Origin of the sequence: Bradyrhizobium betae (genome assembly GCF_050632175.1) — a bacterium.
Taxonomy (GTDB): Bacteria; Pseudomonadota; Alphaproteobacteria; order Rhizobiales; family Xanthobacteraceae; genus Bradyrhizobium; species Bradyrhizobium betae_B.
In genome coordinates this window covers 724,724-782,394 of the sequence record NZ_CP192576.1, presented here as the reverse complement: position 1 = coordinate 782,394, position 57,671 = coordinate 724,724, and the positions used below count along the sequence as shown (strand labels likewise).

Below are 57,671 nucleotides of genomic sequence, written 5' to 3'. Positions count from 1 at the left end.
CGTCTCCTTCTCCATCGAGCACATCATTGCTCTGCTGCGCGGCGAAGAGGTCGTCCCCTCATGGAATTGATCATCCTCGGCGCCTCCTTCTTTGGCTTCCTCATCCTCGGCGTACCGGTCGCCTTCGCGATCGGCCTCTCGGCGATCTGCACCATCCTCTACGAAGGCCTGCCGGTCGCCGTCATCTTCCAGCAGATGATGTCGGGAATGAACATCTTCTCGTTTCTTGCCATCCCGTTCTTCGTCTTCAGCGGTGAGCTGATGCTGCATGGCGGCGTCGCCGACAAGATCGTGCAGCTCGCCAAGAATCTCGTCGGACACATCCGCGGCGGGCTCGGCATGTCGAACGTGGTCGCCTGCACGCTGTTCGGCGGCGTCTCCGGCTCACCGGTTGCCGACGTGTCGGCGATGGGCGCTGTGATGATCCCGATGATGAAGAAGGAAGGGTTCGACACCGACTACGCCGTCAACGTCACAACCCACGCCTCGCTGGTGGGCGCGTTGATGCCGACCAGCCACAACATGATCATCTATGCGCTGGCCGCCGGCGGCAAGGTCTCGATCGGCGCGCTGATCGCCGCCGGCCTCCTGCCGGCGCTCGTGTTGATGGTGTGCATGCTGGTCGCCGCCTACGCGGTCGCGGTCAAGCGCGGCTATCCCTCGGGCAAGTTTCCGGGTTGGGCCGAGGTGTTCCGCTCGTTCGCGGCCGCGCTGCCGGGCCTTCTGATCGTCGGCATCATCCTGGCGGGCATCCTGTCCGGTGTCTTCACCGCCACCGAATCCGCGGCCGTGGCGGTCACCTACACGATCGTCCTGACCTTCTTCATCTACCGGACCATGACCCTGCCGAACTTCCTGCGTGCTGCTGCCAAGGCCGTGAAGACGACGGGCGTGGTGCTGCTGCTGATCGGCGTTTCCACCATGTTCCAGTATCTGATGGGACTCTACGAAGTCGCCGACTTCGCCGGCGATCTGATGGGCAAGGTCTCCCAGCAGCCCTGGATCATCTTCCTGCTGATCAACGTCATTCTGTTCTTGCTCGGCACGTTCATGGACATGGCGGCGACGATCCTGATCTGCACGCCGATCTTTCTGCCGATCGCGATGAAGGCGGGCATGGATCCGGTGCAGTTCGGCATGCTGATGCTGATCAATTGCGCCCTCGGGCTGAACACCCCGCCGGTCGGAACGACGCAGTTCGTGGGCTGCGCCATCGGCGGCATCTCGGTCGGCGCGGTGATGCGCACCATCCTGCCGTTCTACGCCGCGCTGGTCGCAGCTCTGATGTTTGTGACCTACGTCCCCGCGTTCTCGCTGTGGCTGCCCCGCCTGCTGATGGGCTACAAGGGCTAGCACAACAGGGAGAATTCGTCCGTGACTGACTATCGCAAGCTCTTCGATCTCACCGGCAAGACGGCCGTCGTGCTCGGCGCCGCATCGGGCATCGGCAAATCGTCGGCCGAGGCGCTGGCCGGGCTCGGCGCACGTGTCGTCTGCGCCGATCGCGCGCTCGACGGCGCGGAAGCGACTGCCGCCGGCATTCGTGACAAGGGCGGTTGGGCGGAAGCAGCCAGTTGCGACGCCGCGAGTGCTGCGGACGTCAACGCACTCGCCAGGACCGTGATGCAGAAATTCCCGCGGCTCGACATCGCCGTGACGACGCCCGGGCTCAACATCCGCAAGACCATCCTCGACTACACCGAGGAGGATCTCGACCGGGTCCTCAATCTCAACGTCAAGGGCACCGTCTGGTTCTTCCAGGCTTTCGGCCGCATCATGGTCGAGCAGAAGGGCGGCAGCATCATCGCCTGTTCGTCGGTGCGGGCGGTGACCATCGAGCCGGGTCTGGGCGTCTACGGCTCGACCAAGGCGGCGATCGGTTTGCTGGTGAAGGGCTTTGCCTCCGAGGTCGGCCGGTCCGGCGTCCGTGTCAATGCGATTGCGCCGAGTATCGCCGAGACCGCGCTGACCGGCCCGTTCAAGCAGCGGCCGGACATCTACAATCTCTACGCCGGCCACACCGTGTTCAACCGCTGGAGCAGCGCCGACGAGGTCGCGACCGCCGTCGCCTATCTCGCGTCCGATGCCGCGAGCTATGTCAGCGGCAGCACGCTGTTTGTCGATGGTGGCTGGACCGCCGTCGACGGTCCGCCGACGGGTCTCACCCAATTGCACAAATAGAGCTCGGGTCTAACCGGTGAAGCCCACGCGCTGGCGCAGCGCCTTGTAATCTGCGCCAGCTAGCAACGCGACCAGCGCGGCGGCCTCTGTCGGATGCGCGGCCCGCGCGGTGACGCCGGCCGTGTACATTGTCACGAGCTCGCATCCGGGCGGCAGCGCCCCGATAGCGTGATGCCGTCGGTCGCGATGATTTCGGTCGCCTGCGTGGATCCGATCGGCCTCTGCGCGGTGGAGGTCGCAAGCTCCCGCATCGCGGTCGCGCCGTTCGGAAAGATCTTGAGACGCGAGGCAACCTCATCGGCGATGCCGAGCTGATCCAGCACCCTTGCGACGTGCTGCCCCGCCGTCGAGGCCTTGGTGTCGGGAACGAAAATCGCGTCGGCGCCGCGCAGCACGTCGCGCAGATCGGCCTCGGTCTTCACCGTCACCTTGGGATCACGGCTGCGGACCGCCAGCGCAGTCTCGACCCGGCCGACGTCCGCGATCGAGGAGGGGATGACGAGCTTCTCCTCGGCAAGTTTTGCAAGCAGAGCCTGCGTCAGGATGACGAGATCGGCCGGCGTGCCCGCACGCAGCTTGTCGGCCATCATGCCGACCGCGCCGAACTCGCCGTCGATGCCGAGGCCGGTCTGCGCCTTGAAGGCCTCGGTGAGGCCGCGCACCAGGGCTTGCGCTGCGCCGCCGCTCAAAATGGTCACTGTTGTCACGATGCAAGCTCCGTACCTGCAATGATCCTGTCGCGCGTGATCGGCAGGTCACGCACACGAACGCCGAGGCAATCGTAGACCGCATTCGCGATCGCCGCCGTTACCGGGCCGTGGGCGGCTTCGCCGGCGCCAACCGGTTCGATCTCCGGCCGCTGGATGATCTCGACATCGACCGCCGGCACCTCGCTGAACGTGAGGATCGGATAGTCCGTCCAGGAGGTCGATGTGATGCGGGTACGGTCGAAGCGGACACGCTCCTTCAGCACCCAGCTCGTCGCCTGGATTGCGCCGCCCTCGATCTGGTTGATGACGCCGTCCGGATTGATGGCCTCGCCGACATCGACCGCAAGCGTCAGCCGCTTGACGCGGATGTCGTCGGTGCCTTCGATCTCGGCAATCGCGGCACAATAGGCCCCCGTGTTCTTGTAGCGGGCAAAACCGACGCCGTGACCGACGCCGGTTCGCTTCTGCGGTTTCCATTGCGCCCGTCGCGCCACCGCGCGGACGACATCGCGCGCCCGCTCGTCGCGGAGATGCCGCAAGCGAAACGCGATCGGGTCCTCGCCGCGCAGGGCGGCGATCTCGTCGAGCAGGGATTCGATGGCGAACACGTTGCCTTGTGCGCCGAGGGTTCGCAGCGCCGAGGTGCGCACCGGCATCGTCAGCAGCCGGTGGCTTGTGATCGTCCAGGCCGGGAAGTCGTAGAGCGGAACGGAGTTGCGGTCGCCGCCGCCGCCGTTGGCGGCGGGCGGGTTCGTCGAGATCATGCGCGGGTAGGGGTTTTCGATCTCGGTCGCCGCGAGCAACGCCGGTTGCGCCGCGCGGCCCGGCCGCGCCGCATGGCCGTTGCTCCAGATATCATGGCGCCAGCCGATGATTTCGTTGTCCGTATCGAGATCGGCCTCGATCTCGATGGCCATGGCCGCGCCAAACGGCGCATGCACCATCTCGTCGTGGCGCCTCCACTGGACCCGCACAGGACGACCGCCGGCCGCCTTCGCCAGCAGCACGGCATCGAGCGCGACGTCGTCGGCTGCATTGTGGCCGTAGCAGCCGGCCCCCTCCATATGCTCGACGACGATATTTTCGGCCGGCAGCTTGAGCACGATCGCGAGATCGGCGCGCAGCAAATAGACGCCCTGGCTGTGTGTCCAGACATGGACATGATCGCCATCCCATCGCGCCATGGCACAGGACGGCGCGATCGAGGCATGCGCGACGTAGGGGCGGGTATATTGCCGGCGGAGGCTGCGCGCAGCCGTCTTCGTCGATGCCGCTGTTCGGGCGTCGATGACGGTCGTTTCGACCGGCTGGCTTTTCAGGAAGTCTGCCAGATGATCTTCGTCAGGCAGCGGCCCGCCGGCCGACCATGTCGCGCCCTTGCGCAAGGCCTTGAGCGCGGCTTCCGCCGCTACCTCGCTGTCGGCGATCACGCCGGCAAAGCCGCCGTCGCGGACGATCGCAACGAGGCCGGGAACGGCGCGCGCGGCCTCTTCGTCGAGCCCTGTCAGCCTTGAGCCCGAGATGTCCGGACGCAGCACGCGTCCGTGCAGCAGGCCCGGCAGCGAGGAGTCGTGAATGAAGCGCGGTCGCGCGAATATCTTGTCGGGAATGTCGACGCGCGGGACCGAACGTCCGGCGACGGCGCGCGTGGCAGCGCCCTTCGCCGCCGCGCCCGCGGTGGCATCGTGGTCCAGCGAGACATCGCCGGCGAGCTCCCAATAACTGGTCCTGACATTGCCGGGACCCGAGATCGTGCCGTCATCGATCGCGAGCAGCGATGCATCGACGCCGAGACGTTCCGATGCCGCGAGGAGAAAATGCTGGCGCACTTCGGCGCAGGCGTGCCGCAGCGCACGGCCTGACTGCTGGATCGACAGGCTTCCCGAGGTGACGCCTTCGTTCGGGCTTGATGCCGTCGAGGCCCGGATCATCTCGACTTTCGAGATATCGACGTCGAGTTCGTCCGCCGCGATCTGGGCCAGCGCCGTGACGATACCCTGGCCGATCTCGACCTTGCCGGGTGAGATCGCGACACGGCCTTCGTTGGTGAACCGCACCCAGGACGACAGTCTTGGATTGGCCGCGAGGCTGACCGGCAGTTTCAGGGCAGGGGACGTCATCGGGCGGCCGTCTCCGTGGCCGCCCGCAACACGGCGCGGACCATGCGGTTGTGCGATCCGCAGCGGCACAGATTGCGATCGAGGGCCGTTCTGACCTCAGCCTCTGTCGGCGAGGGATTGCGCTTCAGCAGCGCCGCCGCGCTGATGAGGATTCCCGAGACGCAATAGCCGCACTGCATCGCCTGTTCGGAGATGAACGCACGTTGCAGCGGGTGCGGGCGCTCCGCTGTGCCGAGGCCTTCCACCGTGACGACGACCTTGTCCGCAACCGACCACATCGGCATGTCGCAGGAGGCCATGGCGCGGTCGTCGACCATGACATGACAAGCCCCGCACTCACCGGCGCCGCAGCCGAAATGGGGGCTGGTGACGCCGAGCCGGCCGCGCAGCGTGTCGAGCAGGGTATGATCCGGATCGGTATCCACCGCTATCGCCGCGCCGTTGAGTTGGAACTGAATGATGGGCATTCTCGATCTACGCCCTCAGGACTTGTCGAACTTCTTGACGACGTCGGCCCATTTGTCGATGTCGCCGCGCAGGAACTTTTCGAATTCCGCTGGCGTCATTGACATGGGGACGGCGCCCTGTTCGGTCCAGAGTTTGACGATGTCCGGCCGCTTCACCATCGCGTTCACGGCGGCGTTGAGCTTGTCGATCACGGACTTCGGCGTGCCGGCCGGCGCCATCAGGCCGAGCCAGATCGTGGCCTCATAGCCTGCCACACCGGCCTCGCCGGCGGTGGGTACGTTCGGCAGCACCGCCGAGCGCTGTTTGCCGGTGGTCGCGAGTGCGCGGACCTGGCTCTCGCCGACGTTCGGCGCCATCGCAGGCACGGCGTCGATCATCATCTGCACCTGGCCGCCGATCACGCCGCTGCGCGCCTCGCCGCTGTTGCGGTAGGGAACGTGGACGAGGTCGATGCCGGCCATCGCTTTGAACAGCTCGCCGGCCATATGATAGGGCGTGCCCTGGCCGGAGGAGGCATAGTTCAGCTTGCCCGGCTGCGATTTGGCGAGCGCAATGAATTCCTGGAGCGTCTTTGCCGGAACCTGCGGGTTCACCACGATGACGAGATCGGAATAGTTCACCGGCGCGATCGGCGCGAGATCGCGCATCAGCTCGTATTTGCGCTTGTCCGGCGTCAGCAGCGATTCATTCGCGGTCTGGGTGTTGGACATCATCAGCAGCGTGTAGCCGTCGGCCGGCGATTTCGCTGCTTCGACGGTGCCGATGACGCCACCCGCGCCGGTGCGGTTCTCGATCACGAAGGGCTGGCCAAAGTTCTCCTGGAGCACATTGCCGATCAGCCGAGCCGCGACGTCCGCCGGGCCGCCAGCCCCAAAGGGGACGACGATCCGCACCGCGTGGGTGGGATAATCCTGTGCGAATGAGGGGGCCGCGGAGAATGTGATGAGCAGGCCGGCCGCCAATGCCGGCATGAATCGTCGGGCCATCGCGCCCACCTCCCTGATATCGTTCTTGTTGGCCGGCACTCTAGCGGTTGCGGATGCGGACTGTCGACGCCTCACAAAGCCGAACGGGCAGGGAATATCGAGCGGTTTCGGTGTGGCTGTGCCGTCTTTCGCGGTCGCGGCAGGAACCGGCGGCGCGTGCGGTTTGAGCAGATCGCATGGGTATTGCCGGGAAAATGCGCTCGGCTGGCCGGTATTTTGGTGTTACGAACTGGGACATGAACCAGCACGCGAAGATCGAAATCCGCCATTCGACCTGCCCGCATGATTGTCCGTCGGCCTGCGCTCTCGATGTCGAGGTGGTCGAAGGCCGCAGCATCGGCCGCGTCCGCGGTTCGAAAAAGCAGACCTACACGGCCGGCGTGGTCTGCGCCAAGGTCGCGCGCTATGCCGAGCGCATCCATCACCCCGAGCGGGTGATGTATCCGATGCGCCGCACCGGGCCGAAGGGTTCCGGCCAGTTCGCGCGCATTTCGTGGGACGAGGCGCTGGACGAGATCGGACACCGCTTCAACGAGGCCGAGCGCGAGTTCGGCGCGGAATCGATCTGGCCCTACTACTACGCCGGCACGATGGGGCTGGTAATGCGCGACGGGCTCAACCGCCTGACGCATGTGAAGAAATATTCGCGCTTCTACCAGACGATCTGCGCCAATGTCGGGCGCATCGGCTTTGCGATCGGCACCGGCAAGATCGCCGGCGTCGATCCGCGCGAGATGGCGCTCTCCGACCTCGTGGTGATCTGGGGCACCAATCCCGTCAACACCCAGGTCAACGTGATGACGCATGCCGCACGGGCGCGGAAGGAGCGCGGTGCGAAGATCGCCGCGGTCGACATCTACGACAACGAGACCATGAAGCAGGCCGACATCAAGATCATCCTGCGTCCCGGCACCGACGGTGCCTTCGCCTGCGGCGTCATGCACGTCCTGTTCCGCGACGGCCATGCCGACCGTGCCTACATGGACAAATACACCGATTGCCCTGACGAACTCGAGGCGCATCTGAAGACGCGCACGCCCGAATGGGCCTCCGCCGTCTGCGGCGTGCCGGTGTCGGAGATCGAGGCGTTTGCGAAGCTGGTCGGCGAGACCCCGCGGACCTTCTTCCGTCTCGGTTACGGCTTCACCCGCTCGCGTAACGGCGCGACGCAGATGCATGCGGCGCTCTGCATTCCAGCGGTGACCGGCGCTTGGCAATATGAGGGCGGCGGCGCCTTCTTCAACAATTTCGCCTTGTGGCACTTCAACGAATCCATCATCGAAGCCCACGACGCGGTCGACAAGACCACCCGTGCGCTCGACCAGTCGCAGATCGGCCGCATCCTCACCGGCGATGCCGAGGCGTTGCTCGGCAAGGGCCCGGTCAAGGCGATGCTGATCCAGAACACCAATCCGATGACGGTCGCACCGGAGCAGGCGCTGGTCCGGCAGGGTTTCGCGCGCGAGGATCTGTTCGTCGCGGTGCATGAGCAGTTCATGACCGAGACGGCGCAGATGGCCGACATCGTGCTGCCGGCGACCATGTTCATGGAGCATGACGATCTCTATTACGGCGGCGGCCACCAGCACATCTCGGTGGGGCCGAAGCTGATCCATCCGCCCGGCGAATGCCGTTCCAACCACGAGGTCCTGCAGGCGCTGGCGCCGCGGCTCGGAGCGAAGCATCCGGGCTTCGAGATGACGCCGCGCGAACTGATCGACGCGACGCTGAAGCTCAGCAGCCACGGCGATATCGCCGGCCTCGAGGCCGATCTCTGGCGCGACCTGCAACCGGACTTCCGCACCTCGCACTATCTCGACGGCTTTGCCCATGCCGACAAAAAATTCCACTTCAAGGCCGATTGGGCGCACCCGCCGTTCGGCCAGACGATGGGCGACTTCGACAAGATGCCGTCGCTGCCGGATCATTGGGCGGTGATCGAGCACGCCGACCAGGCTCATCCGTTCCGGCTCGCGACCAGCCCCTCGCGCAGCTTCCTCAACACCACCTTCAACGAGACGCCGTCATCCCAGGCGCGCGAGGGCAAGGCGAGCGTGATGATCCACCCGCTGGACGCAGCGCCCCTCGACATCGCCGAGGGCGATGCGGTGACGCTCGGGAACACCCGCGGCGAGACGACACTGATCGCAACCCTGTTCGAGGGCGTGCGGCGCGGCGTGCTGATCGCGGAGTCCGTTCACCCCAACAAGAATCATATCGGTGGCCGCGGCATCAACATGCTGACGGGCGCGGACACCATCGCGCCGATCGGTGGGGCTGCATTCCACGACAACAAGGTCTGGATCAGGAAGGCGCCTGAATCTGCCTGATGCGCATGATCCTGTCGGAAAACGGCTGCCACTTTTCCGGATGATGCGCTAAGGCACGCACTCCGTGACGCCGTAGCCGGCAAATTCCTTCGCGATGTCAGGATTCATCGACTTTGCCTGCGCGATATCCGTGGCGCCGTCGCCGCCGCTCCTGCGGGTGGCGATGCCGCGGCCGAACAGCGAGGATGAGGAACGCGGGTTGCGCTGGATCGCGTCCGTATAGTCCTTGACGGCCTCGGCGTTGCGCCCGAGCTTGAGGTTCACCAGCCCGCGACTGTCGAACGCGTCGCTCAGTCCGGGATTGCTCTGGAGCGCCAGATTGCAATCGGCGAGCGCGCCTTGCAGATCGCCGGTCGCAGCCCGCGTCCAGCAGCGGTTGTTGAGCGCTTCGGCATCCCTGGGATCGCGGCGGATCACCACGTCGAAATCCTGCATGGCGAGCGCGTAGGCGCGCTTGATCGCATAAACCTGGCCGCGCTTGTAGCGAGAGACGACATCATTGGCGTTGGCCGCGATCTTGCGGGTGAGATTGGCGATGACAAGGTCTTTGGCGAGGTCGTCGGCGCCTGGGGCCGGCTCTGCTTGCGGCACCTCGCAGACCTGCTTCTGCGGATCAGGTTTCGTTGGCGTCTGATCGGCGCCCTTGGTGTCCGGCGGCCCCGCCACGATACCCGCGAACGAAAACTCCGTCGTCAGCGAGGACGACAGCCACGGCACCTGCTCCCTATTGGTGGCGGCGACCACGCCGTTCTTGGTGTTGGTCAATGCCTGCTCGGCGCTGATGTTTGGCGCGCGCATCTCGCGCAGCAGCTCGGTGACGAACAGGCTGCGCTCGGTCTTGCTGTTCGCCACGACCGCGCCAAGTGCGGCAGAATAGAGGATCAGCGAATTGCTGGGCGCGATCGCCGGTGCGAGGCCTGCCGAGTAGCGACGAAACCTTCGCTCGAACGGATTGCCGCGGGAGGCGTCGATCAGCGCAATCTTGATCGCGGCGCCGCGCGTGTTCATCTCGGCGAGAATGGCGTCCAGGCTGAAGCCGTCGCGCGACACGTCCGGCTCGGTCCAGATCTGCGCGTCCACCGGCAGCAGGTAGGTCTGCCGGTTGGACTGGATGCCGAAGCCATCGAAGAAGATCAGCGCGACGGCGCCGCGTTCGATCCGGGCATAGAAGCGGTCCAGCGCCTGCCGCATGGCGTCGGCCGTAAGGTTGCTCTGCCGGTCGACGACGAAACCGTCGCGCTTCAACTCCTCCGCGACGGCCTGGGCGTCGTTGGCGGCATCGCTCAGCACAAATTCGTTGTCGGGATATTTTGCGTTGCCGATCACGAGCGCCAGCTTTTTTGCGTCGGCCGCGTGGCTTGCGGCTCCGCCGCTTGCGACGATCAAGCCTGCCAGCAGTAACACGACAGCGGCGCGCATGAATTGGCTCATTGGTGATCAAATCTCCAGTCAGGATAGTCGCCGCAGTTCATAATTCAATCGGCAAGCCAAGTTGCGCCCACACGCTATGGTGACACAGCGCGGTAATTTGCCCTTGCGCCTGCCGCCCGACGTGCCGCAAATGCTGCAAAACGGGAGCAAGGAGGCGAGCACGCCATGACCGACACCACAGCCGTCATCACCGAGAAGCGCGGGCAGGCGTTCTGGATCACCATCAACCGGCCCGAGAAACGCAACGCGTTGAACGGCGACGTGATCGCCGGCATCACCAAAGGCTATCGCGACGCGCATGACGACAAGGACGTCCGCGTCATCGTGCTGACGGGAGCGGGCGACAAGGCGTTCTGCGCGGGCGCCGATCTGCAGAATTCCGGCGCCGCTTTCGCGATGGATCATTCCAAACCAAATGTCGACTATGCCGATCTGTTACGTTTGTCACAGAACGCCACGAAACCTGCGATTGCGCGGGTCGGCGGCGTCTGCATGGCCGGCGGCATGGGCCTGCTGTGCATGACCGACATGGCAATTGCGGCGGATCACGTCATCTTCGGCCTGCCGGAAGTGAAGGTCGGCGTGTTCCCGATGCAGGTCCTGAGCCTGTTGCAGCGCATCGCGCCGCCGCGGCTCGTCAACGAATGGGCGCTCACCGGCGAGCCGTTCGACGCAAAGGCGGCGCAAGCCGCGGGCCTTCTCAACTACGTCGTACCCGCCGCCGAGCTGGATGCGAAGATCGACTGGTTGATCGGCCGCATCGTCGACAAATCCCCGACCGCGATCCGTCGCGGCAAATACGCCATGCGGGCCATCGCCGCGATGTCGTTCGACGAGAGCATCGCCTACACCGAAAGCCAGATCGCGCTGCTTGCGATGACCGAGGATGCCAAGGAGGGCCTGAAGGCGTTCGGCGAAAAGCGCAAGCCGGTCTGGACGGGACGCTGAGGGGGAGCGGTGCGCGCAATTCGTCGGGAGGTTAGCGCTGCAAATGCGCAGAGCGCATCGGCTCGCCGTAACCCACCCCTGTCTGTTGCTGCGAAAACAAAGAGGCGGGTTACGCCATGCGGACTGCGCTTCGCGCGGCCGGAAGCCCAACCCACCCTGCAGCACTTCCCGATGATGCCAACATAGTCCTGTTTCGCCCGACGCGTCAACGGATTTTCCGAATCTGTGAGTCGGGTCTGGCGGACGGCCCCGTCTACTGTGCATGGGGTTGTTTTCGCAGTTTTGGTTTTGAAGAGCCCAAAGCTGACCCGCCCCACAGACAGCCCTATCCCGCGTTGGCCTTCAGTCCCGCCGCCTGGATGCCGGCCACCGCGCAGGCCTCGTCATTGTCGGAGGTGTCGCCGGAGACACCGACGGCGCCGAGTAGCGTCGTGCCGTCCATGATCAGCACGCCTCCCGGAACCGGCACCAGCGCGCCTTTCGCAATCGTGTTCACGGCGTCGATGAAATAGGCCTGCTCCTGCGCCCGCTGATACAGGGCGCGTGAGCCCATGCCCATGGCGAGCGCGCCATAGGCCTTGCCGTGCGCAATCTCCGCACGCATCAGGCTGGTGCCGTCCTGAGCCGCGGCGAGCTTGAGCACGCCCCGTGCGTCGAGGATGGTGACGACCAGCGGCTTGAGCTTCAGCTCGGTGGATTTTGCGAAGGCGGCATCGAGGATTTTTCGAGCGGTGTCGAGTGTGAGGTCAGCCATGGCTGGGTTCCTTTGCGGCGGGAGGGATGGATTGAGCTGTTGCACGATCGAGGCTCATGGCGAGCACGCGGGCGACGTGAAGCGCTTCGCGCTGCGCGCCATCGTGGATCTGGTGCCGGCAGGAGGTGCCATCGGCGACGACAAGCGTATTCGGGTCCGCGCGCCGCACCGCGGGCAGCAGCGACAGCTCGGCCATCTCGATCGAGGCGTCGTAGGTGTCCGCGCCATAGCCGAAGGCGCCGGCCATGCCGCAGCAGCTCGACTCGATGGTCTCGACCGCAAGCCCAGGGACGAGGCGCAGCACCTGCTCGACCGGCTTGAAGGCGCCGAAGGATTTTTGATGGCAATGGCCGTGCACCACGGCCTTGTCGGCGATGGCGCCGAGCGGCAGTTGCAGCCGGCCGGTCTCGGCCTCGCGCACCAGAAATTCCTCGAAGGTCAGCGCATGGGCGCCGACGGCTCTGGCGTCGTCGTCCTTGCGCAGCGAGGCGAGCTCGTCGCGCAGCGTCAAGAGACAGCTCGGCTCGAGGCCGACGATCGGCACGCCGCGGGCGGCGAAGGGCGCGAAGGCGGCGACCAGACGATCGAGCTCGGACCTGGCTTCATCGACAAGGCCGGCCGAGAGGAAGGTGCGGCCGCAGCAGAGCGGGCGGCTGCCGGTCGCGGGTTTCGGCATATGAACGCGGTAGCCGCCCGCCGTGAGCACGCGCAGCGCAGCGTCGAGATTCTCGCGCTCGTAGATGCGATTGAAGGTGTCGGCGAACAGCACCACTTCGCGGCCGGTCTCCGGACCGACACTGCCCGCCGGCGGTACGAACACGTCGCTGCGGAAGGCGGGCAGGGCGCGGCGTGCGCTGATGCCGGCAAAGCGCTCGAACAGTTTTCGCAGCAGCGGGCTGCGGTTGCGAAAATTCGCCAGCAGCGCAAAGCGCGACGCAAGGTCGGCGTAGCGGGGGAGGTAGCCGACGAGCCGGTCGCGCAATGTCAGACCGTGGGAGGCGGCGCGTGCCGCCAGCACCTCGATCTTCATCTTGGCCATGTCGACGCCAGTTGGGCATTCGTGGCGGCAGGCCTTGCAGGAGACGCAGAGTTTCAGCGTCTCCATCATCGCGTCGGAGGAGAGTGCGCCCGCGCCGAGCTGGCCGGAGATCGCGAGTCGCAGCGTGTTGGCGCGGCCGCGCGTGACATCCTTCTCGTTGCGCGTCGCGCGGTAGGACGGGCACATCACGCCGCCCTCCAGCTTGCGGCACGCGCCGTTGTTGTTGCACATCTCGACCGCGCCCTGGAAGCCGCCGCCGGCGCCGGGATAGGCGGACCAGTCGAGTTTCGTCTTCAGGTCAGTGACGTGATAGCCGGGCTTGAAGCGGAACAGCGAGCGGTCGTCCATCTTGGGCGCATCGACGATCTTGCCGGGATTGAGCACACCGTCGGGATCGAAGCGCCGCTTCACTTCCTGAAGTCGGCGACGAGACGTTCGCCGAACATGGACTCGTGGAATTCCGAGCGCACCAGACCGTCGCCATGCTCGCCGGAATGCGAGCCCTTGTACTCGCGCACCATCGCGAAGGCTTCTTCGGCAATGGCGCGCATGGCCTTGACGTCCCTCTCCAGCTTCAGGTTCAGCACGGGACGCACATGCAGGCAGCCTTCGGAGGCGTGCGCGTACATCGTGCCGCTGGTGCCGTGTCTGGCGAAGACTTCGTTCAGCCGCGCGGTGTAGTCGGCCAGATGGGGCAGCGGCACGGCGCAATCCTCGACGAAGGAGACCGGCTTGCCCTCCTGCTTCATCGACATCATGACGTTGAGGCCGGCGGCGCGAAAGTCGGCGATGCCGCCCTGAAGTGCGGGCTCGGTGATCTCGACCACGCCTCCCCATTTGCGCTTGTCGTTGGTCCAGCCGAAGCCGAGATCGCCCATCAGCTCGCCGAGCTGCTTGAGGCGCAAGAGATTGTCGGCCTGGTCCTCTTCCGCGAACTCCACGACCAGCACGGCATCCGGATCGCCCTTGATGGCGGCGGAGATGATGGGGCGGAACATGGCGATGTCGCGGCCGAGCGCGAGCATGGTGCGGTCGACCAACTCGACCGCAATCGGCTTCAGCTTGACCAGATGTTGGGCCGCGTCCATCGCCTCGTAGAAACTGCCGAAATGGCAGATGCCGAGCGCCTTGTTGCGGATGACGGGCCACAGCTTCAGCTCGACCTTGGTGGTGAAGGCCAGGGTGCCTTCGGAGCCGACCAGCAGATGCGCCATGTTGTTGGGCGCGTTGCGCGGCACCAGCGCATCGAGATTGTAGCCACCGACGCGGCGTTGGACCTGCGGAAAGCGCGCGGCGATTTCGCCGGCCTCGCGCGTGCCGAGATCGAGCATGTCGCGGAACAGGGCCCGTGCGCTGTCGCTTGCGTCGATCTCGGAGAGATCGCGCGACACCTCGCCGAAGCGGCTGAGCGTGCCGTCGGCGAGGGCCGCCTCCATCGACAGCGTGTTGTCGCGCATGGTGCCGTAGCGCAGGCTGCGGCCGCCGCAGGAATTGTTGCCGGCCATGCCGCCGATGGTGGCGCGCGAGGCCGTGGAAACATCGACCGGAAACCAAAGGCCGTGCTTCTTGAGCTGGCGGTTGAGGTCGTCGAGCACGATGCCGGGCTCGACCACGCAGGTGCGGCCCTCGGCGTCGAGCGACAGGATGCGGGTGAGGTGCTTGGAGAGGTCCATCACCAGGCCGTCATTGACGGTCTGGCCGCATTGCGAGGTGCCGCCGCCGCGCGGGGTGATCTTCACCCCCTCGTGACGGGCAATCGCCAGCGCCCGCAAGGCTTCGTCCATGCTGCGCGGCACCACCACGCCCGCCGGCGCGATCTGGTAGAAGGACGCGTCGGTGGCGTAGCGGCCGCGGCTGAAGGCGTCGAACAGGACGTCGCCCGTAATCTCCCGCTTCAAACGTGCCGCCAGGCCGTCCATTTTGGCCGATTCCTGTGATTTTCCGGCCACTTCCGCCGCCATGGTCCGCTCTCGCCTGTTCGCCGCCTCCGTCTTGCCTACCGTCGCGCCCCTTGGCAAGCCGAGCCCTGCTTCCTGCGCATTGACGGACCCCACCGAGCGAGGGACAAGCCCGGCGAATAATGATATGCGAGCGGCTCGCCAGGGCCTCACGATCAAGGCCGACAGACGCAAGCCAAGACAGGCTCAAAGACAGATTCCAAGACCGGGAAGGACGCCGATGACCGTGCATAGTGGAAGGCATTTTCTCCAGATTCCAGGCCCGACCAATGTGCCCGATCGCGTGCTGCGGGCGATGGACATGCCGACGCTGGACCATCGCGGTCCGGAGTTCGCCGAGCTCGGTTTCGGCGTGCTGGCCGCGATGCAGCGGGTGTTCCGCACCAAGCAGCCCGTGATCATCTTCCCTTCGTCCGGGACCGGCGCCTGGGAAGCGGCGATGGTCAACGTGTTCGCGCCCGGCGACAAGGTCCTGATGTGCGAGACCGGCCAGTTCGCCGTGCTGTGGCGCGGCATCGCCGAAAAGTTCAAGATCGACGTCGACTTCATCCCGAGCGACTGGCGCCATGGCGCCGACCTCGCCGAGATCGAGAAGCGCCTGACTGCCGACAAGCAGCACGCGATCAAGGCGGTCTGCGTCGTGCACAACGAGACCTCGACCGGCTGCGTGACGCCGCCGCTGGAGGTGCGCAAGCTGCTCGACCGCGTCAAGCATCCGGCGCTGCTGATGGTCGACACCATCTCCGGCCTCGGCTCGATGGAGTACGAGCATGACGCCTGGGGCATCGACGTCTCGGTCGCCGGCTCGCAGAAGGGCCTGATGCTGCCGCCGGGCCTCAGCTTCAACGCTGTCTCGGAGAAGGCGCTCGCGGTGGCGAAGGCCAATCCCGGCATGCGCTCCTATTGGGACTGGCAGGAAGTGATCAACTTCAACAAGCTCGGCACCTTCCCCTACACGCCCGCGACCAACCTGCTCTACGGCCTGCGCGAAGCTGTCAAGATGCTGGAAGAGGAAGGGCTGGAGAACGTCTGGACCCGCCACAAGCGTCACAGCGCCGCGACGCGCGCTGCGGCGAAGGTCTGGGGCCTGGAGACTCAGTGCTCAGATCCCGCGGCGCACTCGCCGGCGCTGACCGGTGTGCGCGTGCCTGATGGCCACGACGCCGACGCCTTCCGCAAGGTGGTGCTGGAAAACTTCGACATGTCGCTCGGCACCGGGCTGAACAAGGTCAAGGGCAAGGTGTTCCGCATCGGCCATATCGGCCATTTCAACGATCTGATGCTGATGGGCACGCTCGCCGGCGTCGAGATGGGCCTCGATCTTGCAAAGATTCCGCACCGGAGCGGCGGCGTGCTGGCGGCCATGGACGTCCTGAAGGGACGCGACGTGGTGCCGATGGCCAAAGCCCAGGTCGCTTAAAGAACCAGGTTGCTTAAAGGTCCAGGTCGCCGAAAGGTGGACTGAAAATTCCAGTGAAGTGAGACGCGCGATGAACGCACCGACGACGACCAACGAAGACCTGCTCTACTCCGTCACGGACGGCATCGCGCGGATCACCTTCAACCGCCCTCAGGCGCGCAACGCCATGACCTTCGCCATGTATGACCGCATGGCGGAGATCTGCACCGAGATCAACGCCGACCGTTCGATCAAGGCGCTGATCCTGACCGGTGCCGGTGACAAGGCGTTCGCCTCCGGCACCGACATTTCCCAGTTTCGCGCGTTCAAGACCGCGCAGGACGCGCTCGACTACGAGGCCCGCATCGACCGCGTGCTCGGGACGGCTCGAGCAGTGTCGCGTGCCTGTGATCGCAGCGATCGCCGGCGCCTGCACCGGCGGCGGCGCCGGCATTGCCGCCTGCTGCGATCTCCGCATCGGCACCGAGACGACGCGCATCGGCTTTCCGATCGCGCGCACGCTCGGCAACTGCCTGTCGATGTCCAACATCAGCCGCGTCGTCTCGCTGGTTGGTCCCGCCCGCACCAAGGATATGATCTTCAAGGCGCGGCTGGTCGAGGCCCCCGAGGCGCTCGCGCTCGGCCTGCTCACCGAAATCGTGCCCGACGTCGAGACGCTGCAGCGCCGCGCCGACGAGACCGCAAAGCTGGTCGCGAGCCACGCGCCGCTCACGCTGGAAGCGACCAAGGAAGCGGTGCGCCGTATCCGCCGTACGCTGTCGCGCGAGGAAGGCGAGGACCTGATCCTCAAGGCCTATATGAGCGAAGATTTCCGCGAGGGCATGGACGCTTTCCTCAACAAGCGCACGCCGAACTGGAAGGGCAAGTAGCGCGCTTTTTTGCCTTTTGCGTCACACGCCATGTACCGTGAAGCGCGGGAGAGATCGCTGACGTCAATCGTCGATCGTTCAGCGAATTTGCAATTGTCGCATCTCTGTCAAGCGGTTCCGCGGTCCGGAACCGCAATTGTGCGCGTGCGTGCCTGCGCGTTCACGTTGACGGCACGACAAGCACGGGCATAAGATCGCAGAGGTTGCATGATGTCGTCTCGCATTTTCGAGCCGACAGGCCGGCCGGTAGTGAATTCGAGTCCAGCGGAATTGAGTGACGTGAATCGTGTGAAGCGTTCGGCGGGCCGTGCTGCAACCTGACGTCATTGAGCTGAAATTGAACCATAGTAATAGCGAATTAGTTTCGACGACGCGAGCTGCGCCAGAATTTTCATTGCTGCTGACATCCCGACGCCAGGCACGGCCTCGTGACCAAGCCAAAGCTCTCTAGCCAAGACCCTTAAGCCAAGGCCTTCGATTCAAGACCGTTGAGTCTCGTCTGATTTCTCAGACCGATCAGTCGCGTCGCCGCGCCTCATGCGGCGGTACCTTCATGGCAACGCAGGCAGGGATTTTTCCATGACCAATCATACGCCGATTTTCACCTCGTCCTCCGCCACCGGCAGCTTCACCGAATTCGCCAATCTCAACGATTCAACCACGCTGCACACGTTGTCGGGAACGATGAGCTTCAAGGACAGCGACAAGACCGACACCCACACGACGACCGCAACGCTGCATTCCGCGGTGGCATCAGGCGGAACCGTCATTCCCGCGGCCTCGCTTGCGCATTTCCAGGCGGCGATGCAGTCGCAGATCCTCAGCGATTCGAATGGCAATGGTCAGCTCAAATGGAGCTTCAGCGACCAGGACCAGGATTTCGACTTCCTCGCCAAGAACCAGACGCTGGTCCTGACCTATGACGTCAAGGTCTCCGACAATCACGGCGGCTTCGCGATCCAGACCGTCAAGATCACGATCACCGGCACCGACGACAAGCCTGTGATCAACATGACGACCGCCGCAACCGTCACCGAACAAACCAACCAGACGCTGTCGTTGACACCCGACACGGTTCACGTCGCGCTCAACTTCACCGATGATGATCTCGCCAACACCGGTCATACCGCGACGGTGATCGGCGTCTCTGCCGCCGGCGCCACCGCGGGCCTGCTGCCGGGGCCGTTCGGCCAGGCCGAGCTGATGTCGTTCTATCATGTCGACAACGTCGTCAAGAATTCCGGCGCCCCGACCGGCACGATCAATACCACCTTCTCGGCGCCCGACCTCGCCTTCGATTATCTTTCGGCGGGTCAGCACCTCGACATCACCTACACCGTGAAGCTCGACGACCACGCCGGCGGCGTCTCGACCCAGACGGTTACGGTCACTGTGGTCGGCACCAACGACAAGCCGGTGTACCTGTCGTGCCCGGAATCGGCGGCGCTCGTCGAGGATCACGATGTCAGCCCAACCGGCAATCTCATCGCGTATGACAGCCTCGTCTTTACCGACATCGATCTTGCGGACGCGCACACCGTCTCGACGACGGTCACCGCGACCCGCTCGGGCGGCGGTTCGATCCCCCTGACCAATGCGCAATTGCTGGCTGCGTTCGGCACGTCGCTCCAGGACTCGACCGGCCATCTGTTTGGCGAGGTCGACTGGAATTTCGCGTTTCCAAACGTCTCGGCCAATTTTCTCAACGGCGGCGAGACACTCAAGCTCGTTTACCACGTCACGGTCGACGACGGTCATGGCGGCTCCACCACCCAGGACGTCACCATTACGATCCTCGGCGTCAACCATCCGGTCGTGATCACGAGCGGCCCGGAATCCTCCACGGCGGCCGAGCAGGATGCCACCACAGGCTCACCTGCGCCGGATACGACGCCGACGACTCCCGCGGGCACGCTCGCCTTCACCGACCAGGACACCAGCGACGCGCACACCGTGACGGTGACGCTCGGCTCGACCTCCGGGCCGACGCCGCCGGCGGCGACGCAGGCCGATCTCGCCGCTGCGCTGACCACGGTGCTGCATGATTCCACAGGCACCGGTTCCGGCAGCATCGACTGGAATTTTGCGATTCCCGACCAGGATCTCGACTATCTCGCCGTGGGCGAGACGTTGACGGTGGACTACAACGTCAAGGTCGCCGACGGCTTGACCAGCTCGACGCAGACCGTTTCCGTCGTCGTCGCCGGCGCCAATGATGCTGTTGCGATGACCGGCGGCGCGGGATCGGCTTCGCTGTCCGAGCAGGCCGGCGTGACCGGCTCGAGCGCCATGGACACGACGAGCCCGATTCCGACGGGGTCGCTGAGCTTCGCGGACGTCGACCTGTCGGACGTCCACTCCGTCAGCGTCGTGCTGAATTCGGCGGTGTGGTCGAGCACTGCGGACGTGCCCGGCCAGACGATGGCCGCCCTCCAGACGGCGCTGGCAACGGCGCTGCACGACTCCACTGGTACAGGAACAGGCTCCATCGATTGGACCTTCAGCATTCCGGACGTCGACCTCGATTTCCTCAGCTTGGGCGAGACGCTTACGGTCCAATATGACATCATCGTCATGGATGGAAGCACCAGTTCGACCCAGACTGTGACTGTAACGATCGACGGTGCGTCGGATCCTTTCATCGTCACCCCATTTGCGGTGGATGTGTCCGATACCTCGTCCCTCGATGTCGGCATCGCGCTCGCGGCCGGAACGATCGACAACCTCACGCCACCGGTCGACTTGAGCTCGGTCAAGACGATCACCGCTGTCAATGGCAGCGGAGCCAATGTCGGCGTACTGGTCGGCGGCACCTATGGATCACTGGTCATCAATGCGGATGGATCGTACGCCTATGTCGCGAATGCGGGCGTCGATCCGCTGCAGGTCGGCGACCATGTCAGCGATCAGTTCAATATCACGATCGATGACGGTCAGGGCCATCAGGGCACGACCACGCTGACCTTCAACATTGCGGGAGCGGACGACCGTCCGACGATGACCGGCGGGGGCATCACCGGATCTGTGACCGAAGATGCCGGTGCGCCGGCGATCATCAACGGTGGCTTCGAGACCGGCGACCTGACCGGCTGGACCGCCAGCGGTTCGGTCCATGTTATGGAGTACGAGATCGGCAGCACCTACGGCCATTACTCTGTCCACCTCGCGGCGTCGGGCGGGACGCTCTCGCAGACCCTCGCGACGACCTCGGGACTGCACTATTTCGTCAGCTTCGACCTCATTGGCGATCCCGAGGGCAACAACGCGCCGTTCACGGTGACCTGGGGCGGAACGACGCTGGTGAATGTCGTCGACCTGCAGCCCGGCCTTTATCACTACGCCTTCGACGTGGTCGGCGATCCCTCGAGCACGACGCTGCAATTCACCTATGGAGACGATGCCGCCGGCATGATCCTGGACAGTGTCAACGTCAACCCGGCGACCGGACCTGCCACCTCAACCACGTCGGGCGCACTCTCGTTCTCGGACGTCGAGACCGGGGACACCCACAGTGCGAGCGCGGTAGCGCTGGGCAGCGGCTATGTCGGCTCGTTCACGCTCGATCCCGTCACTGAATCGTCCGGGACCGGTTCCGTTGCCTGGCACTTCTCGGTGAACAATGCGGACATTCAGTTCCTGGGGCAGGGGCAAGCGCTGACCCAGGACTACCTCGTCACCGTGATCGATGACCACGGCGAGACGAGTGTCCAGGACGTGACGATTACGCTGAATGGGACCAACGATGCGCCGACCGCGGCGAGCGACAATGTGGTTACGAATGCCGGTCCAGGCGGCGTGGTCGACATTCCGTCCTGGGCCCTGGCGCTGAACGACAGCGATCCCGACGCCACGGATCACCTCTCCGTTGGCGCCATCACGAGCAATTCCGGCGGCACCGCGATCGTGTTCGGCGATACCTACTTCATCGACGATGCGACTGCGGGCGGCTCGTTCGACTACACCGCGTATGACGGCATCATGACCAGCAACAACAGTGCGACCGTGACCGTCAGCAACAGCGCGACCACCGCCACGACGCTGACCGCCGGTAGCGGCGGCAGCATCCTCGTCGCCACCCAGGGCAATGAGACGATGATCGGCGGAGCCGGAAATGACATCCTGATCGGCAGCAGTGTGGGCAACCACGCAATGACCGGCAGTGGCGGCGACGACGTGTTCGCCTTCACGGTGCCGCCGGCCAATGTCAGCCAGATCACCGACTTCAACAACACCACCCAGCATGACCGCATCGCTATCTCGGCGAACAGCTTCGGGGGCGGTCTTGCGGCTGGCATGGACGTGACGTCGATATTCGAGATGTCAGCCGACAACACCTTCTCGGGCACGGCTGAATTCCACTTCGATAGCGGCAACCAGACGCTCTATTTCAGCGCCGACGGCACCCAAGGTTCGGCGGTGGCAGTCGTGGTCGTTCAGGCCGGCGCGGTGATCGACCCGCACGACATCCTGATCGTCTAGCCAGCCGGCGCCCGGGCTTTGCGAGTTGAGCGCGGTCTCCGTCGAGGGGCCCGCGCTTTTTCCGGCCGGCGTGCTTGCAATCGATCTCATTCCAAAGTCATAACCGATGCTGTGCCGGACCGGCTTGAACTGGCCGTCATTCGCCCGCACAATGCAATTCGCCTGACTCGTGAATTGCTAATCCAAACAAGAACATAGTCGAAAAATAGGGAAGACGCGCGTGAGACATGGAATGAAGGCCGCGATCACGCTGGCCGTTGCGCTCTGCGGTACGCCGGCTTTTGCCGCTTGGGAGCCGACCAAACCGGTCGAGATCGTGGTGGCAGCAGGCGCGGGCGGCGCCTCCGACCAGATGGCGCGGATGATGCAGGCCGCGATCCAGAAGAACAATTTGATGAAGCAGCCGATCGTCGTCTCGCTCAAGGGCGGGGCGTCGGGCGCGGAAGCGCTGATATACATGAAGTCCAGCGAGGGCGATCCGAACAAGGTGCTGATCGCTTATTCGCTGATCTACATGCTGCCGTTGTCGGCGAAGATTCCGTTCAACTGGCGTGAGCTGACCCCGGTCTCGGTGGTCGCGCTCGACCAGTTCGTGCTGTGGGACAACAGCGCAGGTCCCAAGACCGTGAAGGAATTCGTCGCGGCGGCGAAGGCGGCGAGCGCGCCGTTCAAGATGGGCGGCACCGGCTCCAAGCGCGAGGATCACGTGCTGACCGTCTTCCTCGAGCAGAAGACCGGCGCGAAATTCTCCTATCTGCCCTACAAGTCCGGCGGCGAGGCCGCGACCCAGCTCGTCGGCAACCACACCGAGTCCAACGTCAACAATCCCTCTGAAAATCTCGAAGTCTGGCGCGCCGGGCAGGTCCGGCCGCTCTGCGTCTTCGACAAGGAGCGGATCTCCTACACCAGCAAGGTGACGGACACGCAGTCCTGGGCGGATATCCCGACCTGCAAGGAGGAGGGCGTCGACGTCCAGTACCTGATGCTGCGCGCGATGTTCCTGCCCGGCAAGGTCACGCCGGAGCAGCAGGCTTTCTACGTCGACCTGTTCCACAAGGTGACGCAGACCGCCGAGTACAAGGACTACATGGAAAAGCAGGCGTTGAAGCCGATCTTCCTCACCGGCAAGGACATGGTGCAATTCCTCGAGGAAGACGATGCCGTCAACAAGTCGCTGATGACGGAAGCCGGATTCGTCGCGAAGTAGCCGGTCTTCTTCACCTCGCCCCGCTTGCGGGGAGAGGTCGCCTCGCTTCGAAGAAGCGGCGCGGGTGAGGGGGACTCTCCGCGAGTTCAGCTTTCACCGTCCCCGTGGAGACTCCCCTCACCCTGACCCTCTCCCCGCAAGCGGGGCGAGGGGACTAGCCGCAGCGATTGTTGACAGCTCATGTCCCAAACCGATCTTGAAATCGTCGTCGACGATCCGACCGCGCCGGAAGACGACTCGCCCTCTGTCGTCAGTTCCGGCACGATCGAGATATTCGTCTGTCTCCTCTTGCTCGCACTGGCCGCAACGCTCGGCTACGACAATTGGCGTACCGGCGCGTCCTGGGATCCGACCGGGCCCGAGCCCGGCTATTTCCCATTCTATCTCTCCGTCATCCTCGGCGGCGGCAGCCTCTACGGCCTGGTCGTAGCTCTGGTCGAGCACCGCAAGGCGGCCGAGACCTTCGTTACCCGTGCGCAGGCGCGCCGGGTAATGGCAGTGTTCGTGCCGACACTGCTGTTCTGCCTGGTGACGCAGTTTCTCGGCCTCTATGTCGCGAGCTTCCTGCTGATTGCGAGCTTCATGCGTGCGATCGGCAAGATCGCGCTGTGGAAGTCGCTGCTCACCGCCTTCGTGTTCACGGCGATCATGTTCGTTACCTTCGACATCGCCTTCGACGTCATCATGCCGAAAGGGCCGCTCGAAGCGGCCTTCGGCCACTAGGCGGGCCCGCAATGGAAGCTTTCGGTCTCCTGCTTCACGGCTTCGCCGTCCTGCTGACGTGGAAGACGCTCGTGCTGATGATGGTGGGGCTGGTGCTCGGCGTCTTCGTCGGTGTGCTGCCGGGCCTCGGCGGCCCCAACGGCGTAGCGATCCTGCTGCCGCTCACCTTCACGATGGATCCGACGTCGGCGATCGTGATGCTGTCCTGCATCTACTGGGGGGCGCTGTTCGGCGGCGCAATCACCTCGATTCTGTTCAACATCCCCGGCGAAGCCTGGTCGGTCGCGACCACGTTCGACGGCTATCCGATGGCGCAGCAGGGCAGGGCGGCGGAGGCGCTGACCGCGGCGTTCACGTCCTCCTTCATCGGCTCGCTGGTCGCGGTGCTCCTGATCACCTTCCTTGCGCCGATGATCTCGTCCTTTGCGCTGAAGTTCGGGCCGCCCGAGTTCTTTGCGGTGTATCTGTTGACCTTCTGCTCCTTCGTGGGTCTCGGGCGCGAGGCCAAGCACAAGACGGTCATCTCGATGTCGCTCGGGCTCTTGCTCGCGGGTATCGGCATGGACACGGTGTCGGGCAATCTGCGCATGACCTTCGGGTCGTCGGAACTGCTGCGGGGCATCAACTTCCTCGTCGCCGTCATCGGCCTGTTCGGCATCAGCGAGATCCTGCTGACGATGGAGGAGCGGTTGGCGTTGCGGGGGCATGCGGCGAGCATCTCGCTCCGCGTCGTGCTGAGCGTCTGGAAGGACCTGCCGAAATACTGGGTGACGCTGCTGCGCTCATCGTTCATCGGCTGCTGGCTCGGCATCACCCCGGGTGGTGCGATCGCGGCGTCCTTCATGGGATACAATCTCGCCAAACGCTTTTCGAAGGATCCCGAGAGTTTTGGCAAAGGTCGCATCGAGGGCGTGTTCGCGCCGGAGACGGCGGCGCATGCCTCCGGCACCGCCGCGCTGCTGCCGATGCTGGCGCTCGGTATCCCCGGCTCCGGCACCGCCGCTATCCTGCTCGGCGGCCTGATGGTGTGGGGGCTCAATCCGGGCCCGCTGCTGTTCGTCGAGCACAAGGACTTCGTCTGGGGTCTGATTGCCTCGATGTATCTTGGCAATGTCGTCGGCCTCGTGCTGGTGCTGACGACGGTGCCGATTTTCGCCTCGATCCTGCGCGTGCCGTTCGCGGCGGTGGCGCCGATGATCGTGGTATCCTGCGCGATCGGTGCCTATGCGATCCAGAACGCGATGTTCGACATCTGGCTGATGCTCGGCTTCGGTGTCGTCGGCTATGTCTTCAAGAAGATCGGCATTCCGCTGGCACCGTTCACGCTGGCGCTCGTGCTCGGCAACCGGGCCGAGGATGCCTTCCGCCTGTCGATGATCGGCTCCGGCGGCGACCTCAAGGTGTTCTGGTCGAACGGTCTCGTCGGCTCCATTGCAACCCTGGCGATTGTGCTGCTGTTTTGGCCGGTGATCGACGGCTTGCTTGCCCGTGTCGGATTGACGCAGGGGACCAGGGCGACATCGCGTTAATCCCGAAAAATTATCGCGTTCAATTACATAACGCGGTGGTGTCGCCGTAGTCCGGGCGCTACACGCTCCAATTGTTTCTGGATGTTGCCGGACCGGCACAGCCCGTGGGAACCGTTCGGCGTATGTTTCCCTCACAAAATCGTGCGGAGGGGAATCTCCATGAAGCGGATCGTGATTGGAATGGCAGCGGCCCTGTCGCTGTTTACAACGGGTGCACTGGCTGCCGATATGGCCCCGAGGCCCTACGTCAAGGCACCTGTCATGGTCGATCCAGTCTGGAGCTGGACCGGCTTCTACGTCGGCGGCAATGGCGGCTACAGTTGGGGTCGCTCGCGCACCGACGTATCCTATTTCAATCCGGTGACCGGCCTTGGGATCGCGCCTCCGGCCGGCTCCATCACCAATGCGGCGTTCGATATGAATGGCGGTATCGCCGGTGGCCAGGCCGGCTACAACTGGCAGAGCGCCAACTGGGTATACGGCATCGAGGGCGATCTTCAGTGGTCGGGCGAGAAGGGCAGCGCCGTCTATAATTGCGTCGGCACCGCGGTGCCGGCTGGCGGCGTCTGTCTTCCCGGCCTGACCTTCCTCCCGGCTGGCGGTCTGGCCGGCACCACGCTGACAATCGACCAGAGCCTGCAATGGTTCGGTACCGTCCGCGGTCGCATCGGTATCCTGGCGACGCCGAAGGTGCTGTTCTACGGCACCGGCGGTCTGGCGTTTGGCGAGATCAAGACCACAGGCCGCATGACCGGCTTTGACGGTTTCGGCGCTCCGATTGCTTCGATCGGTTCGACCTCGACGACGCGCGCCGGATGGACTGTTGGCGTGGGCGTCGAAGGCAAGATCACACAGAACTGGAGCGCCAAGCTAGAGTACCTTTACATGGATCTCGGCCGCTTCTCGTCCGGTCCGTTCACGCTGTCGCCGGCTCTGCCGATCAGCGCCAACGTGTCGTCGCACTTCACCGACCACATCCTGCGTGCCGGCATCAACTACCAGTTCTCCGGCCCGGTGATTGCCAAATATTGAGATCGACGGAAGCGTCAACAAGAAGCAAAGCCCGGCTCGCGCCGGGCTTTGTCGTTTCTGTCCTGATCTTTGCAAAACCCGCAGCAGCCGGCGGCCGGGCACCGCGCCCCATCTGTTGCGGACGTGCCACATCCACGGCGTGATCATACTCCTTGGACCGCGAAGCAGTCTCATATCGAGCGGCTCTTGAGGCTATCGCGCCAGTCCGCAGAATTTATCCTGATCATCGAATCGCACTGAAATAACAGCGATTTTGCGATCGCCTGGAGGCCCGCGCATTCCTTGCGCGCGCGATCGGCCGCCTGTGTCCTCCAAACGGCTGACCTTCGAACGCAGGACGCGGAGCGATGCGCGCTTTCCTAGTGTCGCCGCACTGAATCGTCCGCGCATGGCGCGAGCAGGTGCAACGCCGCTTATCGAGGGAAATCTGATGACACGAACTTTGCTGGTTGCGGCTGCGATCGGAATGCTGCTCGCACCGCGTGCCTTCGCCGCCGATATGGTGGTGCCGCGCATCTACACCAAGGCGCCGCCGGTGGCCGTCGATCCCGGCACCAATTGGAGCGGCTTCTATGCGGGTCTCAACATCGGCTATGGCTGGGGCCGCTCGGGGGCGACGGCGGACTTCATCGACGGCGGAGGCGGCGCGCTGCTGAGCTCCAGCGCAGGCACGTTCAATGTCAACGGCGTCACCGGCGGCGGACAGGTCGGCTTCAACTGGCAGCGCGACATGTTCGTGGTTGGCTTGGAGGCTGATTTCCAGGGCAGCGGCCAGAAGGGCAGGTTCGACGCGCTGTGCGCCGGCGCGCCGGCTGGTTTACAGGACGGCGTCTGTACGCCGGGCCATCGCGGCGACAACACGTTCGATCCCGCGCTGCCGGTTGCATTCAATCTCACCCAGAAGCTCGATTGGTTCGGCACCGTCCGTGGCCGGCTCGGCGTCGCCGTGACGCCGCGCGTGCTGTTCTACGGGACCGGCGGTCTGGCTTACGGCCGTGTTTCCACTTCGGGCAGCGTGAATGCGATCAATGTCGGCGGTACCCCGGGTGCCGACGGCGGAACGTTCACGCCTGTCGCGGCAAGCTTCAGCAGCAGCACGACCAAGGTCGGCTGGAGTGCAGGCGCCGGCATCGAAGGTGCGTTCGCAGACAATTGGAGCGCCAGGCTGGAATATCTCTATGTCGATCTCGGAACCGTCTCGGGCTCGCTCACAACCCCCGTCATCGCGCTCAGCGGCGCGCCGCTGGCCGTCGGCTATCGCTCGCATGTTACCGACAACATTCTGCGCTTCGGCGTGAATTACCGTTTCGGCAATCTGATGGCGGCCAGATGACGGGCGTCGCTTGGCCGGGAGAAAGTCTGCCTCCGCCCCGGCTTTGTCGTCTCGACGATCCTTCGTGCGACATTGGTCCGCCGAGAGTCCAGCTCGTGCAACAGCGCGGATCATCCAAATCCTGAGCTGCCCGAAGACGCGCCGCGACGCTTGCATGTGGGCTTTCGTGATGATCTAGTCCGCTGGAACTCCTATTCCGGTGGGGCGAAGCCGTCGTTGGGCGAGATCGCGGCCCGTCACCGGCTGCAGGATTTGGCAGTGAAGACCATAAGTATCGTCACTCCTTGCTTCAATGAGGAGCTCAATGTCAGGGATTGCTATGAAGCGATCCGGAAGATCTTCGACGATGAGCTGAAGGGTTATCTGCGCGAGCACATCTTCTGTGACAACGCCTCCGACGACCGCACCGTCGAGATCCTGCGCGAGATCGCCGCAGAAGATCCCTCTGTGAAGGTCATCGTCAACGCGCGCAATTTCGGACCGCTGCGCAATTCCTATAACGGGGTGATGGCAAGCCGAGGCGATGCCGTTCTCCTGTTCATGCCGGCCGACCTTCAGGACCCACCCGAACTGCTTCCCCAATTCGTCAAGCTGTGGGAAGCCGGCAACGAGATCGTTTACGGCATCCGCGCGCTACGGGAAGAAGGCCGTCTGATGCGCGGGCTCCGCAACGCCTACTATCGCCTGCTCACCAGATTTTCCGAGCTCAAAGTGCCTCCGGGCGTTGGCGACTTCCAACTCGTCGACAGGCGCGTCGTCGAGGCCATGCGCCTCGTCCGTGACGCCTATCCGTTCATGCGCATGATGACGTTCGAATGCGGTGGACGCATGGTCGGCTTGCCCTACACCTGGCGCGAGCGCAAGAAAGGGTTTTCGAAGAACCGCGCCAGCGCGCTGATCGATCAGGGCATCAACGGGCTGGTGTCCTTCACCACGGCGCCGGTGCGCTTCGGCCTGTTCGCGGGCTTTCTGATCTCGGCCGTGAGCATCGCATACGCAATCGTCAATTTCATCATCGGCCTGGTGCTCTATCAGAAGCTTGCCGAGCCAGGCATTCTCACGCTGATTGTCGCGATGTTCTTCTTCGGCGGCGTGCAGCTGTTCTTCATGGGCATGATCGGCGAATACGTGCTCGCGATCTACGGACAGGTGCGCGAGAAGCCCGTGGTGTTCGAGCGCGAGCGGGTCAATTTCGGACCGCCACCGCCTTCGGGAGCGTAGGGCAAACCCGTCAGCGCTTCGCCAGCGACTGCTCGATCCGCGCTACGATCGCCTGAACCGACAGGCCGGCGGCGTCGAGCAACGCCTCGCGCGAACCTGCACTCGACGTCTTGCCGCCCTGTTCGGGGATGCCGATCCCTGCAACCGGCGGCCGCTGCGCATCACCGGCGAACGCACCCGCCACCAGGCTGAACAGACCACCACGCAGGATGTGCTCTTCGAGCGTCACGATGAGAGAGGCGTCACGCACGGCGTCGCGGATCGCAGCCTCGTCGAGCGGCTTCAGGCAGGAAATACTCACCACGCCAACCTCCCTGCCGCGCCTGGCAAGCTCGCCGGCCGCCTCCAGCGCACGCGAGGCGATTGGCCCGGTCGCGAGGATGACGACCTCCCGTCCCCCGCGCAGCACCCGCGGCTTGCGCGGGTCGGTCACGGCGGCCCCCAGATTGGGCTCTCCCTGCCGGCTGAGCCGAAGATAGGACGGCTTGCCGCTTCCTGCGATCAGGCGCGTCGCGGCGCGCACCTCTATGGGATCGCACGGCACGAACACCTCGATGCCGGGCAGCATCGACATGATTCCTGCATCCTCCAGCGCGTGGTGAGTGTAGCCCTGGCTGCCATAGGCGTAGCCGGCCCCCACCGCCACGACCTTGACGTCGGCGCCGTGATAGCAGACGTCGTTGCGAAGCTGCTCGAGGCAGCGCAGCGTCGGGAAGTTGCCTATCGAGTAGATGAAGACCGTCTTTCCCGACAACGCGATGCCGGCGGCCATGCCCGCCATGTTCTGCTCGGCGACGCCGACGTTGATGAAGCGATCGGTGAATTTCGCCGCAAAGGGCTCCAGCACGGAATAGCCGAGATCGCCGCAGAGCAGCCAGATATCGGGGTTTTCGCTCGCGGCCTGCGACAGGCTCTCGATGAATGTGGTCCTCATGCCCCGACCTCGGCCAGCGCCTGCGCGAGCAGTTCATCGGACGGCGAACGGTAATGCCATTCGAGCTTGTTCTCCATGAAGCTCACGCCCTTGCCCTTTACGGTGTGGGCAATCACCACGGTCGGCCGGCAAGATGTTACAGGCACGGCGCCAAGCGCCCGCTCGAGCCGCGACGACATCGTGGCCGTCGATCTCCTCGACATGCCAGCCGAACGCCTTCCATTTGTCGGCGAACGGATCCAGGTTCAGCACCTCGGCAACGATGCCGAAGCTCTGGATCTTGTTGAAATCAACGATGACGCAGAGATTGGAAAGCTTGTGGTGAGGCGCGAACAGGATGCCTTCCCAGTTGGAGCCCTCGTCGCATTCACCGTCGCTGAGGAGGCAGAATACGCGGCTGCCGGCACCCGCGGAGCGGGCCGCGAGTGCCATGCCGATCGCGATCGGCAGGCCATGGCCGAGCGAGCCGGTCGAGACCTCGACGCCGGGAACGGCATGGCTGACGTGCCCGGTGAAGATCGATCCGTCACGGCAATAGGTGTCGAGTTCGGCCAGCGAATAGAAACCGCATTCGGCGAGCGTGGCATACAGGATCGCCGTAGCGTGGCCCTTGCTGAGCACGAAGCGGTCGCGGCCTGGACTTTGCGGCTCGGCGGGATCGAGGCGCAGGATCTCGCGTGTACAGGACCGCCAGGATGTCCGCCATCGAGAGGCAGCCGCCGATATGCGAGGCCTTGGCGGCGTGCACCATGCGCAGTGCGTGCGCGCGAATGCGCCGCGCAAACTCCTTCGGTTCAGGACGATTTGTGGGAAGAGGTGGTCGTGCCATGCCAGTTGACCGTTTCGCGTAGTCCTTCGTCCAACGACACTTCAGGCTTCCAGCCCAACGCGAGCATGCGCGAAACGTCAGCGGCCAGAACCATAACCTGATCGGGCCGGTACGCCAACTCGCCGAACCCCAGTGTTGCGCCGGGATCGACGAGATCGCGCAGCCGCGTCACCGTCGCGCGCAGCGGCGGCGCCTCCGGGCTGCCGACGTTGAAGATGCCGCTCGCAGCCGCTTGCGTGATCGCGAGCCGGAAGGCCGCAGCCGCATCACGCGCGTGCAAAAACCCCAGCGCTGCTCACAGGCCGTCAGAGCCATATGTTGTCCCGAGCGCAGGTTCCGGATCATGCTCGGGATCAGCCAGTAATCCGCATCCTTCGGGCCGTAGGTCGAGAAGATCCGCAGCCATGCCGCGCGCAGTCCCCGCTCTTCGCACAAGCGCAGCGCCATCGATCCGGCCGTGAGCTTGGCCGTGCCGTAAAGCGTCGTCGGCCGAGGGATGTCGTCCTCGCGGATCGCGCGATCATAGGGGCCGTATTCGGCTTGCGATCCGGCCCCGACGAAAATTCTGGCGCCGGCGTCGGCGGCGAGCACGGCGAGTCCGACTGTATCGGCGACGTTCGCGGCCTGAACCGGGCTGTTGCGGTCGCTGCCCGCAACGCCGCGCCAGGCCATGTGCACGACCGCGTCCGGCGCAAAGGCCGCCAGGGCACCGCGCAGCCCTTCCAGATGCTCCAGGGCGCCCGGAATCACGTGCAGGCGGTCATAGGCCTCCCCGAGACGCTGGCGGTCGCTGTCCGGCCGCAACAGGACGGCCACCTCGTGCCCCCGCGCCAGCAGGTCGGCAACGAGATAGGAGCCCAAAAAACCACTCCCGCCGGTGACAAAAACACGCATACATCCGGGTAGATCGGTTGCCTGGCTCGGTCAACGGCGGGCCGCTCCGAACTTGATTATCCGGCGCACGCGGCTAAACCGGGGGCCAGAACCGACGTTTGACGACAGGGGCAGACGCATGAGCGACTTCAGGCTGGCCATGGTTTCAGCGGGCTTCGAGCACGGCGGAAACGTCACCCACCGTCACTTCGATGGCCATCCCGATCTGCTCGTCTATCCCTTCGAATCACAGCTCGGCAACCGCAACTTCAACGACTTCCTCGCCTCCGTCGAGCGCGTTCAGTACCGCTATCCCGAATTCCCTGAAGGGCTGACGGCGGTCGAGCTCTACGAGCAGATGATCGACGAGGAGCTGAAGACGTTCCTGCGCAAACGCAACGGCTCCAAGTTCCGCGACGCCGATTGCGTCATGGACGAGAAGAAGCGCGTCGCCGAATTTGCGCGCATCGCGGGCGAACCACCGATCTTCCGCCGCCAGGTGGTCGAAGCTTACTTCCGATCGACCTTCGCGGCGTGGGAGAACTATTACACCAGGCCGCGCCCGGGCATGGTCCATGTCGGCTACTCTCCCGCGATCGGCATCGACGCCGACCGCATGGTGCGCGACTTCCCGAACATCCGCATCCTGCACATCGTGCGCAATCCGTTTTCGGCCTATCGCGACACCAAGCGCCGTCCATTCCCGCAGCCGCTCTCGAAATACCTGATCACCTGGAACATCTATCACTCGACCGTCGAAATGTTCGCCAAGATGTATCCGGACAACGTGCGCATCTTCCGCTACGAGGACCTCGTCGAGGACAAGCGCAAGTTCATGACGGAAGCCGCCGGCTTTATCGGCGTGCCCTTCGCCGACAGCATGCTCTATCCGAGCTGGAACGGCGTCGAGATCAAGGACTCCATCGCCCCCTGGGGAACCGTGCTCAAGAGCACCAAGGATTACAACCAGGCCGTGATCCAGGAACTCTCGAACGAGGAGCGCAAGCAGATCGCGCAGGGCACCGCAGCGCTGGCCCGCCATTTCGGCTACGACCAGATCGACTATCTGGGCCCGCTCTATCGTGCTGGGTAAGATCAGGTTCTTCGAAACCGACGACCGTCCCGACATCGTCGCCGATCGCGCGCGCGTCCTGCCCGCGCTACGGCAACATCTACAATCATCCGGCCGCGCCGTCAGCGTGACGCCGGCGCTCGGCGGCACGCTCGGTGTCTGCTTCGATGCGGAGATTGCGGGCGAGAAACGGTTTCTGAAGACGCATCTTCCAGGCACGCCCCCCGCGCGAGCCTTGCCAGAGAAGCCGACGTGCTTGCGCGGCTCTACGGCAGCACCATCGTGCTCGACCGATTCTGACGTTCCGCTCGCGGATGGAACGGCGCGGCTCTGTCTCCTGATGCCGGCGCTGCTGCCTCTGGCCGGCCCGATGCAGCCAGCCGAGGCGGCTGCGATCGCAGGCGAATGCAGCGAACGCCTCGGCGATTGGCGACCGGACCACACTCCCACATTCGAGCAGTATCTGGCCTCCGCCGCTCGCGCGCTGCCGATGCTTTCGGATCGCAACTTGATCGAGCTGGCCACCGCGGACGAGACGCACCGTCTCATCGCTCGGCTCGAAGAACGTTTGCCAAAGCTGCCCGCAGCGCTCTGCCACGGCGATTTCGGACCGAAGAACATCATGCTTGCGGGCACCGAGCCGCGCGTCATCGACTGGGAAGACGCGTTCGCCGGCATCGCCGGCTACGACTATCTGTACTGGCTGACCTTCATGGAGAACCGGGCATTCCTGCAAACGGCGGCCTTCGGCCGAACCGGGCTTTCGCCCGAGATCGAGCGCGCGGTCCTCGTGCTCGTCGTCCTGCTCAAATCCTACCTGGCGGTGCACTCGGGAGCGTACCTGAAGCACGCGGTACCCCCGCAGGCACGCATCGCTGAGATTCTGGCACTGCGCTAATCACGCCATCTGGGTGGCGCCGACGACCTGGTCGAGTTGATCGAGCGAGAATGTGCGCAGGTCCCGGCCATCGCGCAGTGCTTTGTACCAATCGACGGTCAGGCGCAGGCCCTGCGCCAGATCGAGCCGCGGCGTCCAGCCGAGTTCGTTGCGCGCCTTGGCGCAGTCGAGCCTGAGATAGGCGGCTTCGTGGGGATGCGGGCCGGCATCGGCGGTCCAGCGCGCGCCGTCCCCCCACAGCGCGATCAGATGATCGACCACGGTCCCAACCGGCACTTCGCTCGCGGCATCGGGCCCGAAATTCCAGCCGCCGGTGAAACGTTCATCGCCCGCCAGCCGCTCGACCAGCTCGAGATAACCGAGCACCGGGTCGAGCGCGTGCTGCCAAGGCCGGACCGAATTGGGATTGCGGATACGCAGCGCCTCGCCCGCCAGGAACGCCTGCATCGCGTCCGGCACCAAGCGGTCGCGCGCGAAATCGCCGCCGCCGAAAACGTTACCGGCGCGCGCGCTCGCGACGCGGGCTGCGCCCTTCCCGTTGAAAAAGCTGTGGCGATAGGAATGCGTCACGAGCTCGGCGCAGGCCTTGCTGTTGCTGTAGGGATCGTCGCCGCCGAGACGGTCGCCTTCGCGAAAGGCCGCTCCTGTGCCATTGTTCTCGTAGCACTTGTCGCTGGTGACATTCAGGATCACCCGCACGCAAGCCAGCTGCCGTGTCGCTTCCAGCACATGCACCGTGCCCATGACGTTGGTCGCGAAGGTCTCGACCGGCTCCTCATAGGACGGGCGCACCAGCGCTTGCGCTGCCATGTGGATGACGATGTCAGGCTGGGCCTCCGTCATCGCGGCGCGCAAGGCGGAGAGATCGCGGATGTCGGCCACGTGGTGCTTGATGTCGTCGGCGATGCGTGCCGTCACGAACAGCGCGGATTGGTGCGTCGGCGGCAGCGCATAGCCGTAGACGCTGGCCCCGAGGCGGCGCAGCAGCAACGAGGCCCATGCGCCCTTGAAGCCGGTATGCCCGGTCAGGAAGACCTTCTTGCCCCGCCAGAACGAAGGGGCCGTCACCAGACCCTCCATTTGGCGCGGTTGCCCGCCCACTCGGCCTCGAGGAAATTGCGATCGCGCAGCGAGTCCATCGGGTGCCAGAAGCCGGGATGCACGTAGGCGCGCAGATCGTCGCCGCGCGCCAGTTGCTCCATCGGCTCGCGCTCCCAGATCGTCTTGTCGTCCGCGATGAGATCACCGACCGACGGCGACAGCAGGAAGAAGCCGCCATTGATCCAGCCACCGTCGTCGTTCGGCTTCTCCTCGAAGTTGACGACCCGGTCGCCCTCGATCGCGACTGCGCCAAAGCGCTTGGCCGGGCGCACCACCGAGACCGTCGCCCGTCGCCCGTGCGCCTTGTGGAAAGCGATCTCGGCGGCAAAGTCGATGTCGGCGACGCCGTCGCCATAGGTCAGCGCAAAGAACGGTTCGTTCGCGACGTAAGGCAGCACGCGCTTGAGCCGGCCGCCGGTCTGGGTCTCCTCGCCGGTGTCGACCAGCGTCACGCGCCAGGGCTCGGCGGTTTCGCGATGCACTTCCATCCGGTTCTCGGCGAGATGAAAGGTGACGTCGGACATGTGCAGGAAGTAGTTCGCGAAATACTCCTTGACCATGTAGCCCTTGTAGCCAAGGCAGATCACGAAATCATTGAAGCCGTAATGGCTGTAGATCTTCATAATGTGCCAGAGTATCGGCCGGCCGCCGATCTCGACCATCGGCTTCGGCCGCGTGCTGGTCTCTTCGGCGATTCGTGTGCCCAAGCCTCCTGCGAGGATTACGACTTTCATTCACTTGCTCCGACTGAGGAAGCAGATCCCATTATTTCCCAGGCTTTGGTTCGGGTGTTATATTACCCTATGGAGCCGGGCAGGAGCATGGCCGACATCATACAACCCTGGCGTCTCTGAGCTTCGTGATCTCATCGACGCTGAATCCGAACTCGGCGAGGATCTCGTCGGTCTGCTCGCCGAACTCCGGCGGCCGCGCCACTATTTTGCTCGGCGTGCGCGACAGCGTCACAGGCTGGCCGACGAGACGGATGTGGCGATTCTCGTCGTTCGGCACGTCCTGCGCAATGCCGAGATGCCTGACCTGCGCGTCATCGAACATCTGGTCGATGGCATAGATCGGCCCGCAGGGCACACCGGCATCGTTGAACTCCCGGACCCAGGTCTCGGTCGACTTGGTCAGGGTGCGTTCCTCGATCTTGGCGTTGAGCGCATCGCGGTTCTTGGAGCGGGCAGGGGCCGTCGCATAATCGGGATGGCTGTAGAGCTCCGGCGCGCCGATCGCCTGTGCGCAGCGCTCCCAGATCCGTCCGCCTGTGGTGGCAATGTTGATGTAGCCGTCCGAGGTCTTGAACACGCCGGTCGGGATGCTGGTCGGGTGGTTGTTGCCGGCCTGCTTTGCCACTTCCTTCTCCATCAGCCAGCGCGCGGCCTGGAAGTCGAGCATGAAGATCTGGGCCTGGAGCAACGAGGTCTGCACCCACTGGCCCTTGCCGGAGACCTCGCGCTCGAGCAGCGCGGTGAGGATGCCCATGGCGCAGAACAGGCCGGCGGTGAGGTCGGCGACGGGGATGCCGACCCGCATCGGGCCCTCGCCCGGCGCGCCGGTGATCGACATCAGCCCGCCCATGCCCTGCGCGATCTGATCGAAGCCCGGCCGCTTATGATAGGGGCCGTCCTGGCCGAAGCCGGAGATGCTGCCATAGACGATGCGCGGATTGATCTCGCGCAGGCTCTCATAGTCGATCCCGAGCTTCTTCTTCACATCGGGGCGGAAATTCTCGACCACGACGTCGGCCTTGGCGGCGAGGCGCTTGAACACGGCAAGGCCGCGCGCGTCCTTCAGGTTCAGCGTCATCGCCCGCTTGTTGCGGTGCAAATTCTGGAAATCGGAGCCGTGCCGCGGCCCGCCAGGCTGCTCGCCGCCGGAATCCTCGGTCAGGGCGTCGATCTTGATCACGGTGGCGCCCCAGTCAGCCAGCTGCCGCACGCATGTGGGCCCGGACCGGACACGGGTCAGATCGAGCACAGTGAAGCGCGACAGGGCTTCCGAGGCATGCGGAAAGGGCATAGTGAGGGGCTCCGGGACAGATTGCGAGCCTACCATAGTGCCGAAACGTCATGCGGCAAACTGGGTCGGCGCGGATGCCGCCTTGTTGAAATGCAGTGCTTGGCGCGTTTGCTGCGGTGCGCGAGGGGGTCAGCGCGGCAGGCGCTTCAGCTCGGCACGCGCCTGCTCCGCGAGCGGGTCGTCGCCATGCCTCGCAATGAAGAGCTCGTACGCGTCCCGCGTTCCCGTGCGGCGGGCGGCGTCATATTCCTCCGCCACCGCGGTGGCGGGATCGCGAGCCAAGGGCATTGCGGGGGCGCGTCCCGCCTTGCCCTTGCTGTCGTCCGCCTTGGCTTTCCCGACCATGACAGGCTGTTCTCCGATGGGCAGACGCTCCGGCCCGGCGAGCGCCACCAGGACACCCAACAGGCCGGCTGCAAATGGGCCTCGTTTCATCAGTTCCTTTACAGGTCCTCTCGGACCGTGAGTCTGCAATCCGGCGTCCTTGATCCGTATCACTACTGGATTGGATGGCTAATACGGCATTATGGGGGGAGGCGGGAGACCCACGCCAAATTTAAGCCAAACGTTTACCTCTCAAGCTAGAATCAAGCACCCCCGCTCGAATCGCCCGCGCGAGCCGCTGCTCCGGAGAGTCCCTTGGCCAGTTCTGTCGCCGTCAGCAAGACCAACAATGCCGATATCGACGGCCTGCTGTCGGGCGTCAAGTGGTCCGGCACGATCAGCTACAGCTTCCCCGACTCGCCCAGCGATTACGTCAATCCCTACAGCGGCGGTCACAGCGAGCCGACCACCTCGGGCTTCGCCTCGGCGCCGAGCCAGATGCAGTCGGCGATCAACTATGCGATCGGACTGATCCTCGGCTACACCAACGCCAGCTTCCAGTACAACGGGGCCGGCAGCGCGGACGTCATGATCGCGCAGTCGCCTTCGGCCAATCCAACCTCTTATGCTTATTACCCCGGCAATTATGCGGCTGGCGGCGACGTTTGGTTCGGAACGCAATACAATTACTCGCTGGCCAAGCTCGGCAACTACTATTTCACGACCGCGCTGCACGAACTCGGCCACGCCCTCGGCCTCAAGCACAGCCAGGAGACGGGCGGTCCCGCCAATATCGCGGTGCCGAGCGCGCATGACGACAGTGAATACACCGTCATGAGCTATCGCAGCTATGTCGGCGCCTCGACCTCGACCGGCTACACCAACGAGGCCTACGGATATCCGCAGACCTACATGGCCAATGATATCCTCGCGCTGCAAACATTGTACGGCGCAAACTTCACCACACAGGGCGGGACCACCGTCTACACCTGGAGCTCGACGACAGGGCAGGAGTTCATCAACGGCGTCGGCCAGCCCGCGCCGGGCGGCGGCGCCGGCGGTTCCGCCAACCGCATCTACGAGACGGTCTGGGACGGCGGCGGCGTCGATACCTACGATCTGTCGAACTACACGACGAATCTGAGCATCAATCTCAATCCCGGTGCATCATCGCTGTTCTCCTCCGTCCAGCTGGCCAATCTCGGCGATGGCCATTATGCGTCCGGCAACGTCTACAACGCCTATCTCTACAACGGCGACGTGCGCTCCTACATCGACAATGCCACCGGCGGCAGCGGTAATGACGCGATCGTCGGCAATGCCATCGCCAACGTGCTGAATGGCGGCGGCGGCAACGATACGATCACCGGTGCCGGCGGAAACGACACGATCATCGGTGGCTCCGGCACGGACACGGCGGTTTATTCGGGCAACCGGTCGAACTACGGCATCACCTACAATTCGAGCACGCAGACGTTCACGTTCACTGATTTGCGTTCGGGGGCGCCTGATGGCACGGACACAGTGACTGGCGTGGAGAGTTTCCAGTTTGTCGATGGTACGCTGTCGAGCTCCACCATCATCAGCCAGGTTACGCCAGTCGTGATCGAGGCGGTCGGTACGACCAGCCTGGTGCAGCAGGGGGCGCCTACATTCTCAATCCAACGGCCGGCGGCACTGGGCCGACGCTCAAGTATGGCGGGCTGGCGGTCACTATCGGCCAGTTCGGCGGTTACACGCCGATCGGCACCGAGCAGATATCGGGCGGCTACGAGGTCGCCTGGAAGAATACGGCGACAGGGCAATATTCGGTCTGGAGCACGGACGCCAATGGCAATTACACCGGCAACCTGTTCATGCCGGGGGCAGGCAATAGTGCTGGATTCGAGAATCTCGAGACCAGTTTTGGACAGGATCTGAACAGCGATGGCTTGATCGGCGCACCCACTACAGCTGTTATCGAGGCCGCCGGTTCGATTGAGCTAGATCAGGTGGGCACCCATTATTTTCTTGGCCCTGTTGGTGGAGGCAGCGCGCACGAGTTGATGTATCAAGGCGTGGCCGTCACTTTCGGCCAGTTCGGCGCGTACATCCCGATCGGCGCCGAAGCGGTTTCGAATGGCTACGAAGTTGCATGGAAGAACACGACAACCGGCCAGTATTCGATCTGGAGTACCGATACCAACGGTAATTACACTGGCAATTTCTATATGCCGGGTTCGGGCCATGACTCAGCCTTTGATGCATTGGAGCCAAGCTTCCATCAGGACCTGAACGGTAATGGCATCATCGGACTCGCTGGATCGGTGATATCTTCCTCGATCGAGGCGATCGGGGCGACCGCGCTGGAGTTTCGAGGAGGCAGCTACTTTCTCGATCCGATTGCTGGCGGCACAGGGCCGACACTCAAGTATCAAGGCGCCACCGTCACTTCAGGCCAATTCGGCGACTATACACCGCTTGGTGTTGAGCAAATCTCGAATGGCTACGAGGTCGCCTGGAAGAATACAACGACAGGACAATATTCAGTCTGGACCACGGACCCCAATGGCAATTACACAGGCAATCTCTACATGCCGGGGGTCGGAAACACCACAGCGTTCCAAACGCTGGAGACCAGCTTCCAGCAGGACTTGAATGGTGATGGGACGATTGGGATCCCTCAGTCGGCAATCGAGGCGATTGGAACGACCGCTCTGGTACTTTCAGGGGCCAACTATCTTCTAAGTCCGGTTGGCGGCGGCACCGGACCCACGCTGAAGTATCAGGGAGCCGCTGTTACGCCCGGTCAGTTCGGCGACTACGTCCCATTAGGTGTCGAGGCGGTTTCGAACGGCTACGAAGTGGCGTGGAAGAATGCGCCTACCGGCCAGTATTCGGTCTGGAGCACGGACGCCAGCGGCAACTACACCGGTAATTTCTACATGCCCGGCTCCGGCAATACCAGTGCATTTCAAAGCTTGGAAGTCAGCTTCCAGCAGGATTTGAATGGCGACGGGACGGTCGGCATTCCCAGCCATTCGAATACCTCAGCGGCCGCAATTGTTGCGAAAGATGGATTTGTTTTCGCGGCCGACGCCGGTGGACAATCGAGTTCGGGCAGCATCGAAGCCGCGCAATTATCGATCTGGCAGATCGTTGCCGCGGTCGACCAGTTCGAAACCGGCGTCACGTCGGGCCTCAGTGAGTTCGCTGATGCTAATGGACCTCAATCCACGCTTCATCAGGACGCGCTCGGCTTCATCATCCATCACTGAAGCGTACTTCGTGCGGAAGATCGCTTCACGTCCGGCAGTCGCCAAAACATTGATCCGCAAAAGAAACCGGTTGGACGCGGGAGTTTCCTTCGGAGTAGGATGGAGAGCAGAGCCGGATGGTTTGACTGAGGCGTTGATGCGGACTCGGTTGTCCTACAGGCTTGGTTCCGGCGCGACTGCATCAGAGATCCTGTCTTTTGCGATTGAGATGCGTGCAACGTCGCAAGACGAGGTTACGGTAGGAGATTCCGTGCAGAAACAGCCTATTGTTGTTTTCGGGACCGGTGAAATCGCCGAATTGGCGGATTTCTATTTCACGCATGATTCAAACTGCGAGATCGCCGCTTTCACAGTCGATGCCGCGTTTCTGAAGCAGCGTGAGTTTCGCGGGCGACCGGTCGTCGCCTTTGAGGAGGTCGTCGAAAGCTTCCCGCCCGACCGCTTTGGCTGCTTCGTGGCAGTCAGCTATGCCAAGATCAACGCCGTGCGGACCGAGAAGGTCGCTGCCGCCAAAGCAAAGGGCTATGAGCTTGTAAGCTACCTGAGCAGCCAGGCCACGGTGTTTCCCGGCTTCGATCTCGAGGAGAATTGCTTCATTCTTGAAGATAACACGATCCAGCCGTTCGCGACAGTTGGCGCCAACGTGACCTTATGGAGCGGCAACCACATAGGCCATCATTCGACAATCGAGGATGATGTGTTCATCGCGTCGCATGTCGTCGTATCTGGCGGCGTACGGGTGGGGCAGGGGAGCTTCGTGGGCGTGAACGTGACGATCCGCGATCATGTAACGATCGGAAGGAAATGCGTCCTCGGCGCGGGCGCTCTCGTCCTGGAGGATCAGCCGGACTTCTCGGTGGTTGCGCCGCGCGGGTCCGAGCGCTCTCCGGTTCCCAGCAATCGCCTCCGAAGTCTTTGAGAATCGCGATGTCGTGGCGGCGGCTCGGTCTTATCTATGCCTCGAACGGAATGTTGCCTTGGGCGCGCAGCCACGCGGCTCTGCCTACTCCGGTGCATCTGAGAGGTGACATTTTTCGCTTCTTCTTCAGTTCGCGCGATGCGGACAAGCGCTCGCATATCGGATGGGTGGATGTCGAAGTTTGCGATGCTCCTCGCGTCCACGATATAGCGCATGCGCCGATACTTGCACCGGGGCAGGACGGTACATTCGACGACAGCGGCATAGGCATGGGCAGCGTGGTCACGACGGACGGCGAAGTTTCGATTTACTATATGGGCTGGAATCTCGGAATTCGCTCACCCTGGCGAAATGCCATCGGGCTTGCACGATCGTCGTCGCCGGGTGGCGCATTCGTGCGATATTCGCCCGGTCCGATTCTGGATCGTTCGCCGGAAGACCCATACACGCTGTCCTACCCCTGCGTGCTTCAGTTCGGTCCTGGTGATTGGCGGATGTGGTACGGTTCAAATGTTTCGCCCGCGGTCGGAAATGCAGATATGCAGCACGTGATCAAGCAGGCTCGATCGGTTGACGGGATTCACTGGACGCGGGACGGCAAGACGGTGATCGGTTTCGCGGACAAAGCCGAGTACGCACTGGCGCGTCCGAGCGTGACCAAAGTTGGCGATAGTCTGTTGATGTGCTTTGCGGCGCGCGGCCCAAGCTATCGCATCGCCGCCGCCGCATCGCGCGACAATGGGGTAAACTGGAGGCGGCTCGATAGTGAGATGGGGCTTGGCGCTTCGGACCGCGGTTGGGACAGCGAGATGACTTGCTACCCGGCCCTATTCTGGCATCGCGATCGCCTGTGGTTGGCGTACAACGGCAACGGATACGGGGTGACCGGTTTCGGTCTGGCGTTGTGGGAGGGGGCGTTTCCTCTCTGAAAGCGTCAGGGCTTTTTCGGGCGCCGGGCGAGATACTCGTCGACAGATCCAGGCTCACGCACGTCGTAGCCGAGTAATCGGCGCAGCTTGCTATCGTCGGTGAAGTCGTCGCCCAGCGCGCTCGATAGATTGATCTGCTGGCGGATCAACGGAATCGTGTAGACGTGGTTGACGGCGCGCCGCGGCTTCGACGTGGTGTTGACGCCGCCGCTATGGAACACCATGCAGTCGAGCACGATGAACGAGCCTGCAGGCGCCGCAACGGACAAGGCTTGTGTCTTCACGAAATGATCCGATGGAAAGGCCTCCTGACGGTGCGAGGCCGGCAGCACCATCGTGGCTCCATTTTGCAGGGTGAATGCGTCAAGGCAGAACAGCGCATTGATCGCCAGAGGGCGCGAAGATACGAAATGCTGGTACGGCAGATCACGATGCCAAGCGCCCTGATTGTACTGTTTTCCGTTCGGCGGATTGATGATGCCGTTCTGCTGGTTGAGCACCGAGTAGCCGGAGATCAACCGGCTGCAGATATCCAGGATTCTTCCGTTGGTGGCCAGTTCAAGAAAAGCCGGGTCGTGAGCCAGGGGCAAACGGATGGTGTCGTGCTCGTCAATCGATCTGAGCGCATCGACGCCACCGTGACGGGACGCATAGCTCTCCTGTGTCCGATCAAAAGCATCGGCGAGCGTTGCCAACTGCTCGTGGCTATAACCGCCATCGATCACGCCATATCCCAGTTGGCGGATGGATTCGCACGTCCTCTCGATCTCGTTGGTCGATTGCACCTGTTCGGAGATGCCATAGCGTCGTGGGGCGTCATGCTGAGTAGTATTCATCTCGGAATTAGCTCGTTCCAGGTGATCGGGTGGAGGCCGTCGTCTTTCAGTCGCCTGGCGATGGCCTGCTGAACATGAGGCGTCGCCGCGATCAGTATCGACTTGCCGGAATTCTGAACCGCATCCCGATAGGATGCAACCGGTCTACCCAGATTCCAGGCCTCGGCGGGGTCGTCCAGTACGAGCGAGGTGATGCGGGTCCAGATTCCCGGAGCATAGGTCCGCAAGAGGGCTGCCGTCTGGCCGGCGCCGAAAGCCAACAGGTCTGCTGCGGACCGGGACTGATCGAGGAGGAACTGGTCCAGCATCCGCCAGTGCTCCAGGTAGGTTTGACGTTCGGAATGGAGCCGGGTCGGATCTGTATCGTGCACGAGAGGTGGGGCACGATCGTCGGTCTGTACGAAGATCGATATCTGGAAGTCGCCGATATTGCTCGGCGCCGGCATCTGTCTTTCCGCTACCAGAGCTGCACCTCTCCCGCAGATCCGGAGGCCGTCTCGTGTGAGGCTGTAGAGATGGTCGAAGAACATCAACTCTACGTTGGGAGAATGTCCGTCCGGACAAATGATGACGATACGTCCGTTCGGCGCAAGATGATCGCGGAGCGAGCGAAGGAATGCGCTCGGGCTCGTCGTGTGTTCGATGACATTGACTGCGATGATCAGATCGAAGGGACCCGTGCCGGTGGGGACGTCCTCGACAAATCCGCGAAGAAGCCTGATGTTCTGCTGTGACTGGGCCGCCGTCGGCAGGGCCGGATCCACGCCGCAAGCATGCGCATCGGGCCAGCTTCGCAAAAGCTCGGATAGCAGCGCCCCTGAGCCGCAACCGATTTCCAAAATGGCCTTCGGTGGCTCAAATTCGCGGCGGATCCAATCGCCGTACGCCCGCGCGCGGTCCGCATCGGACTTCGGGGCAGCGGAGGCGAGCGTGTAGCCGTCATCGTAGATGGCGCGAATGTCGGCTTCGGCCGTCTTCGACGCGTGGAAGGCCGAGCCGCAGGCGAGGCAAGACATTTTGGCCAGTGCGCGAGTTATCGCTTTTCCGTCGCTCAGCATTGACCGGCTGGGATGAGGAAGCATTAGCGCAGCGGCACCGCTCGTGCAAAGCGGACAGCGGGCGGTCGATGAGGCCGCGTCCATCAAGTCGTCGTCTCCGGATGCCGCACCAGCACGGTGAATTCGTAAAGCCCGTAGTCCTGCAAGAGCGCGACGGATCGGCCGTACCGTGAAAGGCAGTAGCCGAGCATCAATGTGGGGTCGGCATAGTAGAGGTTTGGTCTCCGTCGATCGGGATCGCTCGACAGGCTCAGGACGTTGAAGCCAAACCCCTTGCGTCCGGCGCGGGCGAGCACGTCCACCGTTTCCCGGATATAGCCGAGCCATATATCGTCCCCGACGTCGCCCCTAACGTTGAATACGCCACTGGCAATGGCGAAGTCCGCCGCTGCTTCCGGGGAGGCACCGACGTGCCAGGAGCGGTCATGGTCTTCTCCGTGAAGCTTGCGAGCAGCATCGATCATGCTGGGTGCGACATCGTAGCCCATGAAATGTCCGCGATGCCCTGTGCTTCGGAGAAATTTCAGAAAGTCCCCGAAACCGCAGCCAAGATCGATGATCGATCCGTCCCGATCGTCCTCGATAAGGCGGAGAAACTGCCGATGACGAATTTGGTGCGATTCGATTCCGTTCCAATCGACGCCGCGCGCGGTCGTGCCGTACAACTCGAGTCTGGCAGTATAGTACGCCGCGACCTCGGACAAGATGCGGACTTGGCTGGCGTCTGTCACTCTTGGCCTTCTGTATCAATGAGGGAGGCGGGCTGTATTCGCTTCTCGACAGGGAGGTCGGGCGTGCGGTGGACGGCGCGCACGATGGTGTAGGGCCTTCGCTTCGTCTCGGCCAGGATACCGGCCATGTAGATACCTAATATGCCGAGGATCAGCGTGATGAGTCCTCCGAGAAACCAAAGTGAAATAATCTGCGAGGCAAATCCACTCACCCCGATTCCATTCGTGAGATAACGCAACAGGAAGTAGATCACGACACAGATCGAGGTGACGAAGATCGACAACCCCGTATAGAAGACGAGGTACAGCAGTCGCGTCGACGATGTGGTCAGGTGCTTCACCGCAAGATCGATTCGCCTCCATAGCGAGTAGGTGGACGGTGAGTTCGAGAGCTTTGCGACGGTCATGGAGATTTGTCGAAACCCGGTGACCGCCCAGAGATCGGATATCACGAACTCCCGATCGCGGTGCCGGACCAGCGCCTTCACATAAGAGGCTGTCATCAATCGCGAAGTCACGAGATTGCGGGGCAGCGGTCGATCGCTAAGGGCGTCGACGAGAGCAAAGAATGCTATGCCTCCAACCCGTTCCAGAAAGCCGCCGCGTCGAGTCTGCTGTACGCCATATACGACGTCGCAGTCGCCCCTGCGAAAACGCTCGTAGAACGAGGTAAGATCTTCGGGCTGTTCCTCGAGATCACTGTCGATTAGGAATACGAGTTCGCCCGAGGCATGGGCCAAGCCGGTCATGATCGCCTTGTAGTGCCCGAAGTTCCGCGAGAGGTCGACGAGGACGACCCGGGGATCCGATCTCTGCACTCTCAATGCCATCTCCAGGCTGTCGTCTGGAGAACCGTCATTCACCATGATCAGTTCGATATCGTCGGTGATCTTGCGTGCGGCTTCTATCGCTCGCCGATGGAATTCCTCCACATACGATGCAGATCGATAAAGCGTGGTGACGATCGAGATCTTCATTGGCCGTTCCCCCGGGGCTGGAAGACGGCTGGGTGCAGGCAGTCTAGGACCCGCTGGCGCCTCACTTGAAAAGACACGCTTCCTGCTCCAAAGCGGAGATTATTGCGGTGCAAACGAGCAGCCTCGCCCATAGCATTTGCTCGACTTTACTGTGTGCATCAAATCTCTCTTCGGTACCCAAGAATTGCGGAACGCTACGATTTTACAATGCTTTAGGAAGGCATTGGAGACGCGTCAACGGCCCGGTTGTCATACGACAGGCGAGCCGCGCGTGCAAACGACCGGCCTCTCCGAAACAATCAGAGTGATATGTGCGACAAAAGTTCACCGCCTTTGAACCGGTGTCCTGGTTTTCGGCACATAGTAGCAGGGTGCGGTCCCTCTTCTTTGGCGAAGACTGCCACCTCGGGTTGATTGTTCCTGAAATTTTGCGTTCGCGTGTCTGTCGATTGAGCACTATCGACGAGCTGCAATCTCTGGAGGCAGTTGTAGCGATTGTCCCCTCCGAGAGTTCAAAGCTTGACGACGCCGGGGGGGCAGCTCCGGAAATGACGAATACTGCATTCATTTCAGCGGGCTGGGAAGAAATCCCAGCCAACAAGGAGGGTTCATTATGCGCCGTTTAGCTTTTTTGACATTGATCCTTGGCCTGTTGCTGCCGTTCCTGACATCGGCACCGGCATATGCTCAGGCGACACGCACCTGGGTCTCCGGTGTGGGCGATGACGCCAATCCGTGCAGCCGCACCGCCCCGTGCAAGACCTTCGCTGGCGCGATCTCCAAGACGGCGGCGTTCGGGGAGATCAATTGCCTCGATCCGGCCGGCTACGGCGCGGTGACGATTACCAAATCGATCACGCTGAACTGCACGGGGACGCTGGGATCCGTGCTGGTTGCGGGCTCAAACGGTATCATCATCAATGCCGCGGCGACCGACAGGGTCGTTCTTCGCGCGATCCAGCTTCAAGGACTGCGCGGCGCCGCCACTCCCGGTCTCAACGGTGTCAGGATTCTGAGCGCAGCATCGGTCTCGATCGAGGACTGCGTGATCACGTCGTTCTCGCAGGCAGGCATCGCCGACGCGCGAACTGCGGGAAATACGCAACTGTTCGTCCGCAACACCATCATCAGCAATAATGCCGGAAGTGGCATAGGTCTCGGCGCGACGGCTCCGAACAAGGTCATCGTCGATGGGCTGGAATCGGTCGGAAATCTGTTCGGTGTCGCCGCGGGTAGCGGCAATAGCGTGATGGTCACGCGATCGGTATTTTCCGGCAACACCACAGGCGTTGAGGCCGACTCCGGCGGCGCGGTCAATGTCGACAACAGCTCGATCACCGGCAACGGCACGGGCGTGCAGTCCGTCAGCAACATTCGCCTGTCGAACTCCGACGTAACGCTCAACACCACGGGCTTCAGCGGAGCAGCAATTAGCTACGGCAACAACCGAATGCAGGGCAATACGTCGCTCGGGACCTCGCCCACGGCCGCCGGTGGCGCCGTCAGCAATCTGGGTGAACAATAGGCTTCAGCCTGATGGTTCGCCGGGCGAGTGGCGAATTGTCGTAGAAGATGAAATCCCGGGACATCGTCCCGGGATTTTTCGTCAACGACGAACCGAGTGTCAGGCCACGATTGTTGGGCGGATGAATCGCGGCGCTTCGGGACCGGTGTTGAACAGGACGTCGAGTATGCTGACGGCGTGGTCGAAATCCCCGTGGAGCTGCTGATATTCCGGATAGCCCTGGTAGTTCATCCACTCCGTGGCGATACCGGCGTCGGCAAGCCGCGCCTCGTCGAGATAGGCTCGTGCGGAAGGGCCACTCAGATAGCGATCAGCGCGCGCGGCCTGCGCGATCGCCAGGAGTCTCGCAGTCTTGCTGCCGTCTGCAGGGTAAGCGGTATCTCTGACAATATTCGTGCGCAACCCCAGCAGTCCCGCGATCTCGCGTGTGAAGAGTTCGTTGACGTCGGTGAGACGCACTTCCTTGTTGGCGCGCTCGTACCAGCCCCGCACGACGGGGGCGAGTACCTCGAAGAACGGTGCGCGTCGATAGGCCAATTCCAGCGTCCGCCAATGCTTCTCGGCCCAGGGTTTCTCGATCAGGACCTCGTCGATCGCCTGATCAAAGCGCCCCTTCGTGACGACAGGTATCGTGAGCCACTCCGAGCCGTTCGCGGTTTTGATTCGGTTTCGATTGTGCCAGTGCCGCTTCACGAACTGCATGCGATCGTAGATTACGTATTCGTCGCAACGCCCGATCAGATCGAAGAAGCCCTTCCAGGGGATGTAGCAGGATTGGACGATGGATATTCGCACGTTGTGATTTACGACAGACTTGGGTGGGTGAATGGGACCTCTCCGAAACGAGGCTTGACGGGCGCGGTCGATCCGAACAGTTTGCCGGCGTGCTCTCGGACATCCAGCCAGCGAGGCGGTCTTTTACAGTGATTTGTCAATGAATTCATCCCCAATTTGCGTTTCCGCCATATCCTCAGTCAGCCAGCCATGCACATGAGGGAATTGGTCGGCCCAAGGCGCCGTTGCCTTGCCTGTGGTGCAGAGCAGGCCATCGATGACGACGAACCCGTCTGGCCGGTCGGCTGGCGTTGTCCTTCCTGTGCCCATGCCACCGCAGAACGCGCGGGGATACCGGCGCTTGCACCCGACCTCGCCGACACGATCAGCGGCATGGACCCGAGCGGTTTCAAGAGGCTGGCGGAGGTCGAGGACGAGCACTTCTGGTTCGTGGCCCGTAACGAGCTGCTTGGTGGCTTGGTCACCCGCTTTTTCCCGACGCGCGTCGTTTCCTGGAAATCGGTTGTGGGAACGGTGCCGTGCTGCGCGCGATTTCGCAGTTGCGCAACTGGCGGCGCCTGGTTGGCTCGGAGTTGCATCCTTCCGGGCTCGCCTTCGCCCGTGCGCGCCTGCCGCGGGCTGAGTTCGTGCAGATGGACGCGCGTCACATCCCGGCCAGCGAGGCCTTCGATCTCGTCGGCGCTTTCGACGTCATTGAGCACATTGCGGAGGACGAACGTGTGTTGGCCGAAATCCGCAGCACGCTGGTAACAGGTGGTGGTGTCATCATCGCTGTTCCCCAGCATCCCTGGTTGTGGAGCCGTTTTGATGAGATCGCCTACCACGAACGGCGGTATTGCCGCGGCGAGCTTGAACGCAAGCTTCGGCAAAGCGGCTTTGAAGTGCTGTTTTCGACCTCCTATACTTCCCTGCTGCTCCCGATGATGATCGCAAGCCGGCTCTTGAATCGCGGCGGGGACTCGAACGAGGGGGTGAGCAAGAACTCGCGCTTGACCCACGCATCAATCGCCTGTTCACGGCAATCCTGCGCGCAGAAGTGCGTCTCACTCTCGCGGGATTGCGTTGGCCCGTGGGCGGTAGCCGCGTCGTGGTCGGACGAGCAGTCTAGGTGATCCGCGGCATATGGATTCCTTCATGGCAGCAGAATAATCTGCTCGAGGAATAATCGGCGGGAAGGCTGGGTGATGAGCGAGATTGGCCGGGATACCTGGATGGGCTGGCGGGCTCGGCTCTTGCGGCGCGCGATTCTGGCGCTCAGCGTCGCCGGTCTTGTGCTGATCAATGCTGCGACAGCGAACGCCCAGTCCGTCCGCCAGGGTGTCTCCGCACTCCAGCGCCATGACTACGTGACGGCCTCCCGTATCTTCATTCCGCTGGCCGAGCGCGGCATTGCGCCGGCGCAGACCTATCTCGGCTTCCTGTTCGAGACCGGCCGCGGCGTGCCGCAGAACTACACGGAAGCCGCGATGTGGTACCGCCGCGCGGCTGAGCAGGGCGACAGCCGTGCCCAATATTCGCTGGGCTTGCTCTACGACCGCGGCCAGGGCGTGCCGCAGGACATCGTCGAGGCCTCCAAATGGCTCAATCTGTCGGCGGCCGCAGCGCCCCGCCGGTGCGCGAGGCGCGGGCCCGGATCCGCGATGCCGTCACGACCAAGATGACGCGCGGAGAGATCGCCCAGGCCCGCCTGCGGGCGCTGGAATGGACGCCGAGCCGCGAGCACTGACAGACGCCTTGGTGCCCCCAAATCAAAAATGTCGAAAACAACCCCATGCACAGTAGACGCGGCCTCCGGCTCGCCTTCATCGGAATCGTGATTTAGCTCGAAAGCACCGGGCCTTAGCCCGGCCAGCCGCCGAGCGAGTTCATGTACCAGGTCTCGCCCAGCCAGCCGATCCAGATCGCCGGTGCCAGGAACAAGCCGAACGGCAGGAACGCCGTACCGCGGACCAGCTGTCTTCGCAGCGCAGCATGGGCAAGGTAGGCGGCGATCGCTGCCAGCGCAGCGAGCTCGATCACCGCGACCACGGTCGTCAGATCGAGCCAGGCGCCGCAGACCGCACCGAGCTTGACGTCGCCCATTCCAAGCCCGTCGCGGCCGCGCCAGCGCCGGTAGAACGCCATCAGGAGCAGCAGCGGGAGCGACACGGCGGCTGCGCGGGCCACGGGCCAGAGCAGCGCCTCGAGGCCGATATCCGGCACGAAGGCGCCGGCGCGGAGCAGGGCGAGCGCAAAGGCGGCGGCCGTCAGCTCATTTGGGATGAGATAGTGGCTGGCGTCGTTCGCGGCGATCGCGACCATCAGGGCGGCGAGGAATGCGCCGTACAGACCCTCGACACCCGGCGCGGTGACGAGGCTTGCAAACAGGCCCAGTAACAGGGCCACGCTGAGTGCGAGCGCGGGGCCCGTTTCCTCGTTCATTGCCGCATCCGTCACGCGGTCAGCGCGCCGCCTTGGGCACGGTGACCACGGGATTGCTGGTCCCGACCAGGCGGCTGTTCATCTTGGTGCGCATCTCCTCGGCAATGACATGCGCATCGACGCCGTCCTTGATGACGGTGGGCCGGATGAACAGGATCAGCTCGGTCCGGGCGCGTGAGTTGGTCTGATGCGAGAAGGCGTCGCCGACGCCAGGGATGGAATCCAGGATCGGCAGGCCCTGGCGCTGCCTGTTCTCGGTCTCGCTGATCAGGCCGGCGAGCAGCACGGTCTGACCGCTGGTCACCGCGATCGAGCTCTTGACGCGGCGCTGCGAAATCGTGGGCGTCAGCGAATTGGCGCTGCCGGCGGCGATGTTCGAGATCTCCTGCTCGATGTCGAGCACGACATTGCCGTTGGCGTTGGCGCGCGGCAGCACGCGCAAGATGATGCCGGTGTTCTTGTAGTCGATGGTGTTGACCACGGTGTTGTTTGCAGTCAGCACGGTCGCGGTGCCGGTCGAGAACGGCACCTGGTCGCCGACCTGCAAGGTCGCCGGCTGGTTGTCCAGCACCACCAGCGACGGGTTCGACAGCACCTTGACGTTGGTGACGCCGTGCAGCGCATCGAGCACGACGCGCGGGGAGTTCTCGGCGCCGATCAGGAAATTGAAGCCTGGCAGCGCGCGGCCGAGCAGGGCGCCCGCTGCGGCGTTGACCGCGTTGCTCGTCCCTTCGATATTGCTGCCGATCGTGCTCGAATTGCTGACGCCCGTGATGGTGTTCGAGATCGAGCCCTGCTTGCTGGCCAGGAAGAACTGCACGCCGTAGTTCAGCTGGTCGTTCAGCGTCACCTCGGCGATCGTCGCCTCGATCGCGATCTGGCGCTGCGGCCGGTCGATCTGCCGAATGGTCTGCTCGACGATGCGCTGCGCCTCCTGGTTGGCATAGACCAGAACGGCGTTGTTGGTGACATCGGCGGTGATCCGCACATTCTGGAGAATGCCGTTGAGGCCGGGCCGCGCGCCGCTGCCCGAAATTCCGCCCAAGCTGTTGTCCTGCGCCGTTGTTGCCGACGCGGCCGGAGCAGGGCGGGCGCCGAGCGCCGATCCGGCGGGGCCGGAGACCGGGGTTGTGGCGCCGGCCGCGGCGGTCGGCAATCCGCTAAGCGCGGCGACCGGATTGCCGGATGAGGAGGTCGTAACGCCGGCACCGGGCGCGACCTGGCTCGAGGCGTTGTCGAGCGTCGAACTGCTCGTGGCGCTCTGGGTCAACAGCATGTCGGTCAGCATCGCCACGATCACCTTGGAATTGCCGTAGCGCAGCGGGTAGGACTTCAGGTTTACGCCTTCGGTGTCCGAGCGATCGAGCCGCGCGATCCACGTCTGCGCGCGCTTGAGATATTCCGGCTTCTGGCTCACCACGAGGATCGCGTTGAGCCGCGCGATCGGCTGAAGCTTGATCACGTTCTGGCTCATGCCGCCTTCGCCGGAATCCATGATCTTCTCGATCTCGGAGATGACGGGCTCGGGCGACGAATTGCGCACCGGGAAAATGCCGACGGATTGTCCGCGCATCCAGTCGGCGTCAAAAGAGAGAATGGTGTCGACCGCGGTGGCGCGATCGCTGCCGCTGCCGCTGACGAGTAGCGTGTTGCGGGCGCTGTCCGGCCGCATGGTGGAGGCCTTCACGCCGAAAGCATCGAGCAGCTTGAAGATGTTCTGCGCCGAGACATAGCGCAGCGGCACCACCGTGACGCCCTGACCGGCCGCTGCGTTCAGCGAGCGGTCGACGCCGCCGGGACCTGCTTCCGGCGCCGGCAGCAGGCGATAGCCGGTGCGGTCGCGGACCAACGCGACACCCGACATGCGTAGCGCGTTTTCGAGCACATAGACCGCGTCCGCCTTGGGCACTGGCCTAACCGAGGCGAGCGTGACGGTTCCCTGGACGCGCGGATCGATCGTGTAACCGACATTCAATACGTCACCAAGGATGACCTTTGCGACGGTCGCCACTGGCGCGTTCTCGAAATTGAGGTCGTAGCCACTGCCGCCGGAATCGTCGCGTTCGGCAAGCGCGCCACCTTGCGGCGTTGCACCATCGCTGAGATAGATCGCCGGCTTAGACGATCTGGCCTGGGCAATGCCGCCGGAGCCCGCATCCGCAGGTTGCCGCGGCTGCAGGTCGAGGGAGCGGATCTTGTCGGCGATATCCTGGGCGCGCGGATCCTTCGGATCGGCTTCGATCGACTGGTCGGCCGTGACGATGCAGGCGGCGAGCAGGAAAGCGGTCGACAGCAGGGCAAGCGTTCCAGTCAACGCTGAGCGGCGGCGCAAAAGCGGCTGGACCACTTCGGACAAAATACGCCTGCCAACATTGGATGTGAACGTAAATTGCATCCGATCCCCTCGGTCCGGACGCGCAATAATTTGCGCCACGATTATGTTTTTGCTAACAAATAAGTCAAGCGTAAAGGGACTTCCGTTGACTGCGGGAGCTGTTGCTTTCAGGTAACAAGGCAAGCAGTGGGTGCGATGCGAGACCTTTCCGCAGAGAGCTTCCGGCAGCATCTCCTCGAAAAATACGCGTTGCCGCCACGTGTGCGCGCGCATGTGGACCACCCGGCCAATCCCGCGCTGACCCGCCCGCTGCTCGAATTGTGGGAGGCGACCGATCTGTCCGCCGCAGATTTCGCCGACGAGGTCTCCGACTATTTTGGCCTTGCGCGGCTGGGCCTGCCGCAACTGCTTGCAACCACACCGTGCCTCGATGGTTTTTCCCGCCGCTTCTTGCGTGAATCCACCATCTTCCCGTTCCGCGCCCCGAACGGCGGCTATCGGCTGGCGATCGCCGATCCTTCCGACACTGCCGCGGTACGCGCCGCCGAGATCGTGTTCGGCGAGAGCGTCGAGGTCGTCGTTGCTTCGTTCGAGGACATCACGACGGTGCTCGACCAGCGCACCGAGGCGGGCGATGCCAACGCCGATGACGGCGTGCGGAGCATCGCGCAGCAGTCTGACGACGACATCGAAAGCCTGCGCGATCTCGCCAGCGGCGCGCCCGTGGTGCGCGCGCTCAACGATCTCCTCGAGCGCGCGGTGGACCTTCGCGCCAGCGACATTCACGTCGAGCCGTTCCGGGCCGGGCTCACGGTGCGCATGCGCGTCGACGGACTGCTGCGCGCGCTGCCGTCGCCGCACGGCATTCCGCCGCAGGCGCTGATTTCACGCATCAAGATTCTCGCCAGCCTCAACATCGCCGAAAGGCGCCTGCCGCAGGATGGCGCCGCGCGCGTGCGCGTCGGGCGAAGCGAGCTCGACGTCCGCGTCGCGACCATGCCGACGCAGCATGGTGAGAGCGCCGTCATCCGTCTGCTGCCGCGCGACCGTGGCCTGCTGGAGATGAGCAAGCTCGGTCTTGCCACGCGCGACGAGAGCGCAATGACGCGGCTGCTCGCGATGCCGCACGGCATGATCGTGGTTACGGGACCAACCGGCAGCGGCAAGACAACGACGCTTGCGACCATGCTGTCGATCCTCAACGAGCCGACGCGAAAAATCCTCACCATCGAGGATCCCGTCGAGTACGAGATCCCCGGCATCAACCAGTCTCAGGTCAAGCCGTCGATCGGATTGACCTTCGCCTCGGCGATGCGCGCCTTCGTACGCCAGGACCCCGACGTGATCATGGTCGGCGAGGTCCGTGACGCCGAGACCGCGCATATCGCAATCCATGCCGCGCTCACCGGCCATCTCGTGCTGACGACGCTGCACACCGAGACGGCGGCCGCCGCGGTGCCGCGCCTGATCGATCTCGGGATCGAGGGCTTTCTGCTCAAGTCGACGCTGCGGGCGGTGGTCGCGCAGCGTCTCGTGCGCATGCTCTGCGACCGCTGCAAGGTGCCGCACGCGTTGACCGAGGACGATCTCGCCAGGGATCCGCGCTTTGCCGTGATCGGCTTCAAGTGCGGCGAGGTCGTGCACGAGGCCGACGGCTGCGAACGCTGCGGCGGCACCGGCTATCGCGGCCGCAACGGCGTGTTCGAGATCCTGGAAATGTCCGACGAGGTGCGCGCGCTGGTCGGTCCGCAGACCGACTCCCACGCGATCGATGCCGCCGCGATGCGGGGCGGCATGACGACGATGCTGGAGGACGCGGTCGCCAAATGCCGGGCCGGAATGACGACCGTACCGGAAGTTTTCCGCGTCACGACGGTGCGCTAAACACATGCCGAACTATCGCTATCGCGCGCTCAATGCCAACGGCGAACTGGTCTCCGGCGCCATTGCCGCGCCCACGCCCGGCGACGTCGCGCAGCGAATCGAACGGCTCGGCCTCGTGCTGGTTGACAACGTCTCGCCGGAAGAGGGCGGCGCGAGCGGCAGCGTCCTCAGTCTGTTCAACAGGCCGAAGCCGGAGGACGTGACCATCCTGACGCGCGATCTCGCGCTGCTGCTGCGCGCCGGCGCCCGTATCAATGACGGCCTGGAGTTGCTCGCCGCCGATCCCGATCTCGGCCGGCTGCGCCCGGTTGTGGCCGACATCCGCTCGCGCGTCGTGTCGGGCGAGAGCTTTGCCGAGGCGCTGGTGCGGCACGAGGGGCTGTTTCCGCCGATGTACATTGCGCTGGTGCGGGTCGGCGAAGCCTCGGGATCGCTGGATCAGGTGCTGGACGTGCTGGCCGGCGAGCGCATGCGCAGCGAGGCCTTGCGGCGCCGGTTGTCCGATGCGATCCGCTATCCGCTGTTCGTGCTGGGAGCGGCCGGCTGCGTGCTGCTGTTCTTTCTCACCTTCGTGCTGCCGCAGTTCGCCAGTGTGTTGCAGGATTTCGGCGCCAAGGTCGATCCCATCGTCGGCATCTTCCTCAACATCTCGAGCTTCCTGCGCGGCAATTCCGACGCCGTGCTGGCCGGGCTTGCCGCGACCATCGCTGCCGTCTGGCTGTTGCTGCGGCAGGAGCGCGTCCGCCGCGGCCTCACCAACGCGATCACGCGGCTGCCGGCGATACGCAACGTGATGAGCGCGTACCGGACCGCGCTGTTCTGCCGCAATCTCGGCCTGCTGCTCGGCAGCGGCGTCAATCTCACGATCACGCTGCGCATCCTCATCGACATGATGGCGACCACCGGCCCGTCCGCGGTCTGGAGCGATGCCGCCGACCGTGTCCGTCATGGCTCGAAACTCTCCGACGCGCTGGCCGAGACGGAGGCGCTGCCGCCGATGGCAGTGCGCATGCTCAGGCTCGGCGATGAGACCGGGCAATTGCCGATGCTCTCGGGGCGCGTCGCCGAATTCTACGAGACCAAGCTGCAGCGGACGCTCGACCGCGCGGTCGGCATTGCCGGGCCTGCGGCGATCATCGCGATCTCGCTCGTCGTCGGCGGCCTGATCACGTCGGTGATGACAGCGCTGATGTCGGTGAGCCAGATTGTAGGCTAAAAGGATATTTTGGAGGATTTGAGGTGACCAAACATCGGTCGTCAAGGCGCAGGCAGAGGCGCGCGCGGCGAGGGAGGCCGGCTTCACCCTGGTCGAGATGCTGGTCGTCATCACCATCATCGGGATGATCATGGCGCTGGTTGGCCCGCGTGTGCTGAACTATCTGAGCGAGTCGAAGGCAAAGGCGGCCAAGATCCAGATCGAGAGCTTTTCCAGCGCGCTGGATCTCTATTATCTCGATGTCGGCCGCTACCCGACCTCCAATGAAGGTCTCGCGGGCCTGACGCGCACCAACAACCAGACCGGCTGGAACGGACCTTATCTGCGCGGCGGCGTGGTACCGAACGATCCCTGGGGCCACGTCTATGTCTACCGCTCGCCCGGGACGAGCGCACCTTACGACATCATCTCGCTCGGATCGGACGGTCAGGAAGGCGGCAGTGGAACGGCGGCCGACATTGTCAGCGGCGCGCGCTGAGGACATCGGAGATGCGCGCGGCTTTGCGCTGATCGAGATCCTGTGCGTGCTCGCGATCATCGGCCTGCTTGCGGCGATCATCCTGCCGGCGATCCCGCGCACGACGACGCGCGCCAGGCTGGAGAGCTACGCGGTCGAGACCGCAGCGCTGCTCAAGGCCGACCGCAACGCGGCGTTGCGGAGGCAAGTGCGGGTGGTGACGCAGGTGGACGCTGAAGCGCGCGCGATCCGGTCCGGCGTCACCGGGCGGACAATCCGCCTGCCGGGCGACGTGGTCGTGCAGGCGACGCTGGCCTCGCGCTGCGCCGATCGCGCGGCCGGTCGGTCGATCGATTTCTTTCCGTCGGGCATGTCGTGCGGCGGCACGATCGCGCTGGCGCGGCCGGGCATGGGCTATGAGGTACGCGTCAACTGGCTGACCGGAGGTGTCGAGATTGTCCCGCAGAAGCTGCTCTGACGCCGCGGGCTTCACCCTGATCGAGGCGCTGGTCGCGCTCGCGATCATCGCGATCGTGCTCGGGACGATCGGCACGGTCATCGCCACGACGGCGAAGGGCACCCGTTCGATCGACCAGCATCTGGCGTTGTCAGGCACCGCCGCACGACTGCTTGCGGACCTGCCGGCGCGCGGTTTGCTGAAGCCTGGCCGTCAGGTCGGTGAGCTCGCCGGCAGTCGCTGGCGGGTCGATGTCGCACCGATGAGCGTGACGGGCGGTAATCCCGCCACCGATCGCTTCGTGCCGATGGCCGTCAATCTGCGCCTCCAGCGCGCCGACGGCAGCGCGATCCAGGTCACGACGGTGAAGCTGGTGCCGCGGGGCTCGCAATGATGCGCCTGCGCCGCGCATTTGCCGACGAGGCCGGCTTCACACTGCTGGAGGTGCTGCTCGCTACGCTGCTCATGACCGTGATCCTGGCGGCGCTGGCGACGGTGACGGCGCAATGGCTGCCGAACTGGAACCGCGGCATTGCGCGCGTACAGCGGGCGGAGCGCCTCGCCACCGGCCTCGACCGCATCGCCGCCGATCTGTCGGTTGCCGAGCAGATGACGGTCAATGGTGACGCCAAGTTGCCACTGTTCGACGGCGCCGAATTGTCGGTGACCTTCCTGCGTACCGCGCTCGGCCCGAGCGCGCGTCCGGGGCTCGAATTCGTCCGACTGATCGAGAAGGCCGATGCGCAGGGCCTCGCGCTGGTGCGCGAGCGCGCGCCGTTCCAGCCAATGCCGACCGACGGACAGATCCGCTTCGCCGACCAGGTCGTCTTGATCTCGCGCGCCGTTCCGCGTGAGCTTTTCCTATGCCGGGCCGGACGGCCGGTGGCAGCCGGTCTGGCGCGGCCAGCCGCAACTGCCGGATCGCATCCGTATCACTGTGCGCGACGGTGCCACCGGCCAGGTGCTGGCGGCTTCGGCCGCGGTGGTGCCGCATATCACGGCACCGGCCGAATGCGCGCGGGCGAAAAATCCGGCCACTTGCGTTGCGGCACGTGGCCGGCCGCAACAGGCGGAGAAAGA

General features: G+C 63.8%; 47 protein-coding genes and 4 pseudogenes (2 of these 51 running past the window's edge). 29 read left to right on the top strand and 22 right to left on the bottom strand.

What is annotated here, in order from left to right; all coding sequences use genetic code 11:
• The 3 genes in view from ACQ86E_RS03935 to ACQ86E_RS03925 are tightly spaced (at most 21 nt apart) and all read left to right on the top strand, a layout consistent with a single transcriptional unit that may run on beyond the window.
• On the top strand, positions 1-70 hold the end of the coding sequence (locus ACQ86E_RS03935; RefSeq protein WP_431204283.1) for a TRAP transporter small permease. It extends 479 nt beyond the left edge of the window; only the last 70 of its 549 coding nucleotides appear in the window; its start codon lies beyond the left edge, outside the window; its stop codon occupies positions 68-70.
• Positions 61-1,353: a TRAP transporter large permease gene (locus ACQ86E_RS03930; protein ID WP_431204282.1), complete on the top strand. Its 1,293-nt coding sequence runs from the start codon at positions 61-63 to the stop codon at positions 1,351-1,353. The genes ACQ86E_RS03935 and ACQ86E_RS03930 overlap by 10 nt, the downstream gene beginning before the upstream one ends.
• A gap of 21 nt (positions 1,354-1,374) precedes the next feature.
• Positions 1,375-2,181, top strand: a complete 807-nt coding sequence (locus ACQ86E_RS03925) for an SDR family NAD(P)-dependent oxidoreductase (protein WP_431204281.1) — start codon at positions 1,375-1,377, stop codon at positions 2,179-2,181.
• 9 nt (positions 2,182-2,190) lie between these two features.
• On the opposite strand, the pseudogene ACQ86E_RS03920 reads toward ACQ86E_RS03925, so the two are convergent.
• The 4 genes and pseudogenes from ACQ86E_RS03920 to ACQ86E_RS03905 all read right to left on the bottom strand — a co-directional run bounded on the left by ACQ86E_RS03920 (position 2,191) and on the right by ACQ86E_RS03905 (position 6,465).
• A pseudogene (locus ACQ86E_RS03920) lies at positions 2,191-2,888 on the bottom strand (molybdate ABC transporter substrate-binding protein).
• Positions 2,885-5,011 (bottom strand): molybdopterin cofactor-binding domain-containing protein, encoded by a 2,127-nt coding sequence (locus ACQ86E_RS03915; protein ID WP_431204280.1) that lies wholly within the window; start codon positions 5,009-5,011, stop codon positions 2,885-2,887. Before ACQ86E_RS03915 ends, ACQ86E_RS03920 begins: the two are co-directional and overlap by 4 nt.
• Positions 5,008-5,478, bottom strand: coding sequence for a (2Fe-2S)-binding protein (locus ACQ86E_RS03910; RefSeq protein ID WP_431204279.1), 471 nt, complete (start codon positions 5,476-5,478; stop codon positions 5,008-5,010). Before ACQ86E_RS03910 ends, ACQ86E_RS03915 begins: the two co-directional genes overlap by 4 nt.
• Before the next feature lie 15 nt (positions 5,479-5,493).
• Positions 5,494-6,465: a Bug family tripartite tricarboxylate transporter substrate binding protein gene (locus ACQ86E_RS03905; RefSeq protein WP_431204278.1), complete on the bottom strand. Its 972-nt coding sequence runs from the start codon at positions 6,463-6,465 to the stop codon at positions 5,494-5,496.
• Between the two features lie 236 nt (positions 6,466-6,701).
• On the opposite strand from ACQ86E_RS03905, the gene ACQ86E_RS03900 reads away from it, so the two are divergent.
• On the top strand, positions 6,702-8,795 hold the full coding sequence (locus ACQ86E_RS03900; RefSeq protein ID WP_431204277.1) for a molybdopterin-dependent oxidoreductase: 2,094 nt from the start codon (positions 6,702-6,704) through the stop codon (positions 8,793-8,795).
• 48 nt (positions 8,796-8,843) lie between these two features.
• Here the strand turns inward: ACQ86E_RS03900 and ACQ86E_RS03895 are convergent, their stop codons facing one another.
• Positions 8,844-10,226 carry a caspase family protein gene (locus tag ACQ86E_RS03895; RefSeq protein WP_431204276.1) on the bottom strand — a complete coding sequence of 461 codons (1,383 nt, stop codon included), beginning with the start codon at positions 10,224-10,226 and terminating at the stop codon, positions 8,844-8,846.
• Positions 10,227-10,391: 165 nt separating this feature from the next.
• Here ACQ86E_RS03895 and ACQ86E_RS03890 point away from each other — a divergent pair, with 165 nt between their 5' ends.
• Positions 10,392-11,174 carry an enoyl-CoA hydratase/isomerase family protein gene (locus tag ACQ86E_RS03890; RefSeq protein WP_431204275.1) on the top strand — a complete coding sequence of 261 codons (783 nt, stop codon included), beginning with the start codon at positions 10,392-10,394 and terminating at the stop codon, positions 11,172-11,174.
• A gap of 325 nt (positions 11,175-11,499) precedes the next feature.
• Here ACQ86E_RS03890 and ACQ86E_RS03885 read toward each other — a convergent pair whose 3' ends face one another.
• Together ACQ86E_RS03885 and ACQ86E_RS03880 are read right to left on the bottom strand one after the other, a co-directional pair.
• On the bottom strand, positions 11,500-11,928 hold the full coding sequence (locus tag ACQ86E_RS03885; RefSeq protein WP_431204274.1) for a GlcG/HbpS family heme-binding protein: 429 nt from the start codon (positions 11,926-11,928) through the stop codon (positions 11,500-11,502).
• Positions 11,921-14,928: pseudogene (locus ACQ86E_RS03880) on the bottom strand (FAD-binding and (Fe-S)-binding domain-containing protein). The gene ACQ86E_RS03885 and the pseudogene ACQ86E_RS03880 overlap by 8 nt, the downstream one beginning before the upstream one ends.
• Before the next feature lie 217 nt (positions 14,929-15,145).
• Here ACQ86E_RS03880 and ACQ86E_RS03875 point away from each other — a divergent pair.
• From ACQ86E_RS03875 to ACQ86E_RS03835, 9 genes and pseudogenes are all read left to right on the top strand, one after another.
• The gene (locus ACQ86E_RS03875) at positions 15,146-16,345 is read left to right on the top strand and encodes a pyridoxal-phosphate-dependent aminotransferase family protein (RefSeq protein WP_431204273.1); all 1,200 of its coding nucleotides are present in this window, start codon (positions 15,146-15,148) and stop codon (positions 16,343-16,345) included.
• A gap of 70 nt (positions 16,346-16,415) precedes the next feature.
• Positions 16,416-17,214, top strand: a pseudogene (locus ACQ86E_RS03870) (enoyl-CoA hydratase/isomerase family protein).
• Between the two features lie 579 nt (positions 17,215-17,793).
• Positions 17,794-21,693 carry a beta strand repeat-containing protein gene (locus ACQ86E_RS03865; protein WP_431204272.1) on the top strand — a complete coding sequence of 1,300 codons (3,900 nt, stop codon included), beginning with the start codon at positions 17,794-17,796 and terminating at the stop codon, positions 21,691-21,693.
• A 232-nt stretch (positions 21,694-21,925) separates the two neighbouring features.
• Complete coding sequence (locus ACQ86E_RS03860) at positions 21,926-22,900, top strand: Bug family tripartite tricarboxylate transporter substrate binding protein (protein WP_431204271.1); 975 nt, start codon at positions 21,926-21,928, stop codon at positions 22,898-22,900.
• 180 nt (positions 22,901-23,080) lie between these two features.
• The gene (locus ACQ86E_RS03855) at positions 23,081-23,623 is read left to right on the top strand and encodes a tripartite tricarboxylate transporter TctB family protein (RefSeq protein WP_431204270.1); all 543 of its coding nucleotides are present in this window, start codon (positions 23,081-23,083) and stop codon (positions 23,621-23,623) included.
• An 11-nt stretch (positions 23,624-23,634) separates the two neighbouring features.
• Entirely contained in the window at positions 23,635-25,152 is a 1,518-nt protein-coding gene (locus ACQ86E_RS03850) for a tripartite tricarboxylate transporter permease (protein WP_431204269.1), read from the top strand.
• A 159-nt stretch (positions 25,153-25,311) separates the two neighbouring features.
• Positions 25,312-26,184, top strand: coding sequence for an outer membrane protein (locus ACQ86E_RS03845; RefSeq protein WP_431204268.1), 873 nt, complete (start codon positions 25,312-25,314; stop codon positions 26,182-26,184).
• A gap of 430 nt (positions 26,185-26,614) precedes the next feature.
• Positions 26,615-27,517 carry an outer membrane protein gene (locus ACQ86E_RS03840; RefSeq protein WP_431204267.1) on the top strand — a complete coding sequence of 301 codons (903 nt, stop codon included), beginning with the start codon at positions 26,615-26,617 and terminating at the stop codon, positions 27,515-27,517.
• A 258-nt stretch (positions 27,518-27,775) separates the two neighbouring features.
• Positions 27,776-28,738, top strand: coding sequence for a glycosyltransferase family 2 protein (locus ACQ86E_RS03835; protein ID WP_431204266.1), 963 nt, complete (start codon positions 27,776-27,778; stop codon positions 28,736-28,738).
• 10 nt (positions 28,739-28,748) lie between these two features.
• Here the strand turns inward: ACQ86E_RS03835 and ACQ86E_RS03830 are convergent, their stop codons facing one another.
• From ACQ86E_RS03830 to ACQ86E_RS03815, 4 genes are all read right to left on the bottom strand, one after another.
• Complete coding sequence (locus ACQ86E_RS03830; RefSeq protein WP_431204265.1) at positions 28,749-29,672, bottom strand: transketolase family protein; 924 nt, start codon at positions 29,670-29,672, stop codon at positions 28,749-28,751.
• A 33-nt stretch (positions 29,673-29,705) separates the two neighbouring features.
• Positions 29,706-30,293 (bottom strand): hypothetical protein, encoded by a 588-nt coding sequence (locus ACQ86E_RS03825; RefSeq protein WP_431204264.1) that lies wholly within the window; start codon positions 30,291-30,293, stop codon positions 29,706-29,708.
• Between the two features lie 173 nt (positions 30,294-30,466).
• Positions 30,467-30,673 carry a hypothetical protein gene (locus tag ACQ86E_RS03820; protein WP_431204263.1) on the bottom strand — a complete coding sequence of 69 codons (207 nt, stop codon included), beginning with the start codon at positions 30,671-30,673 and terminating at the stop codon, positions 30,467-30,469.
• Positions 30,670-31,362, bottom strand: coding sequence for an NAD-dependent epimerase/dehydratase family protein (locus ACQ86E_RS03815; protein WP_431204262.1), 693 nt, complete (start codon positions 31,360-31,362; stop codon positions 30,670-30,672). Before ACQ86E_RS03815 ends, ACQ86E_RS03820 begins: the two co-directional genes overlap by 4 nt.
• A gap of 151 nt (positions 31,363-31,513) precedes the next feature.
• On the opposite strand from ACQ86E_RS03815, the gene ACQ86E_RS03810 reads away from it, so the two are divergent.
• Both ACQ86E_RS03810 and ACQ86E_RS03805 read left to right on the top strand, forming a co-directional pair.
• On the top strand, positions 31,514-32,467 hold the full coding sequence (locus tag ACQ86E_RS03810; protein WP_431204261.1) for a sulfotransferase family protein: 954 nt from the start codon (positions 31,514-31,516) through the stop codon (positions 32,465-32,467).
• Between the two features lie 106 nt (positions 32,468-32,573).
• The gene (locus ACQ86E_RS03805) at positions 32,574-33,344 is read left to right on the top strand and encodes a phosphotransferase family protein (protein ID WP_431204260.1); all 771 of its coding nucleotides are present in this window, start codon (positions 32,574-32,576) and stop codon (positions 33,342-33,344) included.
• Here ACQ86E_RS03805 and rfbG read toward each other — a convergent pair whose 3' ends face one another.
• The 4 genes from rfbG to ACQ86E_RS03785 form a co-directional block, all read right to left on the bottom strand.
• Positions 33,345-34,412, bottom strand: coding sequence for a CDP-glucose 4,6-dehydratase (gene rfbG / locus ACQ86E_RS03800; RefSeq protein WP_431204259.1), 1,068 nt, complete (start codon positions 34,410-34,412; stop codon positions 33,345-33,347).
• Positions 34,409-35,179, bottom strand: coding sequence for a glucose-1-phosphate cytidylyltransferase (gene rfbF / locus ACQ86E_RS03795; RefSeq protein ID WP_431204258.1), 771 nt, complete (start codon positions 35,177-35,179; stop codon positions 34,409-34,411). The genes rfbG and rfbF overlap by 4 nt, the downstream gene beginning before the upstream one ends.
• A 97-nt stretch (positions 35,180-35,276) precedes the next feature.
• On the bottom strand, positions 35,277-36,470 hold the full coding sequence (locus ACQ86E_RS03790) for a CaiB/BaiF CoA transferase family protein (RefSeq protein ID WP_431204257.1): 1,194 nt from the start codon (positions 36,468-36,470) through the stop codon (positions 35,277-35,279).
• Positions 36,471-36,599: 129 nt separating this feature from the next.
• Entirely contained in the window at positions 36,600-36,905 is a 306-nt protein-coding gene (locus ACQ86E_RS03785; protein ID WP_431204256.1) for a hypothetical protein, read from the bottom strand.
• 387 nt (positions 36,906-37,292) lie between these two features.
• On the opposite strand from ACQ86E_RS03785, the pseudogene ACQ86E_RS03780 reads away from it, so the two are divergent.
• The 4 genes and pseudogenes from ACQ86E_RS03780 to ACQ86E_RS03765 form a co-directional block, all read left to right on the top strand.
• A pseudogene (locus ACQ86E_RS03780) lies at positions 37,293-38,174 on the top strand (M10 family metallopeptidase); the annotation flags it as partial.
• 272 nt (positions 38,175-38,446) lie between these two features.
• A complete protein-coding gene (locus ACQ86E_RS03775; RefSeq protein WP_431206389.1) occupies positions 38,447-40,051 on the top strand; it encodes a hypothetical protein in 1,605 nt (534 codons plus the stop codon).
• Positions 39,990-40,970 (top strand): acetyltransferase, encoded by a 981-nt coding sequence (locus tag ACQ86E_RS03770; RefSeq protein WP_431204255.1) that lies wholly within the window; start codon positions 39,990-39,992, stop codon positions 40,968-40,970. Before ACQ86E_RS03775 ends, ACQ86E_RS03770 begins: the two co-directional genes overlap by 62 nt.
• Positions 40,971-40,978: 8 nt before the next feature.
• Positions 40,979-41,899: a hypothetical protein gene (locus tag ACQ86E_RS03765; protein WP_431204254.1), complete on the top strand. Its 921-nt coding sequence runs from the start codon at positions 40,979-40,981 to the stop codon at positions 41,897-41,899.
• Positions 41,900-41,904: 5 nt separating this feature from the next.
• Here ACQ86E_RS03765 and ACQ86E_RS03760 read toward each other — a convergent pair whose 3' ends face one another.
• The 4 genes from ACQ86E_RS03760 to ACQ86E_RS03745 form a co-directional block, all read right to left on the bottom strand.
• Positions 41,905-42,735, bottom strand: a complete 831-nt coding sequence (locus tag ACQ86E_RS03760) for a phytanoyl-CoA dioxygenase family protein (RefSeq protein WP_431204253.1) — start codon at positions 42,733-42,735, stop codon at positions 41,905-41,907.
• Entirely contained in the window at positions 42,732-43,793 is a 1,062-nt protein-coding gene (locus tag ACQ86E_RS03755) for a class I SAM-dependent methyltransferase (RefSeq protein ID WP_431204252.1), read from the bottom strand. The genes ACQ86E_RS03760 and ACQ86E_RS03755 overlap by 4 nt, the downstream gene beginning before the upstream one ends.
• A gap of 83 nt (positions 43,794-43,876) precedes the next feature.
• A complete protein-coding gene (locus ACQ86E_RS03750) occupies positions 43,877-44,524 on the bottom strand; it encodes a class I SAM-dependent methyltransferase (protein WP_431204251.1) in 648 nt (215 codons plus the stop codon).
• Complete coding sequence (locus ACQ86E_RS03745) at positions 44,521-45,501, bottom strand: glycosyltransferase family 2 protein (protein ID WP_431204250.1); 981 nt, start codon at positions 45,499-45,501, stop codon at positions 44,521-44,523. The genes ACQ86E_RS03750 and ACQ86E_RS03745 overlap by 4 nt, the downstream gene beginning before the upstream one ends.
• Positions 45,502-46,153: 652 nt before the next feature.
• Between ACQ86E_RS03745 and ACQ86E_RS03740 the strand changes: the two genes are divergently transcribed.
• Positions 46,154-47,026, top strand: a complete 873-nt coding sequence (locus ACQ86E_RS03740) for a right-handed parallel beta-helix repeat-containing protein (protein WP_431204249.1) — start codon at positions 46,154-46,156, stop codon at positions 47,024-47,026.
• Positions 47,027-47,125: 99 nt separating this feature from the next.
• Here the strand turns inward: ACQ86E_RS03740 and ACQ86E_RS03735 are convergent, their stop codons facing one another.
• Entirely contained in the window at positions 47,126-47,821 is a 696-nt protein-coding gene (locus tag ACQ86E_RS03735; protein WP_431204248.1) for a WbqC family protein, read from the bottom strand.
• Between the two features lie 518 nt (positions 47,822-48,339).
• On the opposite strand from ACQ86E_RS03735, the gene ACQ86E_RS03730 reads away from it, so the two are divergent.
• Together ACQ86E_RS03730 and ACQ86E_RS03725 are read left to right on the top strand one after the other, a co-directional pair.
• On the top strand, positions 48,340-48,933 hold the full coding sequence (locus ACQ86E_RS03730; protein WP_431204247.1) for a class I SAM-dependent methyltransferase: 594 nt from the start codon (positions 48,340-48,342) through the stop codon (positions 48,931-48,933).
• A 72-nt stretch (positions 48,934-49,005) separates the two neighbouring features.
• Positions 49,006-49,482, top strand: a complete 477-nt coding sequence (locus tag ACQ86E_RS03725) for a tetratricopeptide repeat protein (RefSeq protein WP_431204246.1) — start codon at positions 49,006-49,008, stop codon at positions 49,480-49,482.
• A gap of 178 nt (positions 49,483-49,660) precedes the next feature.
• On the opposite strand, the gene ACQ86E_RS03720 is transcribed toward ACQ86E_RS03725, so the two are convergent.
• A complete protein-coding gene (locus ACQ86E_RS03720; RefSeq protein ID WP_431204245.1) occupies positions 49,661-50,242 on the bottom strand; it encodes a prepilin peptidase in 582 nt (193 codons plus the stop codon).
• Between the two features lie 19 nt (positions 50,243-50,261).
• Positions 50,262-52,637 carry a type II secretion system secretin GspD gene (gene gspD, locus ACQ86E_RS03715; RefSeq protein ID WP_431204244.1) on the bottom strand — a complete coding sequence of 792 codons (2,376 nt, stop codon included), beginning with the start codon at positions 52,635-52,637 and terminating at the stop codon, positions 50,262-50,264.
• Positions 52,638-52,772: 135 nt separating this feature from the next.
• Between gspD and ACQ86E_RS03710 the strand changes: the two genes are divergently transcribed.
• The 6 genes from ACQ86E_RS03710 to ACQ86E_RS03685 all read left to right on the top strand — a co-directional run.
• A complete protein-coding gene (locus ACQ86E_RS03710) occupies positions 52,773-54,461 on the top strand; it encodes a GspE/PulE family protein (RefSeq protein ID WP_431204243.1) in 1,689 nt (562 codons plus the stop codon).
• Between the two features lie 4 nt (positions 54,462-54,465).
• A complete protein-coding gene (locus ACQ86E_RS03705) occupies positions 54,466-55,677 on the top strand; it encodes a type II secretion system F family protein (protein ID WP_431204242.1) in 1,212 nt (403 codons plus the stop codon).
• 88 nt (positions 55,678-55,765) lie between these two features.
• Complete coding sequence (gene gspG / locus ACQ86E_RS03700; RefSeq protein WP_431206388.1) at positions 55,766-56,155, top strand: type II secretion system major pseudopilin GspG; 390 nt, start codon at positions 55,766-55,768, stop codon at positions 56,153-56,155.
• On the top strand, positions 56,118-56,612 hold the full coding sequence (locus ACQ86E_RS03695) for a pilus assembly FimT family protein (RefSeq protein WP_431204241.1): 495 nt from the start codon (positions 56,118-56,120) through the stop codon (positions 56,610-56,612). Before gspG ends, ACQ86E_RS03695 begins: the two co-directional genes overlap by 38 nt.
• Positions 56,590-56,985: a PulJ/GspJ family protein gene (locus ACQ86E_RS03690; protein ID WP_431204240.1), complete on the top strand. Its 396-nt coding sequence runs from the start codon at positions 56,590-56,592 to the stop codon at positions 56,983-56,985. Before ACQ86E_RS03695 ends, ACQ86E_RS03690 begins: the two co-directional genes overlap by 23 nt.
• Positions 56,982-57,671, top strand: partial view of a general secretion pathway protein GspK gene (locus ACQ86E_RS03685; protein WP_431204239.1) — the 5' end (the start) only. It continues 921 nt past the right edge of the window; the window shows 690 of its 1,611 coding nt (coding positions 1-690); it begins with the start codon at positions 56,982-56,984; the stop codon falls past the right edge of the window. Before ACQ86E_RS03690 ends, ACQ86E_RS03685 begins: the two co-directional genes overlap by 4 nt.

What these genes read in the sequence shown, in the direction of transcription:
- ACQ86E_RS03930 (WP_431204282.1), top strand. Translation starts at nt 61, where the DNA reads ATGGAATTGATCATCCTCGGCGCCTCCTTCTTTGGCTTCCTCATCCTC.
- ACQ86E_RS03915 (WP_431204280.1), bottom strand. Translation starts at nt 5,011, where the DNA reads ATGACGTCCCCTGCCCTGAAACTGCCGGTCAGCCTCGCGGCCAATCCA.
- ACQ86E_RS03910 (WP_431204279.1), bottom strand. Translation starts at nt 5,478, where the DNA reads ATGCCCATCATTCAGTTCCAACTCAACGGCGCGGCGATAGCGGTGGAT.
- ACQ86E_RS03905 (WP_431204278.1), bottom strand. Translation starts at nt 6,465, where the DNA reads ATGGCCCGACGATTCATGCCGGCATTGGCGGCCGGCCTGCTCATCACA.
- ACQ86E_RS03900 (WP_431204277.1), top strand. Translation starts at nt 6,702, where the DNA reads ATGAACCAGCACGCGAAGATCGAAATCCGCCATTCGACCTGCCCGCAT.
- ACQ86E_RS03895 (WP_431204276.1), bottom strand. Translation starts at nt 10,226, where the DNA reads ATGAGCCAATTCATGCGCGCCGCTGTCGTGTTACTGCTGGCAGGCTTG.
- ACQ86E_RS03890 (WP_431204275.1), top strand. Translation starts at nt 10,392, where the DNA reads ATGACCGACACCACAGCCGTCATCACCGAGAAGCGCGGGCAGGCGTTC.
- ACQ86E_RS03885 (WP_431204274.1), bottom strand. Translation starts at nt 11,928, where the DNA reads ATGGCTGACCTCACACTCGACACCGCTCGAAAAATCCTCGATGCCGCC.
- ACQ86E_RS03875 (WP_431204273.1), top strand. Translation starts at nt 15,146, where the DNA reads ATGACCGTGCATAGTGGAAGGCATTTTCTCCAGATTCCAGGCCCGACC.
- ACQ86E_RS03865 (WP_431204272.1), top strand. Translation starts at nt 17,794, where the DNA reads ATGACCAATCATACGCCGATTTTCACCTCGTCCTCCGCCACCGGCAGC.
- ACQ86E_RS03860 (WP_431204271.1), top strand. Translation starts at nt 21,926, where the DNA reads ATGAAGGCCGCGATCACGCTGGCCGTTGCGCTCTGCGGTACGCCGGCT.
- ACQ86E_RS03855 (WP_431204270.1), top strand. Translation starts at nt 23,081, where the DNA reads ATGTCCCAAACCGATCTTGAAATCGTCGTCGACGATCCGACCGCGCCG.
- ACQ86E_RS03850 (WP_431204269.1), top strand. Translation starts at nt 23,635, where the DNA reads ATGGAAGCTTTCGGTCTCCTGCTTCACGGCTTCGCCGTCCTGCTGACG.
- ACQ86E_RS03845 (WP_431204268.1), top strand. Translation starts at nt 25,312, where the DNA reads ATGAAGCGGATCGTGATTGGAATGGCAGCGGCCCTGTCGCTGTTTACA.
- ACQ86E_RS03840 (WP_431204267.1), top strand. Translation starts at nt 26,615, where the DNA reads ATGACACGAACTTTGCTGGTTGCGGCTGCGATCGGAATGCTGCTCGCA.
- ACQ86E_RS03830 (WP_431204265.1), bottom strand. Translation starts at nt 29,672, where the DNA reads ATGAGGACCACATTCATCGAGAGCCTGTCGCAGGCCGCGAGCGAAAAC.
- ACQ86E_RS03810 (WP_431204261.1), top strand. Translation starts at nt 31,514, where the DNA reads ATGAGCGACTTCAGGCTGGCCATGGTTTCAGCGGGCTTCGAGCACGGC.
- rfbF (WP_431204258.1), bottom strand. Translation starts at nt 35,179, where the DNA reads ATGAAAGTCGTAATCCTCGCAGGAGGCTTGGGCACACGAATCGCCGAA.
- ACQ86E_RS03790 (WP_431204257.1), bottom strand. Translation starts at nt 36,470, where the DNA reads ATGCCCTTTCCGCATGCCTCGGAAGCCCTGTCGCGCTTCACTGTGCTC.
- ACQ86E_RS03785 (WP_431204256.1), bottom strand. Translation starts at nt 36,905, where the DNA reads ATGAAACGAGGCCCATTTGCAGCCGGCCTGTTGGGTGTCCTGGTGGCG.
- ACQ86E_RS03770 (WP_431204255.1), top strand. Translation starts at nt 39,990, where the DNA reads ATGCTAATGGACCTCAATCCACGCTTCATCAGGACGCGCTCGGCTTCA.
- ACQ86E_RS03765 (WP_431204254.1), top strand. Translation starts at nt 40,979, where the DNA reads ATGTCGTGGCGGCGGCTCGGTCTTATCTATGCCTCGAACGGAATGTTG.
- ACQ86E_RS03760 (WP_431204253.1), bottom strand. Translation starts at nt 42,735, where the DNA reads ATGAATACTACTCAGCATGACGCCCCACGACGCTATGGCATCTCCGAA.
- ACQ86E_RS03755 (WP_431204252.1), bottom strand. Translation starts at nt 43,793, where the DNA reads ATGCTGAGCGACGGAAAAGCGATAACTCGCGCACTGGCCAAAATGTCT.
- ACQ86E_RS03745 (WP_431204250.1), bottom strand. Translation starts at nt 45,501, where the DNA reads ATGAAGATCTCGATCGTCACCACGCTTTATCGATCTGCATCGTATGTG.
- ACQ86E_RS03725 (WP_431204246.1), top strand. Translation starts at nt 49,006, where the DNA reads ATGAGCGAGATTGGCCGGGATACCTGGATGGGCTGGCGGGCTCGGCTC.
- ACQ86E_RS03720 (WP_431204245.1), bottom strand. Translation starts at nt 50,242, where the DNA reads ATGAACGAGGAAACGGGCCCCGCGCTCGCACTCAGCGTGGCCCTGTTA.
- gspD (WP_431204244.1), bottom strand. Translation starts at nt 52,637, where the DNA reads ATGCAATTTACGTTCACATCCAATGTTGGCAGGCGTATTTTGTCCGAA.
- ACQ86E_RS03710 (WP_431204243.1), top strand. Translation starts at nt 52,773, where the DNA reads ATGCGAGACCTTTCCGCAGAGAGCTTCCGGCAGCATCTCCTCGAAAAA.
- ACQ86E_RS03705 (WP_431204242.1), top strand. Translation starts at nt 54,466, where the DNA reads ATGCCGAACTATCGCTATCGCGCGCTCAATGCCAACGGCGAACTGGTC.